Source organism: Haloarcula sp. CGMCC 1.2071 (assembly GCF_037078445.1).
GTDB lineage: Archaea > Halobacteriota > Halobacteria > Halobacteriales > Haloarculaceae > Haloarcula > Haloarcula amylolytica.
On the sequence record NZ_JAYMGY010000016.1, the window covers coordinates 1 to 46,621 of the forward strand.

Here is a 46,621-nt window from a genome sequence, read left to right on the forward strand (position 1 = left end):
GAGACTGTTGACGACAAAATTAAGCAGGTGCTCTTCCTCTATCTCGCTGTCTGCTTGGGTTGACTGCACATCCTCTCCAAGCAGACGCTTACTCTAACCCGATGTGATCGACTGAGTATCGTTCCAGTTCGTTGAAGTGAGATTTCTTCGACTGGGGAACGGCTTTTTCGAGGTCGTAGCGGTTGACGACGGTTGTGTGGCCGTCTCGTGTCGAGAAGAACTCGTCTTCGTCCAGTTCCGGATTCACGTCGACGGTGTTTTCGTCGACGTACTCGTGCAGTTCACTGGCGATGTCTTCGGCGGCGGACAGCTTGTTTTCCGTGTGTTCGGGGTCGAAGTTCAGATACTCACTTTCGTCGAAAGGGATGACTTCGCCGTCACTGTCACGGGGGAGACTGCCGTCCTCGTAATAGTACTCCTGTTTGAAATGCTCCCATGTGTAGATGTCTTTCGCGACTGGTGTCGTGGTTGGGTCGAGATACTCCTCGAACGGCGCTTGCAGTGTTTTACCGGCACTTGCCGCGTCTTCGAGACGCTGGCTGAGTTCTCTCGGCTCGAAGCCGAGGTACACGCTCCGGTCGAACCGCCCCCCATCGTGTACCTCCCGCCGGAGATCGTCCCATGTGTATTCGCCGACCCGTACAGGCTCGTCAGTCAGGTTCCCCCCACCGTTGACCTGATCTGACTCACCTCCCCCAGTATCATCGATAGCCATTGTTATTCATCTCCAGTTAGGCAGGAAAAAACTTTATCCCCACCAAATGTCGATGAAAAAGAAGTTCCGGTTGTTCGTATCACGGTCTCCTTACGGTAGTAAGTGGACCATACTGAATGTTTCGCCGAGATTAATTGTCAATTAAGGAACGATTCGATCCGGGCCATCGCTTCTTTGAGATCGTCGAGACCGGTCGCGTACGACACTCGCAGGTGGCCCGACCCGCCCTCACCAAAGGCAGTTCCGGGTACGACTGCGACCCGCTTTTCTTGCAGCAGACTCTCGGCGAACTCGCCGGCATCGTCCCATGGACATTCCGGGAACGCGTAGAAGGCTCCAGCCGCCGGGAAGCAGTCCAGTCCCATCTCTTCGAAGCGTGTGAGGACGTACTTCCGTCGGCGGTCGTACTGGGCGGCCATGTCTGTGACCTCGTCGCGGCAGTTGTCCAGCGCCTCGATAGCGGCGTGCTGGGCCGTCGTCGGGGCCGAAAGCATCGAGTACTGATGGATACGGTTCATCGCCTCGATGGCCTCCGGCGGGGCCATCGCGTACCCGAGTCTGAACCCCGTCATGGCGAACGCCTTCGAGAAGCCGTTGAACACGACGGTCCGTTCACGCATCCCAGGGAGGGTAGCGATAGACGTGTGGTCGTGTTCGTACGTGAGGTCGGCGTAGATCTCGTCGGCGAACACGAGCAGATCGTTTTCGCGGCAAAAGGCCGCGACAGACGCCATCTCCTCGGCCGTCATCGTCGCTCCGGTCGGATTGTTCGGGTAGCAGTACACGAGGGCGTCGGCCTCGGCCGCACCGGACGATTCCAGCACCTCTCGGGTGAGTTTGAACTCGTCTTCCGCGCGTGTCGGAACGTCGATAACGTCGATACCGGCGAACGTCGCGCCAGGGATGTACGAGACGTAGCAGGGCTGGGCGATAGCGATCGAGTCACCGGGGTTTAGCAGCGCCCGAAAGGCGAGGTCGAGCCCCTCGCTCGCGCCCGCCGTGACGAGGATTTCCTCGTCCGGGTCGTACTGCAGATTGTGTGTCGACGCCTCGTAGTCCGCGATGCGGTCCCGGAGTTCCCGCTTCCCGCGGTTGGCTGTGTATGATGTCTGGCCGCGTTCGAGCGACGCGATAGCGGCTTCGCGGGCGGCCCATGGGGCCGAGAAGTCCGGTTCCCCGACCCCGAGCGAGATGATGTCGTCCATCTCCTCGGCCAGTTCGAAGAACCGCCTGATACCCGAGGGCGGCACGCTGTCGACCCTGTCCGCTGCTTCGAATGTCATGGTGAGACGGACAGGCGGTCGTCGTCGTCGTGGTCGTCGAACTCCATCCCCTGCTCCTTGTACGACTCCATGATGTAGTGGGTTACCGTCTGCGTGATCTCGGGAATCGGCGCGATTTTGTCGCTGATGAAATGCGACACTTCGCGCATCGAATCGCCCTCGACCTCCAGATCGAAGTCGTAGTCACCGCTGACGAGGCGAAGCGAAGTCACTTCCGGAAACTTCGCGATCCGGTCGGAGATGTCGTCGTAGCTGGTCTCACGGTCCAGCGTGACGTTGAGTTCGACGGTGGCGCGAACGCGCTCCTCGTCGGTCTCGACGGCGTTCCAGTCGACGACTGCCCCGTAGCCGCGGATAACACCTGCCTCCTCGAACTCCTCGATAGCCTCGGCTACCTCGCTCTCGGAGTAATCAGTCAACCGAGCGATGTCCTCGGTCGTGTAGCGAGCGTTCTCCCGTAGCAGGTCGAGTATCTCGCGGCGACTGCTCATACAGTGCCAGGAGAGTGACGCGGACAAAAGCCTTGCTCAATAGTGAGAGAGCATCACACCATTCGGTCGGAAATACACCAGACAGTTTTAATATCTCTGACGGTTAGGTGTCGACTAATGTTCGAAGAGGGTGGCCAGCGGGCTGGTTCTGACACGGGATGGGCACACATCGCGAACCACGACAAGGCGGCGACGGTTATTGACACGATACTCCGCCTCGATGCGGACGAAACGTATACGAAAACGGCCTTGAGCGAAGCAGCCGGTGTGCCGCTGAAGACGCTGTACCTCGACGGGACGCTCGAAGAACTGGTGACGGTCGGATTACTGGAAAAACACGAAGCGGAGGGGAAAGAGACGCTGTTCTCCGTTGACGACGGGAGCGCCGCGTTCGAGGCAGCGAAAGCCTTCGATACTGCGGCAGCGACGTCGGAAGAAGCGGACAGTTGAGCAAAAAGCGGTCGTCTCGGAAGTCCGTGTAGCGCGTCCGTGGACTTTTAGCGGCGACAGTCGTAGTAGGGAGCGATGGTTTCACTCGATTCGGAGTCCGACGTGCTCGGGCGTGGGGACGAAGCACCGCCGTTCGAACTCTCGGGAGCGGACGGGGCGACGTACTCACTGTCGGATTTCGCGGACAGGGACGCGCTACTGGTCGTATTTACCTGCAACCATTGTCCGTACGCGAAAGCGAAGATTGACGAGCTAAACCGGCTCGCGACGGAGTACGACGACCTCGCTGTCGTCGGGATCAATGCCAACGACCCCGAGGAGTACCCCGACGACTCCTTCGAGCGGATGCAGGAACTCGTCGAGCGCGGCGAGATACAGTACGACGCGTATCTGTTCGACAAGACCCAGGAGGTCGCGGCCGCGTACGGCGCCCGCTGTACCCCCGATCCGTTCCTGTTTCACAACGACGGCGGGACGTTCAAACTGGCGTATCACGGCCGCCTCGACGACGCGCCGAACCCGGACGACGAACCCAGCGAGCGGGAGATGGCCGCACACGTCGAAACGTTGCTCGATGGCGACCAGATTACAGCCGCTGAAAAACCGTCCAGAGGCTGTTCGATAAAGTGGAAGCCCGGCAACGAACCGGCGTACTGGGACGCCTGATCGGGGCGGCCCAGCGTGAGCAGTGCCTTCGAGACGAGTACGTCGCCCGGAGTGAATCGGTGACCCAGAAGACGTGTGTTAATCAAGACATTCCTAGCTACGGCTACTTTTATGCAGTGGTGAGACAGCCGTCAGCATACATCATCAAAAAGCTCATCCACGGCGCGGAGACGGTCGTCGGCGAGATGCTCGAAGATCGGTCGACCGAGGCTGCCTTCTGGCAACCCAGACCGTAGAGCCCGTCGTTAGATTTCGTCCAGCGACTCGAACCCGCTCCAGCACTCACAGTCGAGGTCGTCGATGGACGTGACCTCGTCCGGGAGCGAACTTATCGGCATCCCGTCGTCAAACTCGTCACACTCCTCGATGTGGATAGAAAAGTCGCTACTCGACATGATTGGCATAGTAAGTAATACGCCGTAGTACTGCAAAAATCCTCGGAATCGAGACGGTCCGGGACATACCCTGAGAACAGGTCACACAGAGGGAGTCGATCCGGACAGTGTCTCATTTTCGAGCGGTTCCTGATTGAATGTTAACATCTGTTAAGGGAACGCTTATTTGTTGATGGCTTTATGGTTCCTGATACGATACAGTACGCAATGAACTCCGGGAGTGGGACAGTGGACCAGCCTCTGAGCGAGGCCGCGTCCGTATTGGTGCTGGCACGCGGTTCGAGCGACGCCGAACGAAAGGGGTGTGCCGGGTTCTTGACTGAACAGGGGGTCAGTGAGTCGAAGGCCATCTGTGTCACAGTGTCTGAGTCCCCCGATTCTCGCCTCTCGCTGTGGCAGCAGCACCTCGACGACGAGATGCCCGAAGAGGCGATTATCGTCGACGCCGGCAGCGAGTTACCGGCTAACTCGCAGGCAGCGGCGTCTGGGGCATTTCCCTCATTGACGCTTGATACGCTTCCCGCGACAGTGGAGCCGATAGACATCGGAGCGGCCGTCTCTCGCCATCTCGGTCGACTGGAACAGGCAGATGCACCGCTGCTTCTGTGCCTGCATTCGCTTACCGGACTGCTTGAGTCCTGGGAACGCGACCGCGTCATCGCGCTGGTGACTGCGTTGAACCGACAATGTGCCGAGATGGACGTCTCCGGCCACCACCACATGGACCCGGAGGCCCATACGGAGGAGACAATCGAGATGTTTCGGCCGCTGTATGACGTCGTGTACGAGTACCTCCCGGACCACGGCTGGACCGTCACAGCGTCGAAAGACACGGAGGAGACGCCGACGTTTCGGGACACCGTCACCCCGCCCGGCGGCGTCAAGAAAGGCGACCCGGAAGAACCCGAAACGATTCCGATACCGTACTCGTTTGACCAGGTTCTGGAACTGATCTCCGCCCCGCGGCGACGCAGTCTCCTGTATCACCTGAAGGACCGGTCCGAAAACGAGATCCCGCTGGACGAACTCGTCGACCGCGTCCACGAACGCGAGAAGTCCATCCCGGCCAGGACGACGCCAAAGTCACGCGACGAAGTGGGCGTGTCGCTGGCACACAATCACCTGCCGCGGCTGGACGATCTGGGGATTCTCTCGTACGAGACAGCGGGAAACACCGTCGAGTACTACCCCAATCCCGCGCTGGAGTCAGTCATCCAGTACGTCGAGCGCCTCGAACTCGGCTAGCTCCGGTCCGGACCCACTCATTTATGTCGCCGCTACCGGCATAGCCCGGTATGGACGAAACCCCGCTCCCCAAGGTCACAGAGCAGTTCGCCCGGACACTGGCGCCAGCCAGCGACCCAGTCATCGAGCAGATGGACGCTAAAGCCGACCGGGAGGGGTTCCCGACGGTCGGCCCCGCAGTCGGCGGGTGGCTCCGCCTCGTCGCCCGAATGGTCGACGCCGAGCGCGTCTTCGAGTTCGGCTCGGGGTTTGGCTACTCGGCATACTGGATGGCGCCCGCGGTGTCCGACGACGGGCAGATCGTCCTGACGGAGATTGACGCCGACGAACTGGAGGAAGCCCGAGAGTTCCTTGACCGCGGCGGGTTCGCCGACCAGGCCGCCTTCGAACACGGGGACGCAATCGAAACCGTCGAGAGTTACGACGGCCCGTTCGACGTAGTGCTCGTCGACAACGAGAAACACCGCTACGTGGAGGCCTTCGACGCTGTCCGGGGGAAAGTCCCGGTCGGTGGGGCCGTGGTCGCCGACAACATGATCGAGGCCGGGCCGCTGGAGTTCGAGGAGGTACGGGCGTTGCTGGACGGCGACGGCAGCGACGCTAACGAAGCGAGTCGCGGTATCGCCACCTATCTCGAACGCGTCGGCGACGACCCGGCGTTCGAGACGGGGCTGCTGCCGCTCGGCGAGGGCGTCGCTGTGAGCGTCCGCGTGGAGTGAGCAAAGCTGTATCGACACGCTCCGATTCTCGCCGACGAAAATGCGGGTGCATAGCTTATGTATGAGGACACACAACTCAGCGGCAACGCTGGTCCTAACGAATGAGTCTGATGATAGATATTCGGAAGCTCGGGTTGTTCAATCAGATGGCTAAAGAGGGCGGTAACACCGTTGCGAACCACCTCAGCCAGATGACAGGGATGGAGACGGAGATGGAGATCACGAAGATCAACTTCATCGATATCCCCGATATCAAAACACACGTCGGCGACGAGAAGCAGATCGGTATCAGTATCGAGATGGTGGAAAAGCCCCACGGGCACATCCTGTTCCTGTTCAACGCCGCCAGTGCGAAGGACCTCGCCACCGGGATGATCGGCGATATGGGGGAAACGGACCCCAATGCCGACGGCTTCACCGACATGGAACGCTCGGCGATTCAGGAGATCGGCAACATCATGACCAGCGGCTTCATCGACGGCTGGGCGAACGTCCTCGATACCACCATCGACATCTCCACGCCGAACTTCACGTTCGGCCCCGGGAGTGGGATGGTGGACCAGCTCGTCGGCGACCGGGACAACGAGATGGCGCTGATGTTCGATTCCCGCGTCCACGCGCTGGAGTCTAACATCAACGTGAAAGTGTACACGTTTCCGGAACTGGAAGAACTGGTCGACCTGATGCAGGAAATCGAAGTGTAAGCAGACGTGTGCGAACGGGGCGGCGAGCACTGCGGATGAACTCCTTTTCCCTCATGAAAGATTTAGCAGTGTTTCTTGTATCGTGAGCCCCTGCATCATGATATGCCAGGAGGCAGCCCGCAAACTCTACGACCGTTCCTGTGGCGTGCAGAAACACTGTATCCGGACACGGAAGTCGTCTCTCGTACCCACGAAGGTATCGTCCGTCACGACTACGCCGAATACGCCGAACGGACGGCGCAGCTAGCGAACGCGATCGAGGAAGCCGGCTACGGCGACGGCGAACGGCTCGGGACGTTCTGCTGGAACCACAGCCGGCACTTCGAGACGTACTTCGGGGTACCGGGAACCGGTGCACAGCTACACACTATCAACCCGCTCCTGCCCGACGAACACATCCAGTACATCGTCAGCGACGCACAGGACGAGCTCATTTTCGTCGACGAATCGCTCCTGCCGAAGCTCGAAGGTGCCGCCGCCGATGACCCCGAGTCCTTCGAAACGGTCGAGCAGTTCATCGTGATGAGTGAGTCCGTCCCCGAGACGGACCTCGATGCCGTCGCCTACGAGTCGTTCATCGCCGACCAGCCGACGGAGTACGACTGGCCCGAACTGGAGGGAGAACGGCCCGCAGGCCTCTGTTACACCTCCGGCACGACCGGACGGCCGAAAGGCGTCGAGTACACCCAGCAGATGCTGTGGAGCCACACGATGGCGATTCAGTCGCCACAGGGGATTCCACTCGACGACGACGACGTCATGATGCCCGTCGTCCCGATGTTCCACGTCAACGCGTGGGGACTCCCGTTTTCCGCAACTGCGGGCGGGGCCAAGCACGTCTACCCCGGTCCACAGCCGGAACCGGCAGACCTCGCGAAGCTCATCGAAGAGGAGGACGTCACCGTCACCGCCGGCGTCCCGACCGTCTGGCTGGGACTGATGGAGTACATCAAGGAAAACGACGTCGACCTCTCGTCGCTCGAACGGCTCATCGTCGGCGGCAGCGCCGCGCCCGAAGCGATGATCCGATTCTTCGACGACCGCGACGTGGAACTCGTCCACGCCTGGGGGATGACCGAGACGGCCCCGGTGGGTGCGGTGGCGTCTCTGCGGAGCGACCTGGAGGACGCCGACTACCAGACGCAACTGGACAAGCGGGCGAAGCAGGGACTCATCGCGCCCGGGCTGGAGTTCCGTGTCATCGACGACAACGGCAACGAGGTCCCGCACAACGGGGAGGACTTCGGCGAACTCCACATCCGCGGGCCGTGGGTGACGACGGAGTACTTCAAGCGGCCGGAAGCGAACGAACAGGAGTTCGAGGACGGCTATCTGAAGACCGGCGACGTGGTGTCCGTCGACGAGGACGGCTACATCAAGATCGTCGACCGGGCGAAAGACGTCATCAAGAGCGGTGGCGAGTGGATCTCCTCGCTCGAACTGGAAAACGAACTGATAGCCCACGACGACGTGAACGAAGCGGCGGTCATCGGTGTCCCGCACGAGCGCTGGCAGGAGCGCCCACTCGCGATGATCGTTCCGACGGCCGACGCCGACGAGGAGACGCTCGGTGATGAACTCCGGGAGCACATCCTCGATTCCTACCCCAAGTGGTGGGTGCCGGACAACTTCGTCACCATCGACGAGGTCCCGAAGACGGCAACCGGGAAGTTCGACAAGAAGTCGCTCCGCGACGAGTACGCCGACGAATCACTCGTCGAGGGCCGCGTCCCCGACGACGCCGCACCGGAATAGGGGAGCAAGCTCGTCTCCGGCGAGCTAACGGTTACTGGACGCCAGTGACGAGATTCCGGACTTCGGTCCGATAGGTGTCGGGCTGGAGTCCGAGGTCGACATCGACGGTGACCGTAATGCCGTCACTCAGGGCGTTTTCGACGACCTGCTCGAAGTTCTGTGCCGGGTACGCGCCCCCGGAGATGACGACGAAATCGCCGTGGTGCCAGACGGCGAACATCGCCGAGATGTCGATGTCGCTGGCCGGTATCTCGACAGCCTCGTTCTCGGTCACGTCGAACGAAATCCCCTCGAAGGGGTACACGGCGGACAGTTCGACCGTCTCGGCCGTCTCGCCGGTGTCGATATCGATGGTTCCCTCGCCGGTTTTCTCGATGTCGGTCAGTCCCTGGGCCTCCATCTGCTGTTCGAAGCTGTCGCGGGCGTTCGTTCTGACTTCCGCCAGCAGTTCCTTGCGACCTACGCCAGCCGGGAGATTGTCCAGATCGGGGCTGAAGTCGACGCGGGTGGCGAAAAACACGGAGAGCGCAGTCTGGACCTGATCGAGGGTACGACTGGCGACGCGTTCCTGTAGCTGTTCGTCGACGTACTGGACCGTACTGGAGACAGCCTCGACCGAGACCGGGCCGTAGCTCCGGTCGAACACTGTTTCCGAGGACTGGTCCGTTCGCGTCCAGCCGCCGTCTTCGAGGCGCTGTTTCGGAACGTCCGGTGGCGGTGCCTCGGCCGCGGCCAGAAACGAACATCCCGCAAGCCCGGCGGTTCCGAGGGTGGCTCCGGCAAGCAGGTAGTCTCGACGGTTCATGCCCGAGGAAGGCCACAGCCATGGAAAAGCGTGCTGGCCGATTATCAGGAGTTTCCGGGAAACAACTATGGCGGTGTTTGGCAGAGTTCCACGGAGTATATCAGTACACAAACCATGATAGTCCCCATGGATCTGCTATCCGAGAAACTCGTTCCGGAGCACGCACGCGAGGTCAAGGAGGAGGCTCGGGAGTTCGCCGCGGAGCACATCGAACCAGTCGCCGGTGAGTACTACGCGTCCGGGGAGTATCCCTGGGATGTGCTCGAAGCAGCCAGGGAGGCCGGCCTCGTCGCACAGGATATCGGCGAGGAGTGGGGCGGGAGCGGCTACGACCTCCAGCAGATGCTTGCGATGGCGGAGGAGCTGTACAAGGCCGACGCAGGGATCGCGCTGACGATCCAGCTCGCCAGCTTCGGGGCAGAGATCGTCGAGGACCACGGCGCGGACTGGCAGAAAGAGGAGTTCCTCGAGCCCGTCGCCACCGGCGACCAGCTTACCGGCCTCGCCGTCTCCGAGCCAGAGACGGGGAGCGACCTCGCCGGGATGACGACAGCCGCCGAGAAGGACGGCGACGAGTGGGTACTCAACGGCGAAAAGTACTGGATCGGCAACGGCGTCGAGGCCGACTGGGTGACGCTGTACGCCAAGACCGGTGACGATCCGAACGACCGCTACGGGAACTACTCGATGTTTATCGTCCCGACGGACGCCGACGGCTACCACGCCGAACACATCCCCGAGAAGATGGGCTTCCGGGCCTCCAAGCAGGCTCACATCGTGCTCGACGACTGCCGGATTCCGGAGGAGAACCTGATCGGCGTCGAAGGGGCCGGCTTCTACATGCTCGCCGAGTTCTTCAATCACGGCCGCGTCGTCGTCGGCGGCCACGGCATCGGCCTCGCCGCGGCGGCCATCGAGGAAGCCTGGGAGTTCGTCCACGACCGCGAGGCCTTCGGCAAGACCGTCGACGAGTTCCAGGCGGTCCAGCACAAACTGGCCGACATGCAACTCGGTCTCCAGTCCGCCCGAACGCTCACCTGGCACGCGGCCGAACGCGTCGCCAACCAGGAAAACGCCGGCTACTGGGCCGCACTGGCAAAGACCAATGCGACCGAAGCCGCGATGGACTGTGCGGAGAAAGGAATGCAACTACACGGGGGCCGGTCGGTGCTGACGGAGAACCGCATCTCCCGCGTGTACCGCGACGTCCGAATTCCGGTCATCTACGAAGGGGCCAACGACATCCAGCGGAACCTCATCTACAAGCAGGCCCCGATGTAACCGAGAGGGCTCAGTCGATCACTGTCGATTGGTTGATTGCGTCGCAAACGACGTATTTTTCGCTGGAACACCACCCTACGAGTGTTCTGACAGCCCTATACAAACGATCCGACACCACCCTACAAGTGTTCTATCACCCCCTACAAGTGTTCTATCACCCCCTACAAGTGTTCTATCACCCCCTACAAGTGTTCTATCACCACCCTGCAAGTGTTTCCAGTACGACTACAACCGGACCAGAACAGTGGACAGGTGTTCACACACCACCCTGCAAGTGTTCGCACGGGGTATGCGTCGTACGGGGGTGCGCGAGCGTCTGAGATTCCCGAAAACACCACCCTGCAAGTGTTTTTGAGACGTTGTTCGGAGTTCCGATGCACCACTCTAACACCACCGTGCAAGTGTTTCCCGCACTGGGAGCGACAGACGAGAGCCCACGGGAACACCACCCTGCAAGTGTTCAGAAAAGCCCGTTTTGAGCGGTTTTCCCGGTGAATTGGTGTTGACACCACCCTGCAAGTGTTTTCGAAACGGAATACCGGGAGGCTGTGGTGGAAACGGACGGACACACCGGTCTGCAAGTGTTCTACACACTGCAGCGGAGGGTAACTGCCACACAATCGCTCGGTAGCACTCCGGGTTCAGGTCTATGTTGGCACACACACACACCACCCTGCAACTGTTCTGGACGGCACAATAGAGGAACTGCCACTGAACACACACACACCACCGTGCAAGTGTTCTGCCGTGTGAGCCGGTGGGGGGAGGGGAGCAAATACGCTGGCTACGTGAACTGCCAGAGGTTCTGTTGCTCGTCGTCGGTCGTGTCCGGTGCCTCGAACTCGGTCGCCTCGTCTTCCAGATAGTGTTCGAGTATCCCGTTGACGTTGCTCGGCACGGCATCGCTGTAGGATGACTGGAGCGCGGCGTTGATGATATCGGTCGCGTCGTCGGTGACCTCGTAGATGTACTTGCGCCCGCCCTTGCGACCGAGGTTGCGTTCGGCCGAACGGACCAGCCCTTGCATGGAAAGCTGGTCGAGGAACTCGTAGATCTTGCGCTCGGATTTCACGCGGCGGCCGCTCGACTCCGCAATCGAGGAGTAGAGGTTGTAGATCCGCTTCGTCGACGCCTCGTGTTTCGGTTCGATGAGCGCAAGCGTCGTCGCGAGATACGTCAACGCCTGCTGTGAACTCAGGTCGTGCTCGAAGTAATCCAGCAGTTCGTCGGTTTCGATGGTGTCTGTCGCCCGTCGCGTATGCGCTTCTGTCACACCATCCGCGCCCTCCATCCGCGCGTACTCCCCTGCCTTTTCGAGGATTCGGAGTCCCTGCCGAACGTCGCCCCGTTCCTGTGCCGAGAAGGCCGCCGCCAGCGGAACGACGTCTTCGCCGAGCACGTCCTCCCGGAACGCGATGTCGGCGTAGTAGCCCAGAATGTCCCGGAGTTCGGTCGCGTCGTACGGGCCGAACTTGATCTCTCGCTCCCCGAGCGTCGATTTCACTTTGGGTTCCAGCACGTCGACGAACTTGAGGTCGTTCGAAATCCCGATGAGTCCGACCTTTGCATCGGTGATCGGCGTGTTCTCGTTCGCTTCGGCCCGCGGCAGTTCATACAGGAAGTCGTTCCGCGCGTCCGCCGGAATGTTGTCGATCTCGTCCAGAATAATGAGGACGTTCCCACCCACGGCCTCGATCTCCTCGTAGAGGAACTCGAAGACGCTGTCAGTGCTGTAGCCGCTCTCGGGGAGCTGGTTCTCCGGATCTCGGAACTCGTTGACGAGCGTGTTGACCAGCGCGTACGCCGACCGGTAGTTCCGGCAGTTTATCGGACCGACAACGGTGAGCGGGATGTCCTCGGCCTCGGCCTTCTCTTCGAGTTTGTCCCGTACCCACTTCGTAACGGCAGTCTTTCCGACCCCCGTTGGGCCGTAGACGAAGACGTTGTTGGGGTCGTGGCCGACGATGACGTCCTGAAGCGCGTTGATGTAGAACTCGATCTCCTCGTCGCGGTGAAAGATCGTATCCGGCGTGAACGTGTCTTTTTTCAGCGGTTGCTTTCGTTCGAAGATCGCGTCAGTCCCATCGAACGGGTTCTCGTTCACGTCGACCATCGTACGCCACCTTTTGAATGATTCTATATAAAACCAGTGACCACCGTACAAGTGTTTCAAGTGTTTTCACGCCGAACAGTCACACACCACCCTGCAAGTGTTTCTTCGATCCCTCTAGAAAACAGCCACGAGCAGTCTGCTGCACCGACCCTTCATCTAGAACACTTGAGTCCTGCGATTCTCGACTGTCTCGTTCTGGACCGAATCTAGAACTAGTACTACTATTATATATTTTATGGTGAAGGCAATAAATCATATTCACCATCGAACGTCCTACCTTATAGAATTCAAGCTACAAGTGCTTCAGGGCACCCAAATCTGCATATACGGATAGTCTTCTGATCATTTACTCTCAGTAGAATCGAACATCCTGCCGCTTCTTTAAGTATGCAGTGGGACCTTCCCCCTCCCCACCCCCACCCCTGCAAACACCGAGAACACTTGCAGGGTGGTGTGTGTGGGTCCCGCTTTTCCACCGACATTTCGTTATAAAGGTCTCTCGGCATCGATATAGCCTGCAATCCCTGCCACAGCGAACGATAGATGATATAGCGAACTAGCCTGCTCCCCACGCGCACGACACTGCTCTTTACTTTCTGACAGCCCGTAGACACCGTATGGACGACCTCACAGTGACGTTCGTCGACCGGGGCCGCGTACAGGCTGATCGAAACTTCGTCGTCGACGGCCACAGCGTCGCGACGGCCTCGGACCGCGACCCGGAACACGAGTACGAAACGTACGTCGTGTGGAACCTCATCGTAGAGACGCCCGAGATGACTATCCTCTGGGACACCGGCTCGCATCCGGAGGCCGGCGACGGATACTGGCCGACGCCGCTGTACGAGGCGTTCGCACACGTTGACGCCGAGGAGCACGCCCTGCCGGCGGATCTCGAAGATGCGGGCTACAGCATCGACGACATCGATGCCGTCGTGATGAGCCATCTGCATCTGGACCACGCTGGCGGCTTGCACAACTTCGCGGGAACAGACGTCCCGATCTACGTCCACCGGGAGGAACTCCCGTACGCGTACTACAGCGCCAATACGGACGACGGCTCTATCGCCTACCTCGCCAGCGACTTCGACCGGGACCTGAACTGGGAGATCGTCCACGGCGACAGCTATCATCTCACCGATGGGGTCGAACTGTTGCACCTTCCCGGCCACACGCCCGGACTCATGGGCGCGTTCATCGACCGCCCGGCACGGCCGCTCCTCGTCGTCGGCGACGAAGCGTACGTCGAGGCGAACTACGCGGGCCAGTCGATGGCGACGAGCCTCCTGTGGAACAACGGCGCGTGGAAGGAGAGCCTAGAGCGGTGCCGCGACCGACAGCGGGCGACGGGGGCTGAAGTGCTGCTCGGCCACGACCTCGCGGTGTTCGAGGATGTGTCTGGGACTGCGGATTGATTCGAGGTCCACGTCAGGTTAGTCCGACACAGCGACAAGTGTCCGGCGCTCCCCGTCGTCAGTCGCCACGACCCATCGGTCTTCGTGACGCTCGATGACCGCCCACACGCCGAAAAACAGGTGCAACTCCAGTTCGAGACCGTTGACGCGCTCTCCGGTCTCCTCGATGCGGAACTCTCTGGACTCGGCCACGTTCGTCATCTCAAGAGCGAATGCCAACCGACGGCAAGCCGTAGTAATGGTCGCGCTGGCCGGTTCGAACGCGGCTCACTGTTCGAGATAGCCGTAGGTCTCCTCCAGATAGTCGATGATCCAGTCGACCGTCGACTCGTCGTAGGTCCAGAAGCCGTAGAACTCGCGTGGCTCGCGCTCCTCGGCCAGCAAGGCGCACTTCTGGGTCGGGTCACCGCCGCCGTCGAACACGACGAACCACGAGTCGGCGATCTCGTCCGACCGTTCCAGATGCAGCGAGAACGTGCTGTACTCGGGTGGTTCGACGTCAGGGACGGCGTAGGCGTGAACGTCCACGTCGGTCTCACCCAGCCGTTCGTAGAGGTCGAGTTCGCCCTGAAGCGTAGACAGTGTCTGGAAGCCGGCGTGCAGCGTTCCCTGTCCCACACGCCACGCGCGGTCTTCAATCTCGCGGGACGCGGCGGTCATCCGCTGGATGGACCACGAGGTGAACATCGTCTCGTCGAGGTGGTCGAGAATCGACGCGTACGGGCTGTTGTCCCGCGTGATGTACTGACGGCCTTCGTCAAGCGAGTCGGTGAACGAATTGAGGCTGGCGGCCGCGATGACCTCTTCGTCCTCGCTGAGAGTGATAAACTCGCCCGGGCGTCCGCTCTCAGTCTGCTCGGTCTGAACGTGGACGTTGCGGTCCGCGAAGCGCTCGCGCAGGTCTTCGGCCGCTGTCGGCCCGGCGTTGAAGATAGTCAGCGTCTTCTGATGGTCCTCGACGCCAGCGATGAGTTCCGTTAACGACATCCTCGACTGTACAACGGTATTCACTGTGTTAGTCGTTGCGGGAGGGAGTTACGCGGCTTACTATTAGTGGCTGACAAGTGTGGCTCGGGCGGATATATTGCCCCTGTGAACATCTCCCAATAGCGACGAACCCCATTTCGAAAACGGCAACCTGAGGTGCCTGAGACGAAAGATAACGATTAATGAGTGGTGATGTAGTGGAAAATCTTTAGTCATGGCCCCCCAACGGGATGATACGGCACCAGAGCTGGGGCCGAGGATTTCACCATGACAGACAACGAACTAATCTGGCGAATCGCCGGTGGTTCCGGTGACGGAATCGACTCGACAAGCCAGAACTTCGCGAAGGCCTTGATGTGGTCGGGGCTGAACGTGTTCACACACCGCCATTACCCGTCGCGTATCCGCGGCGGCCACACGTACGTGGAAGTACGTGCGAAAGACGAGCCAGTACAGTCCCGCGGGGACGGCTACAACTTCCTGCTGGCCCTGGGTGACTCCTTCGCCCGGAACCCGCAGGAAGAGGCCTACTACGGCAAAGAGGAGCTGAAACCGCTGTACGAGAACTTCGACGACCTCCGTGAGGGCGGCGTCCTCCTCTACGACGAGGGGCTGCTCGACGAGGAAGACGTCGACGAGATCGGTCTCGAAGAGGCCGCCGAGGAGAACAACTGGCACGTCGTCCCGATGGACCTCCGCGGCATCGCCAAGGAGCACGGCCGCGAGATCATGCGGAACACGGCCGGTATCGGCGCGACCGCGGCCATTCTCGACATCAGCACCGACGAGTTCGAGAAGCTCATCAAACAGAACATGAGCGGCGACATGCAGGAGGCGAACCTCAACGTCCTGCACGACGCCTACGAAGCCGCAAGCGAACTCGATGTCGATCACGACATCGAAGTCCCAGAGGGATCCCACGACGAGGAGCAGGTCATCCTCTCGGGCTCGAACGCCATCTCCTACGGCGCAATCGACGAGGGCTGTCGCTTCATCTCGGGCTACCCCATGACTCCGTGGACCGACGTGTTCACGATCATGTCACAGCACCTGCCCTCGTTCGGTGGGATCTCCGAACAGGTCGAAGACGAGATCGCGGCCGCCGCGCTGGCCCTCGGTGCGTCTCACGCCGGCGTGAAAGCCATGTCCGGGTCATCCGGCGGTGGCTTCGCGCTGATGTCCGAACCGCTCGGACTGGCAGAGATGACCGAGACGCCTATCGTGCTCGTCGAAGCGATGCGGGCCGGCCCCTCGACGGGGATGCCGACCAAGCCCGAGCAGGCGGACCTCGAACACGTCCTGTACACGTCACAGGGCGACTCCGCCCGCGTCGTGTTCGCGCCGGCGAACATCCGCGAGTGCTACACGCAGACCCGCTCGGCGTTCCGCATCGCCTACGAGTACCAGATCCCGGCTATCGTCATCTACGACCAGAAGATCCAGGGCGAACTCCGGAACCTCCCGGCCAGCCACTTCGACGAGGAACCGAACGCCGATCCTGGCTCGGTCCTCACCGAAGAGGAGATTCAGGACGCCGCACACCACTCCTCCGGGAAGTTCCAGCGGTTCCTCCACGAACCCGAGGACGGCTCGAACGTCAGCCCGCGCTCCGTGCCGGGCCAGAAGGACGGCCGTTTCCTCGCGACGGGCAACGAGCACAACCCATCGGGCCACATCAGCGAGGACCCCGAGAACCGCATCGCCCAGATGAACCGTCGGCTCAACAAGCTCGACGACATCCGTGCTGATCTGGACGAGAACACGTCCCACCAGACCTACCACGGACCCGACGAGGCCGACTACGGCATCCTCGTGTGGGGCAGCCAGCAGGGGACCGTCTTCGAGGCCGTCGACCGGCTCAACGAGAACGGTCACTCCGTGAAGGCACTGGGCGTCTCCGACATGGCCCCGTACCCGGAAGACGAGGTCTCCGAGTGGCTCGAATCAGTCGACGAGGCGCTCGTCGTCGAGATGAACGCCACGGCCCAGTTCCGCGGCCTGACACAGAAGGAACTCGGCAAGTACGGCGACAAGATGTCGAGCCTCCTGAAGTACAACGGCAACCCCTTCGAGCCCGCCGAGATCGTCGACGGGTTCGAGTCCAGCATCGACGGCGAGGAACTCGCCGCGAGCAACATGAAGTACGTCCCCGCGGCAGGTGACTAACCAATGAGTGCATTCTCAGCAATCAACGAAGAACGCGAGATCGAGCGCGACGAGTTCACACCCGGCATCGAACCGCAGGCGACCTGGTGTCCGGGCTGTGGCGACTTCGGCGTCCTCAAGGCGCTCAAGCAGGCCATGCCGGAAGTCGGCAAGAACCCCGACGAAGTCGCGCTGTTCACCGGTATCGGCTGTTCCGGCAAGCTCAACAGCTACTTCAACAGCTACGGCTTCCACACCATCCACGGTCGCTCGCTGCCCGTCGCCCGGGCCGCGAAGCTCGCCAACCCCAACCTCGAAGTCATCGCGGCCGGCGGGGACGGCGACGGCTACGGCATCGGCGGGAACCACACCATCCACACGGCCCGTGAGAACCACGACATCACGTACATCGTGTTCAACAACGAGATCTTCGGGCTGACCAAGGGCCAGACGTCGCCGACGTCGCCGAAGGGCCACAAGTCCAAGACACAGCCCCACGGCTCGGCGAAGTCGCCGATCCGACCCCTGTCCCAGCAGCTCAACGCCGGCGCGACCTACATCGCCCGCACCGCGGCTGTCAACCCGAACCAGGCCAAGGAGATCATCGCCGAAGCCATCGAGCACGACGGCTTCGCGCACATCGACTTCCTGACCCAGTGTCCGACCTGGAACAAGGACGCGAAACACTACGTCCCGTACACGGACGTCCAGCAGTCCGACGAGTTCGACTTCGACGTCTCGGACCGCGCGGAAGCCGCCGAGATGATGCGAAAGACCGAGGAACGACTGTACGAGGGCGAAGTGCTGACCGGTCGGATGTACGTCGAGGACGCGCGCCCCTCCTACGGCGAGGAGAAGCGCCAGATCGGCGAGATGCCCGACGAACCGCTCGCAGAGCGGTACTTCGACGAGGACGCGGAGTGGGAGCGGACCTACGACAACCTCCTCGAACATCACAAATAAGGCCCGCTACTGGACTGCAGACACCACCTCGAACGTGGGTTTCTGGTTCGGAAGATATTTTTTCATGCACCGAAAAGATTACTCCATGAGTGCCGAGTCCACGGAGCGTCGAATCCTGTCGGTCCTTGAAGAGGACGCACAGGCCTCGTACGCAGAAATCGCGGAACGAGCCGACGTATCGAAGCCGACAGTCCGGAAATACATCCAGAAACTCGAAGAGGAGGGCGTCATCGTCGGCTACTCCGCCGATGTCGACCCGAAGAAGCTGGCAGGCCAGTCGATTGCCCTGGTCGGCATCGACATCGCGAGCGATTGCTACGTCGAGGCCACGCGGAACCTCAAGGAGATCCCGGAGATGGAGGAACTGTACACGTCCAGCGGCGACCACATGCTGATGGCGGAGGTCCGAGCGATGGACGGGGACTCGCTGGCGGACGTCATCGAAGACAAGATTCTCGCGCTCGACGGTGTTACCGCCGCGCATCCGTCGTTTCTCCAGGAACGGCTGAAGTAACGGGTTTTTAGACGCTCCAGCGCTGACTGCACGGTATGCTTTCTCGGCTGGTGCTCGGACTCGGGCCGACGGCCGCGGACCTTCTCGACGCGATTAGCGACGACCGCGGCGACCTGACAGTCGTGACCCAGGACGAGCACCGTGCTGAAACGCTCCGAGCGGACGGTATCAACGTACTCGAAGCCGACCAGACTGACCCATCTGTTCTCGCCGACCTCGACGTTCACCCTGAGAGCGTCATCGTCGCCAGTGAAGACCCGGAACGGAACGCCGACGCGGCGACGGCCGCCCGTGACTGCTTTCCCGACGTGTTCCTGCTCGCCTACGCCGGCCGCGGCGCGACGGCGGACCAGCGCGACCGACTCGATAGCGTGGCGGACCGGCTGGTTACGCCGGAGTCTGTCGTTACCGACTACGTCACCCAGTCGGTCGGCGACGAGGGAACGCGGGCCAGACAGCTCCATCAGGTACTGCGGGACATCGACGATCACCTCGCCGTCGTCACGCACGACAACCCCGACCCGGACGCGATTGCCAGCGCTGTCGCCCTCGGCGCGCTCGCTGAACGGGCCGACTGCGAGATGACGATCTGTTACTACGGGGAGATTTCCCATCAGGAGAACCGGGCGTTCGTCAATCTCCTCGAATTCGATCTCCGGAATCTCGATGCCGATTCGCCGGACGAACTGGACGCGTTCGACGCGTTCGCGCTGGTCGACCACTCCAGAGCCGGCGTCAACGACCAGCTCCCGCCCGAGACTCCCATCGACATCGTCATCGACCACCATCCGCCGCGCGTCCCAATCGAAGCCCGCTTCGTCGACCTCCGGAGCGGCGTCGGGGCGACGAGTACGTTACTGGTCGACTATCTCCAGCGGTTCAACATCGACATTCCGACCACAATCGCGACGGGCCTGCTGTTCGGTATTCAGGTCGACACGAAGGACTTCCGCCGGGAGGTCGCTGCCGCGGACTTCGAGGCCGCCGCGCATCTCGTGACGAACGCCGACATGGCGACGCTCCAGCGCATCGAAGACCCGAGCGTGAGCCCGGAGACGCTGTCGGTCATCGGCCGCGCGATCGCGAACCGCGAACAGGAGGGCTCGGTGCTCCTGACCGGCGTCGGCGAGATCAGTGATCGGGACGCGCTCGCGCAGGCGGCTGACAGGCTGCTCGATCTCGAAGGCGTTCAGGCGACGATGGTGTACGGCGTCGTCGACGGGACGATTTACGCGTCCGCTCGGGCACGCGGCGCGGATATCGACCTCGGCGAGGCGCTGCGGGACGCCTTCGGACAGATCGGGTCCGCGGGCGGTCACGCCGATATGGCGGGCGCACAGATCGACCTGGGGATGATCACCGTCGACGACCGCGAGGAGTCGCTGGAAGAGATCGTCCGCTCTATCGTCTCGGACCGGTTTCTCGACGCTATCCAGTCGCGGTCCCACCGGTTGCTCGGCCGCGTCTACGCACGCTCTGACTACGACGTGGCCGCGTTCACGGAGTCGACGGCGCTCAGACGGGACAGCGGAGACACCATCACGACGGCTGGAGACACGCCTGCAGGGTCGAGCGACGACACCGCAACGGACTGGAACAGCGATGTGCTGTTTCTGGAAGACGGCGACGAAGACGGAGGCGACGAGCCAGAACAGGCGGACGACGCGGCTGAGCCGCCGGACGACGAGTCAGAACAGGCGGACGACACCCCGGAGACGCTCGTCGAACCCGACGACAGCGAGCCGTCGTAGGCGAGCCTTTTTTGCCGTCGGTCGAGAACGTCGCGCCGATGGAGGAATCGAGTCGACCGACGGTCGGAGACTACATGACACGCGAGGTTGCCACCGTCGAACTCGACGACACTGTCGGGGAGGTCGCCCGACGTATCGCCGACAACGACCACTTCAGCGGGTTTCCGGTGACTGACGGCCGCCGCGTCGAAGGGTTCGTCAGCGCGCGCGACCTGCTGCTCGCCGAGGACCACGAGCCGATGTTCCGCGTGATGACCGATGACATCCTCGTGGCGCACCCGGACATGGCCGTTCAGGACGCGGCGCGCGTCATCCTGCGGTCGGGCATCCAGAAACTCCCGGTCGTCGACGACGCCGGCCACCTCGTCGGCATCATCTCGAACGCCGACGTGATCCGCTCACAGATCGAACGGGCGACACCGGGCAAAGTGGACAAGCTCGGCCGGACGCTGGAGAACATCCACGGCATCACGACACACGAAGGCCGACGGGAGGTGGAGCTCGACGACCTGACGCCGACACAGACGACGGTGTACGCCGACGAACTCGAAGGCCGGGTGTACGAACTGGAACGCGGGCTGGCGGAACCGCTCGTCGTCATCGACAACGGCGGGGACCTCCTGCTGGCTGACGGCCACCACCGCGTGAAAGCCGCCGCGCGGCTCGATATCGACGAAATGGACGCCTACGTCATCGTTCTCGACGAGACGGTCGAACTGGGGATGGCCGAGACGGCCGCAGACTCCGACCTGGAGTCGATCGACGATATCGAGGTCGTCGACTACGCGCACCACCCGCTCGTCCAGACGACGGAACGACTCCAGGATTAGTCCCCGCCGGTGTGTCTGACGGTAACATCAGGCTTGCCCGAACCTTCTTACTAAATCATGACATACACCGGAGTATGTTCGACGAGTCGGACCTCCAGCGCATCCGCGAGCAGAAAGGCGAGTGGGAAGCCGAGACACTGGACCCCGTACTGGACGCCTACGGCGAACGCAAGGAGCAGTTCGCGACGGTCTCAAACCTCGACGTAGACCGGCTGTACACACCTCTCGACGTGGACGACGTCGATTACGAGGAAGACATCGGCTTCCCCGGTGAGGAGCCGTTCACACGCGGCGTCTATCCGACGATGTACCGCGGCCGGCAGTGGACCATGCGGCAGTTCGCGGGCTTTGGCACCGCCGACGAGACCAACGAGCGGTTCCACTATCTCATCGACGAGGGCCAGACCGGGCTCTCGACGGCTTTTGACATGCCGACGCTGATGGGAATCGACTCCGACGACGTGATGGCCGACGGCGAGGTGGGCAAGGAGGGTGTCGCCGTCGACACGCTGGCGGACATGGAGCGGTTGTTCGACGGCATCGACCTCGGTGAGGTCTCGACCTCCTTCACGATCAACCCCAGCGCCCCCGTCATCTACGCGATGTACATCGCGCTGGCCGACCAGCAGGGCGTCCCGCGCGAGGAAATCCGGGGGACCCTCCAGAACGACATGTTCAAGGAGTTCATCGCACAGAAGGAGTGGGTCATCCCACCGGAGCCGTCGCTGAAGCTCGTCACCGACACTATCGAGTTCGCCAGTCAGGAGACCCCGAAGTTCAAGCCCATATCGGTGTCGGGGTATCACATCCGGGAGGCCGGCTCGACAGCCGTACAGGAACTCGCGTTCACCCTCGCGGACGGCTTCGCCTACGTCGAAGACTGTCTGAACCGGGGGCTTGAGGTCGACGAGTTCGCCCCACAGCTCTCCTTTTTCTTCAATTCGCACAACTCCATGTTCGAGGAGATAGCGAAGTTCCGCGCGGCCCGGCGCATCTACGCCCGGGTGATGGACGACTGGTACGACGCGGAGGCCGACGCCAGCAAGCAACTGAAGTTCCACACCCAGACCGCCGGCCAGTCACTGACGGCCCAGCAACCGCTGAACAACATCGTCCGCGTGACGATTCAGGCCCTCGCAGGTGTGCTGGGCGGGACCCAGAGCCTGCACACCAACAGCTTCGACGAGGCGCTGGCGCTCCCGTCCGAGCAGGCGGTGCGGGTCGCCCTCCGCACACAGCAGATCATCGCGGAGGAGTCGGGCGCCGCCGACATCGTCGACCCGATGGGCGGCAGTTTCGCCATCGAGTCGCTGACCGACGAGGTCGAGGAGAAGGCGATGGCCTACATCAACCACATCAGGGACGAACTCGGTGACGGGTCGGTCCGCGACGGCGTTATTCAGGGGATTCAGGACGGCTACTTCCAGCGCGAGATTCAGGACGCCGCCTACGAGTACCAGCAGCGCGTCGAGAGCGAGGAAGAGGTCATGGTCGGCGTCAACAAGTACACCGTCGAGGAAGACACCGAGCCCGAAATTCTCACCGTCGACGAGGACGTGCAGGAACGCCAGCGGGACAAGCTTGCGACGGCCAAGGCAGAGCGCGACGACGCGGCCGTGGAAGCGGCGCTCGACGAACTGCAGCAGGTGATCACGGACGGCGGGAACGTCATGCCCGTCATCATCGACGCGGTGAAAGCCTACGCGACGATGGGCGAGATCATGGCCGTCTTCGAGGCAGAGTACGGGAGCTATCAGGAAACGGCCAGCGTCGCCTGACTGGACAGAGCGTACGCTCAATCGTCGCTTGAAGGACTGCTTTCGAGGTGTAACCAATCTCCATCATCACCCGATCAGGCACACTGATACGACCCGAGCCGTTTCTGGCTGACGGATTCGGACCCGTTCAGGTTGGTCGACTCGGTCAGGACAATCAACTCCACGCGTTCCATCGCGTCGTCGTGGCGTTGATTCCACCGGGAACACAGATACGTTGCGAGCGACCGTCGAAGACTGGGTTCGTGACGGGCTGTCCCGAGGAACTTCTTCCAGCGCTGGTTCGGAAACCGGTCTGACACCTTCGGCGGCCGAGAGAGAGTGACCGGCTCCCGGGTAAGCGCGTCGACCCGGTTCCCGGACTCCAGGGGTGCCGGGGCCACGTACCACCACGTTTCCTGTGGCGGGTCTGGCGCGAACATGTTCCAGCTCCGGTCCTCGATTCTGTCCGGCGTGCCCGTCGGTGCGGCGACGAAGCCGACTGCGATAGCGTTGAGAACGACAATGGCGACGATCCCGAGCGCCGCTAGCGAAGCCGTCGTCGTGGGGAACCAGAGTTGCGAAGGACCTGTCGCTGAATCCGGCCCCCGCGGGCGCAACGCTTCGATGGCGGCGGGCCAGCGGTCCGCGAGCGCGTCCCAGAACGGCGTCGGGAGAAACAAGACCAGCCCGAGAATCGAGACGAGCGGAAACACACCCAGGAGAAACGAGAACGCCATACAGACGTGTGCGGTGACGAACGCCGCGACCAGTCCCGTCCGGTACCGTCCGGTCCAGATGAGCAACAACGGGGACCCAGCGAGCAAGGCGAGCCAGAGCCAGTTCCCCAGGACCAGCACCGGGTCCCAGCCCGCAACCACGTCACCAACACGGACAGTGAGGTGGTCGAGCTGGAACACGTACCGCACCGCGGTCCCCCGGTGCCAGTACGTACCGCGAAACTTCATGAGGCCGTTCGTCACATACACGGCCAGTACTTGCAGGAGGATGCCCGCAGTGCCGGCGGTGGCGACCCGTGTCGGCGCAGACTCCGGCGACCCATTTTCCCAGCCACAGCCAAGCGGGAGGAGGAGGCTCCAGAACAGCAGCCGGCGAAACAGCGTATCGCCGGCGTTGAGGACGACAGGGTTCCGGAGCTGTATCGATACGAGCAGGACGAACGCGACGCCCGCGCTCAGGCGGGGCCGGTAGCCCACTACCAGCGCCAGTCCTGCGAGCGCCGTCAGTCCGAGGGCCACCAGCGGGAGCCAGACGGTCCCCGAGAAAGCGAGCGGCGACACGTCTCCCAGAACCGGATACAGTTCAGCCAGTGTCGAGCGCGGGAGCGCGCCGCTATCGGTGTAAAAGGCGACGATGTCCGACCACCGTAGGACAATATCGACGATGAGACACAGCCCGAGCCCCGCTCTGAACGCTGCGAGCGCACGTCGGTCGATAGCGATTCGGTGGACCAACCACTGACGGAGGGGAAATTCGGGGCGCATTTGTAGGGAGGGCGGCGAGACACCGGCTTGCTGTCACGCAGGCGACTAGCAGCCGATTTTCTGTCGGATTAAAATAAACTAACGGAATCGGGCATCAGATAGCTGAGGGGTCCACAGCGGTACGAGGAACTGGTTCACACGGCAAGATATACTGCAGCAACGGACACTCAGGAACTGGCCGCGTCGTCGATTCGCTCGGAGACGTACACGACGAGGCCAAGCAACACGCCGAGGACGATGCCGATAGTGACGAACCCGTAGATGGCGACGCCAAACGGCGTCGGTGGCAGCGCGATCACACCGAACAGTTCCGGTTCGAGATCCTCCGGTCGGATGCTGCCGAGCACGAACCCCATCACGCCGGCAAGAACAACAATAGCAACGTACAGGCGAAGGACGATTTGCTGTCCGGACCTGGCCTCGGCTGACTCGCTCATGTGGGAACAACGGCTCGGAGACGATTAGCCTTTTTCACTTCCACGCCGTAGCTATCCTATGTCACAGAAGGAACTGTTGTTTCTCGTCCTGACCGGAATCGCGCTCATGATGTTCGTGACGGCCATGGTACTCGTCTCCGGCGCGAGCTAACAGGCACTGTCAGTTCGGGCATAGCTGCGAACGACAGAAAGTAGACGAAAACAGAATTCGGCCGCTTACGAGTCGTCTTGTTCTTCTTCGCCGCCGTCAGCGAGCAGCGAGGGGTCCTTCTCCGGCGCTTCGGCTTCGAGCTGCTCGTCGAACCACTGGAACTCGCGGTCCAGCATGCCGTCGCGTTCGAGGTTCCACGGGTCGCCGTCCTCGACTTTCGGGCCTTCGAGCCAGGACTGGACGATGTTCCAGACGAAGAACAGCTGGCCGATGAACAGGATGACCGCACCCACCGTCGCCGCTTGGTGGAAGGTGCTGACCTGCGTCAGCGGTGCGATAGCGCCGTCGAATTCGTAGGTGGCGTACCGGCGCGGCATCCCCAGGTAGCCGAGCGCGAGCATCGCGAAGAACGTGATGTTGGTCCCGACCATCGAGAACCAGAAGTGCGCCTTCCCGAGCGTGCGCTGGTACATCCGCCCGGTGAATATCGGGAACCAGTAGTAGATGCCGGCGAAGGCCGCGAAGCCGATGGCACCCATCACGATGTAGTGGAAGTGCCCGACGACGTAGTAGGTGTCGTGCAGAATCAGGTCGACGGGGATGGAAGCGAGGAACACGCCCGTAACACCGCCGATGATGAAGTTCGAGACGAAGCCGATACAGAACAGCATCGGCGTCGTCAGGCGCAGGCGGCCGTTCCACATCGTCGTGATCCAGTTGAACGTCTTGACTGCGCTCGGTATCGCGATAGCCAACGAGACAGCCATGAACGACGCCCGGAGCCGCGGGTCCATGCCCGTCGAGAACATGTGGTGGGCCCAGACGCCAAAGGAGAGGACCCCGATGGCAAGCGTCGAGTAGACGACGAACTTGAAGCCGAACAGCTTCCGGCCCGAGAACTTCGGCAGGATGAGGCTGACCAGTCCCATCGGCGGCAGGACGAGGATGTACACCTCGGGGTGGCCGAAGAACCAGAACAGGTGCTGCCACAGCAGCGGGCCGCCACCCTCGACGGCGAAGAACGTCGTCGAGAGGTTCCGGTCCAGGAGGAGCATGACGATGGCGCTCCCCAGCAGCGGGAACGCGAACAGGATGAGCGCGGACTGGGTGAGGATCGTCCACGAGAAGATGTCGAGGTTCGCCCAGTTGACCTCCTCGTTGCGCTCCGTGAAGATGGTCGCGATGAAGTTGATCGCGCCCATCGTCGCCGCAACGCCCGAGAGGTGCAGTCCCAGCAGCATCAGGTCGACGCCGGGGTTCGCCTGCTCGACCGACAGCGGCGTGTACATCGTCCAGGCCGTACGAGCCGGCTCGATCATGTTCTCGGTCACCGGCGCGAGGAAGAATCCGGCCCAGATAAGCAGGGCCGCCGGCGGAAGCAGCCAGAACGCGATGGCGTTGATACGCGGGAACGCCATGTCGTCAGCCCCGATGAGCAGGGGGATGAAGTAGTTCGCGAACGCCGCGATGATGGGCGTCCCGAACAGGAACAGCATCGTGATGCCGTGACTCGTCAGGATGGAGTTGTAGGCGTTGTTGCCGAGGATGGCCCCGGCGGGCGTGACGAGCTGGAGGCGGATGAGCATCGCCATGATGCCGCCCACGGCGAATGCGATGACCGCGTACACCCCGTACAACAGACCGATGTCCTTGTGGTCGACGGTTGTTAGCCAGCGAATGATACCTGCGGGTTTCTCACGGTTGATGACCGCTGCCTCGTCACCCGTGACGGCCCCGCCACCCGCGAGCGGCGTATACGAACGCCAGTTCTCGACACGGGTGAGAAGCGCGGCGATGCCGACGAGGAGGACGGCCATCAGCCCCGTCAGCACAATATCTCCTGCTACCATAGTCGTCCTTCAGGACTGGGACATTATCAAAGGGTCGATTCCTGCAGCAACGATCATAAAACACGGCTTCCATCCGGCGGTGAAACCGCAGAAAGGAGGGATCACCTCGCACTGTCATCCGGTAGCGACCGCGGTCGGTCTTCGAAACGGTTTGTCTGAACCCGTCCGCTCAGTCTTCGTGGCCGAGTTCGCCGCTCTCCTTCTCGGCGTTCTCGACGGCCTTCCCCGCGTAGTAGGTCAGGACAGCGAGCAACAGGAACATCGAGATGATCAGTGCGAACTGCATTCCGGAGAAGACGGGATCCGTTCCGAATGCCGGGAACGCGGCGAACGCGACGATGAAGAAGAGGAGGATCCCGAGCGGGATAACGTTCACAGTGAGGTCGAGCAGGGTGTCTTTTTCGAACCCGAACAGTGCCATGCCTGTCCGTTAGCACAGGTCGGTAAATAGAGTGTTGGTTTCCGAACCGGGCGGGTACCCGTCTCAGGCCGCGGTCTGTTCCATTATCGAGGCGACGCCACCCATCGCGATCATCACGGTGCCCGCCGCGGCGACGGCCACCAGCCGAGTGAGGAGTGGCCCGGTCCCGACGTTCGAGAGCGCGATATCGGCGACCGGGACCTGCCAGACCGCAAACGCGGCGGCGAGGACGATAAGAACCACTCCCACGCCCAGCAGGGTCGGCCACGGCCGTTCCACGTACCCGGACTCCGTGAGGATACCGGCGATACTGCCGCCGAACAGTATCAGTCCGAAGACGGCTACCGGAAAGAGTCCGACGAACACGCCGATCTCTGACAGTGCTAATCCCAGTGCGACGAACAGCGGCCACGGGCTCGCAGTCGGATACTGGTCGCTTAGTCCCGGCTCCTCTGCCATACACGTACTTACACTCGAATCGGCATATGTCCATCGGACCGCGCCCGTGGGCACAAACTATTTGTCTGCCATCCGGCTTGGTGGGAGTAATGAGTACACGCACGGTCGAACGGGTCGACGGCTGGGAGTCGGTTCCGTTCGACGGCGGGTTCGCGGGCCTGCAAGACCTCGCCGGGCAGGAGTTCTCCGGCGCGGTCATCACGGGTCCGACGCGCCTGTTCATGTTGAACGGGACCGTCGTCGGCGTCCTCGACGGCACTATCGAGGACTTCGAGGACGCGTCGGGAACAGCCAAGCGGTCGCCCCACGAGGCCTTACCCCTGCTTGCAGTGATGCAGGAGCGGGCCGACGAGGTGAAAGCGCAGTACTACACCGAAGACACCGCGCTTGCAGACGTCGATCAAACCCTGTCGAGCGGCAACTTTACGGGCTTTATCGAACTCTCGGAGAACGTCCTCTCGGGCGACTACTACACCGTCTACCACCAGGGCCGCTCGATGAGCGTCGCGTGGGTCGGGAACTCTGACAACCTCATCACCGACGACGAGGCCTTCGAAACGGCCAACGACGAGGTCGGCATCTACGAGGTCATGCCGGTCGACATCGAGCCGATCGAGATTCCGGAACCGCCGGACGACGAGGCGGACGAGCAGTCAGCGGACCCGGCGGCCGCCGGCGTCGATCCGCTCGACGCTGGCGACGAGACGGCTGTCGCCGACGTACCCACTGACGAGGGTGCGGTAGATAGCACGCCGACAGAGACGGCAGCACCAGACGAACCGACACCACAGGGCGACGCCAGCGATGAACTGGCGGACCCATCCCCGGACCCCGTCGGAGATACCGAAGCCGATGGAACCGACGAGGCTGAACAGGCCCAGACCGCAGCAGAGTCGACACCGGACCGCGGCCCTGCAAGCAGCGGCCCGCCGGGGTCGAAAGCCGCCGGTGCGACTCCGGGCCGGTCCCGCCGCAGTTCCGAGTCGGACGAGCAATCGAGCGTGGCCGAGAAGCCGAATACGGACAGCCAGCCAGACAGCGGAGCGACCGACCGGGCGGCGACAGATACTGACACCGCGACCCAGACAGAACCGAACAACGACGCCGCGACACAGACGGAACCGGACAACGACGCCGCCGAACGGGAGACCAGAGTGGGTGAGACTGCCGGGGAGACCGAACCGAAACGCCCGGCGACGGACCCGTCACAAACGCAGGAAGCCCAGCAGGCGAGTGCTCGGAGTTCCCAGTCACAGAGCGACCAGACGGCTTCGACGGACCGTCGCGCCGAACCGACCGACTCGAAACCGAACCAGAGTACCGAGTCACGGCCGTCCCAGGCACAGTCCGGGACTGGAGCGGCAACGCCGACGCCGGACGCCGGTTCTGGCGGGTCAACGACGGACCTGGAGACGCGCTCGGTCCCGTCGCTGGACCCGAACAAGTCCGGTGGTGCTCGTGAAAGCATGACAACCAGCGTGTCCCCCACCCAGACGCCACCGACAGGTGGGCAACAGGCCTCGACGCCGCGACGTGACCAGCCAGCACAGGACGACTCGGCACCGTCGACCGAATCCAGTGTGCAGGGACCAGCACCGGCACAGGAGAGCCGTCGCACACCTGCGAAAGACCCACAGCCGGCCGAGACGCCCAAGACCCAGCCTTCGACAGAGGACCAGCGACAGTCGCCTGCCGACGAAGAGCCGACACCGCGCGAGCAGGAGCGCGTCGCGGAACTGGAGTCCGAACTGGAACAGCGGGCCGAGACGGTGTCGGAACTCGAATCCGAACTCACAGATCTGGAAGCCACGAACCAGGAACTCCGGGACGAGCGCGACCGCCTGGAGTCGGAGCTAGCCGACGCACGGGCCGAGATCGACCGGCTGGAGGAGCAACTCGACGAGCAGGACGACACCGCTGCGGGTGGCACCCGGCTCAGCGTCGGCGAGGCGATAAACGGGACGAACCTCTTCGTCAGGTACGACTCGAAAGGCAAGGCGACGCTGGAGGAGGCCAGGGACGGCGAGGCGAGCCGCGATGAAGTCGAGGCGAACCTCAGGCTGGAGTACCACACGCAGTTCGAGGCCGAGGGCGCCACGGTCAACGGGACGCCCTTCGAGGAGTTCCTCGAGGACAGCATCCAGTACCGCTTCGTCAACTGGCTCATCCGGAACCTCCTCTACGAGATTCGGGACACCGGCCACGCTGGAGCGATGAAGGACCTCTACGAGGGCCTTCCGGCTATCGACCGCGCCGAACTGAACGGCAACGTCACGGTGACCTACACGGAGGACGGCCAGGAGAACCGCTCGCAGGAGCGGTTCGACGTCGTCGTCCGCGACCGGATGGGGAACCCGCTGGTCGTCGCCAACATCAACGACTCGCGCGAACCGGCCTCCGAGGGCCAGATGTCGGACCTCATCCGGAACGCCGAGCGGGTCGGCAACGCCTCCGGATCGCTTGCGTCGGCGTTTCTCGTCACGAGCAGCTTCTTCGAGCCGGGGGCGCTCGAAACCGCCGAAGAAGCCACTTCCAGTGGGCTGTTCAACCGCGATAAGCGGAAGAGCTTCGTGAACCTCTCGCGCAAGGAGGGCTTTCACCTCTGTCTGTTAGAAGCGAGAAACCAGGAGTTCCACCTGGCGGTCCCGGAACTCTGAGAAAGAAGCTTAGCCTTCGATTTCGGCCGCGTCTTCGATCTTCATACCTTCGAGCTTGTCGATGATCTCGTCGACCTTCTCGTCTAAGTCGTCGACGAACTCACCGGTCTGTTCGGTCGTGATCGCACCCTGGCTGGAGGGCTCGATGAGGTTCTCCTCTTCGAGAACGCGCAGGGAGTACCGCACCTTGTGGTGCGGGTAGCCGGTTTCGTTGGACATCTTCACGATACCGATAGGCTCGTTCTCGATAACCATGCGAAGCACCTGCAAGTGGCGCTCCAGCATGTCAACTTCCTTTTCAAGCCTGTCTATCATGGCAATTGTTAACTTGTGTTTGCGGTATTTAAAGGTTCTCCCTCGGCCAATCGCTACAACGTTGATACGTTCGAACAGGGGTATCTTAAAACCGTCGTAACGGTTCACATGGGTACTGCTCACGAGCGTGATTTCCGGACCGTAATCTGTTTATCACGGTGGATGGAAGGTGCGTGCGATGACCGTAACCATCGTCGGCTCACAGCTCGGCGACGAAGGGAAGGGCGGCATCGTCGACCTGTACGGCGACGACGTGGACGTCGTCGCGCGCTATCAGGGCGGCGACAACGCCGGCCACACCGTCGTCCACGAGGGCGAGGAGTACAAGCTCTCGCTGGTTCCGAGCGGAGCCATCCGCGGCAAGGTCGGCGTCCTCGGCAACGGGTGCGTCGTCAATCCGCGAACGCTGTTCGACGAGATAGACACGCTCCAGGAACGCGGCCTCGACCCGGACGTTCGCATCGCCGAACGAGCACACGTCATTCTCCCATTCCACCGGGTGCTCGACGGCATCGAAGAGAAGGTAAAGAGTGAAACAGACCAAGAAGTCGGAACGACGGGCCGGGGTATCGGCCCGACCTACGAGGACAAGGCCGGCCGGCGCGGCGTTCGCGTCGGCGACCTGCTCGACCCGGACGTGCTCCGAGAGCGCCTCGAATACGTCGTCCCGCAGAAGCGGGCCGTCGTCGAGGACGTGTACGGCCTCGACGTCGACGAGCTTGACGATCCGGATGCCTTGGACGTGGACGCCATCTTCGAGGAGTTCCGCGAGTTCGGCCGCCGCTTCGAGGCCGAGGACATGACCGTCAACGCCGGAGCCTTCCTCAGCGCGACCATCGACGAGGGCCAGAACGTCATGCTGGAGGGCGCACAGGGGACCATCATCGACATCGACCACGGGAACTACCCCTACGTCACCTCCTCGAACCCGACGGCCGGCGGCGCGGCGACCGGGACCGGACTCAGCCCCGGCGTCGTCGGCGACGGCGAAGTCATCGGTATCGTGAAGGCGTACCTCACCCGCGTCGGGAGCGGCCCGCTGCCGACCGAACTCGGCGGCGTCGTCGGCGACACGCCCGGCTACGACGAGCAGGGCGAAGGCGAGAACGAGGAACTGGCGAACTACATCCGCGAGGAAGGCGGCGAGTACGGGACCGTCACCGGCCGCCCGCGACGTGTCGGCTGGCTCGACCTGCCGATGCTGCGCCACTCCACGCGCGTGTCCGGCTTTACCGGCATCGCCATCAACCACCTCGACGTGCTCGCCGGCCTCGACGAAGTGAAAGTCGGTCACACGTACACGCTCGACGGCGAGGAACTGGCGTCGATGCCCGCGACGACCGAGCAGTGGAAGCGCTGTGAAGCCAACTTCAAGTCCTTCGACGGCTGGCCCGAGGTCGACTGGGCGAACGCCGCCGACGAGGGGTACGACGCGCTGCCGGAGAACGCGAAAGCCTACGTCGAATACATCGAGTCCGAACTCGACACGCCGGCCTACGCCATCGGCGTCGGCCCCGGCCGCGGCGAAACTATCGTTCGCGAGCACCCGTTCTAGCGGGCTGTTCTCCCTACTTCGACGTTTGAGGGGGCAGACGCGATTACCCAGTGACGTGGCGACACTCACTGGGAGAGCGGCAGACTTTTGCGACCGCCGGTCTTGGTCGACTGTATGAAAGAGGACCTGATGGAAATTATTTGCTGCCCTCTGGACAAGCACGACCTCGACCTCGAAGTGACGGAGCGCGACGACGGCGAGATTCTGTCGGGCGAACTCACCTGTACCGAGTGTAGCGAGACGTTCCCCATCGAGGACGGCATTCCGAACCTGCTCCCGCCGGATATGCGCGACGAGGCACCGGCCTGAACCTTTTTTTCCTCGCCCCGCGGAGTCACGTCCGTGCCTGACTCCCTGCCCGTGCACCTCAATCGGACGGACATCCACAGCCTGGAGGTTCCAAACGAGTTCGACGCGACAGGGAGTTTCGACGTACGATTAGTCAATCACGGCGAGGCCCTGCACGTCCATCTTCACCTCGACGACTCGCTCTCCTCCGTCGCATCGCTCGACGCCACGAACCACCACGTACGGGCCGAAACCGACCGACTGGTCAGGATAACTGTCGACGGTGACGGCCCGGTCCGTGGCAAGCTAAAGGTCGTGACGGGGTACGGCGCCGAGACCCGGTACATCGACATCTACATCCCAGAAGGCGGGACCGAGAACGAACCGGTCATCGTCGACGACGAGCTGTCGAAGCCACAGCCGAAATCGGCGACGGAATCGGAACCCGGGCTCGAAGACCTGTCCGCGGGACCGATACTGGCGGCTGGCGGTTTCACGGTCCTGATTGCGGGCCTCATCACGCTGGTTCTCACCGAGAGCCTGCTGTTGACCGCTGTCGCAGTCCTCGCAGTCACAATCGTGCTGGGACTTCTGTCCGTCGCCGTTCGCTCGTCCTGAACCCCGTTACTGTTCCGTCTCGACGCCGCCGAGGTTCCCCTCGTCGTCGAACAGCTTCGCGCGCAGGAACCGCGCCCGGTACCGGTTGGCTCCCTCGTAGATGTCCGCCTCGCGGATGTCCTCGGCCTCGCCGTCGGCGACGGCATCGATGATGGCCTCGACCTGCTCTTTTTCGCTGGGCGTGAGTTCGAACTCGTAGGTCTGGCTCGTCTCGCCTTCGAGTTTCGTCCACTGGCGTGCGCCGGCGATGACGAGCGAACAGGGTTCGCGGCAGGGGAACTCACCCGACCCGCCGTCGACGCCGAGGTCCGTCTCCTCGTCGTACTGCCACTCCCGGCGCTTGAGACACTGGGAGTCGTCACAGCAGGCCTCGGCTACCCAGTTGACGTGTTCGTAGCCGTCGCCGCGATCCCAGGTCTTGACGACGCCGTAGATTCCCGTCTGGCGGTCGACGGTGTCCCGCCAGTGGTTCACGTCGAGTTCGCCCTCCCGCTCGCGGTGCCAGTTCGCAATGGTCGCCGGGTAGAACGCGTCGACAGTCGTGACGAACTCGCCCGCCGAGAGGGCCGGGAACGCCCAGCCCGTCTGGAGCGACGGCGCGGTCTTGAGCGGACGGTAGCCGCCGTCGTCGTCGTGTTTCGCTATCTCGCGTGCATCGAGCGGGTCGTCATGCGTGTCGAGTGCGCTCGTCCCGACGTCGGCGTCGGCGCGGTGGCGAACACTGTAGGCCCGTTCCCCGTCGGAGAGCGTGACGGTCAGATGGAGTTCGCCCCAGGTCGCGGACACCCCGTCGGCGAGCGCGTCGTAGCGCTCGGCCACGTCCCGTTGCTCTGCCCCTTCGAGCCAGCGGAGGAACGCCCAGCGGTCCGCCTTCTGGGGCGCTGTGGCGTGCCAGAAATACCAGTTTCGGACGTACGGTGACTCCGCCGCCACCGTCCGGAGCGTCTCTTCGTCGATACCACTGTGGTCCACGTCCGGCGTCTGGAACGTGTACCCGCCGCTCTCGTGGGCCACATGGAGGTCGTCGAAGGCGATGCCATCGGGGGCAGTTGCCACCAGCGCGTCCACGTACTCGCCGTCCATACGGGAAAACGGAACTCAGTCGGCAAAAGTCGGCTGGTTCCGGCCAGCCAGCAGTGTCAGTCGGTCTGTGTTCCGGTACAAAGCGGCAGGCGCTGAGCGGTCAGTCGCCGGTCGCGGGCTTCGCGCCGCCGGTCTCCTCGCGCACCTGCTCGATGGCGCTGCTCACGTCGGCTCCTGCGTCAGCAGCCCGTTCGAGTACCACATCGGCCATCAGCGGCTCCGTTCCGACAGCACCGGCGTACCAGATATCGTGGCCCTCGACAGTGGTCGGTACGTCGTAGCCCGTCCGGTAGTCGTCGGTCAGCCCCATGTCCTCGGGGATGTCCTCCTGGGTGTGGAAGCCGTCGGCGATGAACAGCGGGACGACGACGATGTCGTCGCTCTCGAAGTAGTCCGCGACGTCGTCGACCTCGGGGTCTTCGTCCATGAACAGCGACTGCACCTCGTCGAAGCGGCCGCGCTCGCGGATGCGGTCGGCGTGGTACTGGATGGCCTTCGCGGAGTTCTCGTTGCGCTCCGTGCCGTGGCCGACGACCGCGAGGCCGAACCCGTCGCCGACGTCGGGGTCACCGGTGACGGACTCGGCCCGCTGGACGATGACGTCGCTCATCGAGTCGTGCGTCCCGACCGGGCCGCAGTAGTGAACGGTCTGGTCCGTGTCCTCGGCGGCCAGCGTCGCGTTGGTCGCGCTCGTCCCGTCGGAGTCCCACAGCTCGGGGTCCCAGTCTTCCAGGCGGAACTCCCGTGGAATGACCTGCTCGGTGAAGTAGCCCTCAGAGATGAACAGCGGGACCAGATACACCTCCTCGGCGTCGACGGTCCGCAGCGCCTCCCGGAACGACGGTTCCTCCTTCCAGAAGGACTCGCGGACCTCGCCGAACGCGCCGGTCGCCCGAATCGTGTCGGCGTGGTCGTACGTGGGCGTACTCGACTCGGCGTTCAGATGGGAGCCGTGGGCCGCGATAACGAGTGCTTCGTCCATACTCACCGGTTGGGGCGAGCCGTCCTTAGGGCCTTCGTTGGCCTGTCCGGGTAGCCGGCGGGCTGTTCGGTGTTCAACTCGGAAAGTGAGTGGTTACCGATCGATTCCGCCCGATCACAGCCCGAACAGGAGGACGTAGAACAGCAGTCCGGCTGCTGCCAGCAGTGCGGCGTGTCCCAGCGCGCCAGCAGCGACAACAATGCCACCGATGACTCGTTCCGCCGGTTCCAGGGGCTGTCCGAACACTTGCCGTTCGCGTTGTGCAATAGCCATTGTCCTTCCCTCATGTAGAGAGACAGCCTCCTGTGGCACAATCCCCTATGACTGTTCTCACTTGCTGGGAGCGGACCCGCAGTTCTGCGGGTTTAGCGCGTCCGTACCGTGGTCATGACGGGATAGAACGGGCACCGCTGGCTCTCTCCGGTCGAAGCGCGCTCGCTCGCATCGATAGAACCGCTTTTGTCTGCGCCGTTCGTGCCCGACGCCAATGTCACTCGCAGCCGCGACCAGGGACGCCGTCCGCGAGCGCCCGTTCCTCTACGACGCACTTCGGGCGGGCGTGGTTAACTACACGGCCGCCGCTCGCACGCTCGACATCGACGGCGAGGAGGAAGCCGTCGCGACTGCGCTCCGTCGGTTCGCCGAGGAACTGCCCACCGACCCGCCACACGACAGCGACGCCAGGGTCTCGATGCAGAGCGGGCTTGGCCGGGTCGAGTCCCCCGGTGCTGAGTCGACCGCCGTCCTCACAGTCGGCGACGCCGCCTTCGCCGAGGGCGCCGGTTCGCTGACTGGCATCGTCGCCACCGGTGACCTCTCGGCGGCGGCGCTGGCCGAGGTGCTCGGACGCCTGCGAGCGACCGATATCTCGACCGAGGCCGCCGGCGTCACCGACGACGCGCTCGTCGTGGTGGTGAGCCGCCGCGCGGGACCGGACACGCTCCGGGTGGTCGAAGCGACTGTACAGGGGTGAGTCGCCTTCCGACGGCTTAAAGCGGGCGGCCCCAGTTTCCCCCGGTAATGACGCTTCGCGTGACGAACACGTTGACCGGTGAGAAAGAGCCCTTCGAGCCGCGCGACCCCGACTCCGTGCTGCTGTACTACTGTGGGCTGACGACCTCCGACCCACCCCACCTCGGGCACGCGCGCGGCTGGGTCCACGTCGACGTGATGGCCCGCTGGCTCGACCACCTGGGCTACGACGTCCACCACGTCGAGAACTTCACCGACGTCAACGAGAAGATCGTCGCCCGCGTCGGCGAGGACGGCGACAGCGAGGAGAGCGTGGCCCGCCACTACGTCCAGCAGGTCATCGACGACATGCGGTCGCTCAACCTCGGCCGCGCGGAGGTGTATCCCCGCGTCTCCGAGCACGTCCCGGAGATCATCGACCTCGTCAAGCGACTCGTCGAGGGGGGCCACGCCTACGAACAGAACGGCTCCGTCTACTTCGACGTGACAAGCTTCGAGGACTACGGGAAACTCTCGAACCAGTCCGTCGACGACATCGAGTCCCAGGGTGAGGAGACCGAAGGCGAAAAGCGCCATCCGGCCGACTTCGCGCTCTGGAAGGCCGGCGGCGTCGACCCCGACGACATCGCCGACCACCAGCACCCCGAGGCCGCGCCGGCCGCGGAGGCCTGCCAGACGGCCCAGACCTGGGACTCCCCGTGGGGCGAGGGCCGACCGGGCTGGCACATCGAGTGCTCGGCGATGTCGATGACCCACCTCGACGAGTCCATCGACATCCACGTCGGCGGGCAGGACCTCGTCTTTCCCCACCACGAGAACGAGGTGGCCCAGAGCGAGGCCGCGACCGGAACGCAGTTCGCGAAGTACTGGCTCCACGTCCGACTGCTGGAAACCGAGGAGGAGAAGATGTCCTCCTCGCTGGGTAACTACTTCACCGTCGCCGACGCCGTCGAGGAGTTCGGCCCCGACGTGCTCCGGACCTTCCTCCTGTCGACGGCCTACACCTCGCGGGCGACCTACAGCGACGAGACCATCGCGGAGGCCGAGGAGCGCTGGGACCGCCTGTCCCGTGGCTACGAGCGGGCAGTTGAGGCCTGCGACGACGTGGACGCATACGCGAAAGTAACCGACGAGACGCTTCGTGACGCTGTCGCAGACGCCCGATCGGCGTTCGAGGCCGCGATGAACGACGACTTCAACACGCGGGAAGCGATGACCGCGCTGCTCGACCTGACGGCCGCTGTGAACTCCCACCTGGATGCCCACGAGCAACGGGACTACCAGGGGCTCCGCCGCGCCATCGAAGCCTTCGAGGAACTCGGCGGCGGCATCCTCGGGCTGGCGTTCGGCGACGACGACAGCGGCGACGTGTCGCTGGCCGGTGACGTCGTCGACCTGGTTCTGAATATCCGCGAGCAGGAACGAGAGGCCGGTAACTACGAACGCGCCGACGAACTCCGGGACGAACTGGAAGCGCTCGGCGTCGAGGTGCAGGACACTGACGACGGGCCGACCTACCGGCTCTGAAAGGGGACGATAGACCGGTTCTAGGACGTTTATCGACGGTGTTTTGTACCTTAGTTAACAGCTTGGGCGGCCAAGCACTTTATATACTGGACACAGTGTAGAAACAACAATGCGAAAGGGCATCCTCACGCTTCTCGTCGGGTTACTCGTCGCCTCGTCGGGCTGTGTCGGCCTGATAACCGGGGAGACAGTCGAGTTCGACTCCGCACCGGTGTCAGTCGGCGACAGTGCGCTCGAAGAGACCGGCTACGAGCAGTCGATGGCTGACGAACAGACTATCGAGCGGACGGTCACCGTCGCCGGGCAGGAGCGAACCATCCGCGTCACGAACCACGTCCGACAGTACGAGCGTGGCATCGACCTCGGACCGCTCGGTGAGGTCAACGCCGGCCGATTCATCGTCTTCTCGACGCCCAGCGCCAGCGTCGCGGGGAAGTCGCTGAACCCGGCCGCCAGCTGGTCCAACGAACGCCTCGTCGAGGAAGTCGCCAGCCGGAACGACCAGATAAACGATGTCCAGTTCGAACGCAACCGCTCGGTGGAGGCACTGGGCGAGTCCCGTGAGGTGGCCGTGTTCTCCGGAACGACGGCCATCGAGGGCCAGGAAGTGGATGTCCTGATTCATCTCACGAGCTTCGAACACGAGGGTGACGTGGTCGTCGCTGTCGCCGTCTACCCGGAACGGATCGACGACCGCGAAGGGCCGCGTGTCGATACGCTGCTCGGCGGCCTCTCGCACTCGGGCAACTGACTGCGGGGACACTGTTTTCTTTCGGGCCAGTGATGACGGAGGCATGAATCGGCTGTTTGTCGCCGGTGCGGTGCTCACGCTCGTCGGCATTGCTGGCTATGCTGTCGGGACGAGCGTCGCCTACCCCGGCCGGTCTGCGTCGGTGACGGCGGTCATGGTCGGGCTGACGGTGGCGGCCGTCGGCCACGCCACGCCGACGGAGGACACACCGTGATTTCCGCAGTGGTGTACGCCGACGGACAGGCAGTGGAGTACGAGGACCTGGCGGCAGCCCGAACGGCCGTCGGGACGACGTGGGTTCACGTCACCGACGCGACACCCGAAGAAATCGACGCCGTCAGTTCCGCCTTCGATCTCCACTCGCTGGCTATCGAGGACATCAAGACCGACGTCCGGGCGAACGTCCAGGAGTTCAACGCCTACACGTTCGCGCTCGTCAAGTCCGCGTCGCTCACGCCCGGCGATACGACGTTCGACAAGGAGGTGAAAACGACGCCGCTTGGCCTGTTCATCGGCCCCGACTGGGTCGTCACGCTGTCGACGGGAGCCGTCCCGTCCGTCCAGCGCGTGATGGACGCCGTCGGCCGCGGGGACGAGCGACTCCTCCACCGCGGCCCGGATTTCACGGCCTACCGGGTCATCGACGTCATCGTCGACGCGTACTTCGACCTACTGGACGAGATCGAGACCGATATCGAACAGATCGAGGAGGAAGTGACCATCTCCACCGATATCGAGACGCTCGAACGGATCAACGACGTTCGGCGCGACCTGCTGTCCTTCCGCAAACAGGTCTGGCCGGCGCGGGAAGCGATCGGCGTGCTCGCCCGTGGCGACCCCAACCAGATCCAGCCACAGACGGAGAAGTACTTCCGGGACGTGTACGACCACCTGGTCCAGATTGTCGACCTGACCGAGACGTACCGCGACCTGGTGGCGGGGGCGCGAGATATCTACCTGAACACGGTGTCCCAGTCGACCAACGAGGTAATGAAGATGCTCACCGTCGTCGCGACCATCTTCATTCCGCTGACCTTCGTGGTCGGCATCTACGGGATGAACTTCGCCGACAGCCCGTACAACATGCCGGAACTGGGCTGGGCGTTCGGCTACCCCGCGGTGATGATCGGGATGGTGATCGTCGTCGCCGTCTTGCTCGCCCATTTCCGCCAGCGGGGCTACCTATAACGCCAGCGGGACGAGCAACACCCCCATCAGAGTCGCCCGCCGAGCCCCGAACTTCGGGGGCAAGTGGCCGACTGCGGTCGCGGCCCCGAACGCACCTACGCCGACCAGCCCCGCGAAGAGCGCGGAGAGACAGATCAGGACCGCAATCACCGACAGCGAAAGGTACGCCGGGTCCAGTCGGCCGACAATCCGGAGGTAGCGGTCGCCGACGGTCGGGACGAGTATCGCGCCGGCGACGGCAGCGATGGCGACCGCGGCGAGCAGTGCCGGGAGCACCAACGGGACTTCGGCCCGGTCGAGCGCGACGAGAACGCCGGTTCGGGGCGTCCCGAGCGAAATGAGCGCGAACAGCGCAAATACCGCTGTCGCCGTGTTGACGCCGCTCGTCGTGACGATGAACGCTCGCGGTCCCTGGTCGGAGATCAGGCCCAGCGCCAGCGTCGCTGCGATAGCGCTGGAGACGCCCGGAATGTAGCCGACTACGCCCCCACAGAGTGTGCCGATACCGGCGAGAACGCCGACCGTTCGTCGCGGCGTCGTCACCGTCGCGTCGGCCTGTGGCGGGACGCCGTCCCCCTCGATAGCGGCCAGGAGCACCGGCGCGCCGAACAGTCCCGAAAACAGTGGGACCAGCACGTCCGACACAGGCAACGCTCCGGTTACCGGCGCATCGAGCAGCCCGATTCCGAGCAGTCCACTGGCGGCCAGGGAACACGCCGCGCCGACCTGCCGACGGCGGCCGCGTTCGGTGACCACGAGCAGGGCGGCGACCCCTGCAAGGAGCACCGGGAGCCAGGGCCGGACCAGCGGATACGCACGCTCCATTCCGAGGGTGAGCGGAACCGCGAGCGGGACGGCAAACACCACGGCCAGCCCGCTCCCGAGCGCAGACAGGCGAAGCGCCTCCCGACCGCGGCCCTCGATGACCAGCTGGTGGCTCGGTAGCGCACTGGCCGCCATCGCCGGGTCCGGGACGCCCAGCGCCAGCGCCGGAATCACGTCGAGAAAGGTGTGTGTCACCCCGGCCGCAAGCATCGCGACGCCGACGTAGAGCCGCGGCCCGGGCAGGCTGCTCGCCGCCGCGGCGAGCAGGAGCGCGAACGTGTTGGCGTGCAACCCCGGAACGAGCCCGCTGAGCGTTCCCAGCCCGACACCCGCGCCGACCGCGGCGAGTAGCGCGAGCGTCGTCGTCGGGTCGACGGCGGGCGTCCCCGGTAGCATACCGGGGCGTGGCCCCGTTCCCGTACTTGAATCTCCGCGACGCTCGGCCTTTCCGGCCGAATCCCCCTGAACCTGGCGAGCTTTTTGGTGTGCCGGCCATTCGTACCGGCATGAGCAACGAGTCCCGAAAGTCGGCTGGGTTCAAGGACCGAACGCCAGTGACGACGGCCAGGGAGACGCTGTTGGACGCAGTGTCCCCACACGAGCGGACGGAGCGCGTTCCGCTGCGCGACGCCGACGAGCGCGTCGTCGCGGGCGAAATCACTGCCGAGCGAGCGGTGCCCCACTACCGGCGCGCAGCGATGGACGGTTTCGCCGTGCGGGCGGAGGACACCTTTGGCGCGAGCCAGCGGTCGCCCGCATCGCTCCGGGTCGGTGAGACGGTGACCACAGAGACAGCGGCCCGCGTACACACGGGGAGCGAACTCCCCGAGGGTGCCGACGCCGTCGTGATGGTCGAGGAGACCGAGGTGACCGGCGACAGCGTCACGGTGTTCGATGCGGTCGCGGGCGGGGAGAACGTCGCCCCCATCGGCGAGGACGTGGCGGAAGGGCAGACGCTGTACGAGGACGGCCACAGGCTCCGCCCGTCGGACCTCGGACTGCTGAAATCCGTCGGGAACGACGCTGTCGAGGTGTACGAGCAGCCAACCGTCAGCGTGATTCCGACCGGGGAAGAACTGGTGCAGGACGATCCGGAGCCAGGACAGGTCATCGAGACGAACGGCCAGACCGTCACCCAGTACGTCGAACGCTGGGGCGGCACAGCGACTTACCGCGATATCGTCACCGACGACGTGGACGCGCTCCGGGCGGCCATCAGCGACGACCTCGACCACGACATCGTGGTGACGACCGGCGGGTCTTCCGTCGGCGAGCGTGACCTGCTCCCGGAGGTCGTCGACGGAATCGGCGAGGTGCTGGTCCACGGCGTCGCGCTGAAACCGGGCCACCCGGTCGCGCTGGGCGTGGTCGAGGAGACGCCGATTCTCATGCTTCCGGGGTATCCGGTTGCCTGCATCGTCAACGCCGTCCAGTTCCTCCAACCGGCGCTCCGTTGGGCCGGCCACCTCCCGACGGCTGACCCGCCGACGACCGAGGCCGAACTGATGCGGAAGATCGCCAGTGAGCCGGGGACCAGAACCTACGCGCGGGTGGAACTGCACGATGAAGGCGCGGACGAGCAAACGACCGCGACGCCGACGCGGGCCAGCGGGTCGGGCGTCCTCTCAAGCGTTGCGCTCGCCGACGGCTGGGTCGTCGTGCCGGAGTCCGTCGAGGGATACGACGCCGGCGACACCGTGACCGTCGAGGACTGGGAGTGGTCACAGTGAGCGACCGCCGCGAGTTCCGCGACCTGGCGTCGCCCGAGGAGGCCCACGAAGTCGTGGCTAGCCTCGATATCGACCCCGCCCCGGAGACGGTCCCGCTGGCTGACGCCCGGGACCGTGTTCTCGCCGAGCGAGTCGACGCCGACATCGACGTACCGGGGTTCGACCGCGCGAGCATGGACGGCTACGCCGTACACGCCAGGGACACCTTCGGCGCTGACGAAGCCGACCCGGTGACGCTGTCGGTCGCCGGCGAAGTTCACGCGGGCGAGGAGCCCGACGTGACCGTCGAACCGGGCGCTGTCGCCGAAATCTCCACTGGCGCGGTGATGCCGCCAGGTGCCGACGCCGTCGTGATGGTCGAGCGGACGACCGAGACAGACGACGGCGTCGAGATACGCACGTCCGTCGCGCCCGGTGACAACGTGATGCTCGCCGGCGCGGACATCGCGGCCGGGGCGCGCGCGCTCGGTCCCGGCACGCGCATCACGCCCAGGGAAATCGGCCTCCTGTCGGCACTGGGCGTCGACGAGGTTCCGGTGCGTGGCCGGCCCCAGGTCGGCATTCTCTCCACCGGCGACGAACTCGTCCGGCCCGGGAACCCACTCGACAGCGCCGCCGGCCAGATATACGACGTGAACAGCTACACGCTGGCCGGCGCGGTCGCGGAGGCCGGCGGCGACCCGGTGATGTACCCCCACGCCGGCGACGACTACGAAGAGATGGAGCGGCTGCTCCACGAGGCGGCCGACGAGTGCGACCTCGTCCTCTCGTCGGGGTCGACCAGCGCGAGCGCGGTCGACGTCATCTACCGCGTCATCGAGGAGCGCGGCGAACTCAGGCTTCACGGCGTCGCCGTCAAACCCGGCAAGCCGATGCTCGTCGGCACTATCGGCGACTCGGCGTACGTCGGCTTGCCCGGGTACCCGGTGTCGGCGCTGACCATCTTCCAGACGTTCGTCGCGCCGGCGGTCCGGGACGCTGCCGGACGGGACCCGCCACAGACAGCGACGGTGTCCGGAACGATGGCGGTTCAGGAACGCTACGGCGAGGGGCGCAGGCGTCTCATGCCGGCCGGACTGGTCGAAGACGAATCGGGCTCCCTGCTGGTCTACCCCGTCGACAAGGGCAGCGGCGCGACAACGAGCCTCGTCGACGCCGACGGGTTCGTGGATGTGCCGCCCGGAACGGATTATCTGGCCGAAGGCGAGGCGGTCGATGTGACGCTGTTCTCCCCGGCAGTCAGACCGCCGACGTTGCTTGGAATGGGCGAGGACGACCCGCTGCTCTCGCGGTTGCTCGACACCGTGTCCCGCCCGCGCTACCTCCCGCTCGGGACGACCGAGGGGCGCCGCCGCCTCGACAACGGCGTTCCCGACATTGCCGTCGTCGCGGGCCCGGCCGCGGACGACCACGACGCGACGGACATCGGCGGCTGGCAGCGCGAATGGGGACTGGTCGTCGCTGCTGACAGCGACGTATCGGGACTCAACGACCTTGTTGATGGGGACTACCGCTTTGTCAACCGAGACACAGCGTCCGGCCTGCGCCGGAGTTTCGACGACGCACTCGACGCGTTCGGGGACGAGCGCGGCGTCGGCCGGGCCGAGGTCGTCGACGCTATCGACGGCTACGAACTCACGACGAAGGCCCACGAAAGCCCTGCCCGGAAGGTGCTGGCAGGCGACGCAGATGCAGGGCTGGGCCTCCGTGCCACAGCAGCGAAACTCGACCTCGGGTTCGTCCCGCTGGGGACCCAGCCCGTGCGGGTCCTTGCGAACCCGGACCGCCAGGGGAAAGCCAGCGTCAGCGAGTTTGCCGAGACGCTGGACGACATTGATTCGATGGCCGACGGGATGGCCGGAATGGAGTCGTCGTAGCGGACTCCGCTCAGGGGACACACATAATCGAAAAACGACCGAATCTATGTCGAAAGCAGCGGCATAGTCTCGCTGACCACTACATCGCCCGGTTTGTGTTGCTGAGTGGGCCACGCCCAATCATGCGGTGCTTTATCACGCAACAGAGAGATGACACGTCTGTGCAAGGACTTGAGTCAGCGGTGGGGCTTCTGACCCTGATTTTACAGCTCCTTCTGTTCTTCATGCTACAGCTCGCAGTAATGTGGGGAATAACTGGCGGCATCGGGGTGGCCGGGGGCGTGCTGTCCGCTCCGATGTTATCCGTGCTCCCGGATGTCCGTCGCTTCCTCATCCTCGCTTCTGGCGGCCACCCAGACGACGAGACGCCGTCCTGGCGGGTGGTCCTTCGACCTCGGTATCTACTCCTGTCGATGGTGTTCGGTATCCTCTATGGACTAGTTGTTGTCGTGCTTCTTGTCCCGTTCATACGGTTCGGGCTGTTCCCGGGCCGTGGTGAGCTGACCCTGTCACTCGCGCTCCTGCCGGCAGTGTACGTCGTGGCGAGTACACTGTTCGCCTACGGGGTCCACCGCTTCTCGTCTGCGTGGACCGAAACAACCTCGACGCGGTCCGTCCTCATCCAGTGGGCGGTCTTTCTGGGCGTGGTCGTTACCGTCGGGACCGGTAGTGCATACGTCGCCGCGCTCGTGTAGTGGAAGCGCGACCCCGTTCCGCTGTAGCTCGGCGTGGGGTAGCTCGTGGTCAAAAGCGGCTGTCTCGCCACGTCGCACCACGTCAGAGTCGGGCAAGCGATGGAACTACTGACCGACGATAGACGTTGACGATTCACTCGGTAGCCGTGGTGTGATGGCCTCGGTAATTTTTGAGGCCACCGGGAGCAGAAACCTTTGCCATGGTGGCCTCTAAATGTCAGAGAGTGAGAGCCGACACAGCCAGCCTGCATCGTGCGACCGCTATCGCGGATGAGCTGAGGGGGAACGACGATGGCCGGTAGGGAGCATCCAAGGATAGATAGACCCAGACAACAGCGTGTCTGCTCGACCCAGATGGGAGCGGATGCGCGTCAGCAATGACAGAGCCATTGAGTACCGACGACCTCGCAGCCCCGTTCCGCTTCGCATACACTCCAGCAACGCTCCGCTATGGCCCCGACGCCACGCGGTCGTTAGGTGCGGAGTTGGACACACAGGGATTTGAGCGCGCACTGGTCGTCTGTGGCTCGACCGTCGGCGAAACGGCGGCCGTGATGGACCCCGTGCGCGATGGACTGGGTAACCGATTAGCCGGCACCTTCGCGGAAACGACACCCGCCAAACGTCTCGGCACAGCCTACGACGGGCTCGAACGCGTCCGTGAAACCGACGCCGACTGCCTCGTGGCTGTCGGGGGCGGGAGCAGTCTCGACGTTGCCAAAGTTATCAGCGTCCTCGCAGCGACGGACCGCGACCCGGCCGCTGTTGGCCGCGAGTTCGTCGACACCGGAACGGTTGCCATTCCCGACGGAGACCTGCTGCCCATCATCGCCGTTCCGACCACGCTGGCCGGCGCTGACCTCTCTATTGTGGCCGGCGTCACAGCAGACCCCGACACCTGTCCCGTCGACGAGCCAGCAAGCGGTGGCGTCAGCGACCCGAAGCTGATGCCGGCGGCTATCTGCTACGACCCCCAAATGGTCGCGACGGCACCTTGGTCGATACTCGCGGCCTCGGCGATGAACGGCTTCAACAAGGGCATCGAGACGCTGTACGCCGCCAACGCGACGCCAATCACCGACGCGACAGCGGCGCGCGGCCTTGAGCTTCTCACCGAGGGCCTGCTCGCGGTTGGCGGCGGCGACGACGACCCGTGGGTGTATCAGGCGCTCACGCAAGGTATCATGCTCGTCCAGTACGGCATCTCAAGGGCTGACGGGACGACGCTGTCGCTCCTCCACGCTTTTGGCCATGGACTGACTCGGACCTACGAGGTCCAGCAGGGCGCGGCCCACGGAGTCATCGCCCCGCACGCCCTCTCGTATCTGTTCGAGCAGACTGACGGCCGGCAGTCACTCTTGGCCGATGCGCTCGGCGTCGGCAGTGCTGCCGACCCCGCCGCTGCCGTCGTCGACCGAGTCAGTGAGGTGGTGACGACGCTGGGACTGCCGACGCGACTCCGGGATGTCGACGGCCCCGACCGTGAGGCGTTCCCCGAAGTTGCCGACGCCGTCCTCGAAGACGCCTTCATGGCGAACGTCCCGTCAGAACTGGAACCCACACGAAAAGACATCGTCAGCGTGTTAGAGTCGGCCTGGTAGTGCCTTGCTCGGAGACGGGCAAAACAGGCAAAATAGCATACCGCGCGCCATCGGCGCGCGGTTTCACTTCTCGCGACCAGCGGGAGCGAGACGGTCGTTTTTAGCGTAGATTTTTGCGAACCCGCTCCCCGCAGCGGCGCGAAGCGCCGCGAG

At 63.5% G+C, this 46,621-nt stretch carries 44 protein-coding genes and 1 pseudogene; 27 read left to right on the forward strand and 18 right to left on the reverse strand.

Going from position 1 to position 46,621, the window contains the following annotated elements; genetic code table 11:
• Nucleotides 1–106: 106 nt before the first annotated feature.
• The 3 genes and pseudogenes from VI234_RS18400 to VI234_RS18410 form a co-directional block, all read right to left on the reverse strand.
• A pseudogene (locus VI234_RS18400) lies at nt 107–715 on the reverse strand (secretion system protein); the annotation flags it as partial.
• Between the two features lie 137 nt (nt 716–852).
• Nucleotides 853–1,998: a pyridoxal phosphate-dependent aminotransferase gene (locus VI234_RS18405; protein ID WP_008313375.1), complete on the reverse strand. Its 1,146-nt coding sequence runs from the start codon at nt 1,996–1,998 to the stop codon at nt 853–855.
• Nucleotides 1,995–2,489, reverse strand: a complete 495-nt coding sequence (locus VI234_RS18410) for an Lrp/AsnC family transcriptional regulator (protein WP_008313373.1) — start codon at nt 2,487–2,489, stop codon at nt 1,995–1,997. Before VI234_RS18410 ends, VI234_RS18405 begins: the two co-directional genes overlap by 4 nt.
• Before the next feature lie 117 nt (nt 2,490–2,606).
• Between VI234_RS18410 and VI234_RS18415 the strand changes: the two genes are divergently transcribed.
• Together VI234_RS18415 and VI234_RS18420 are read left to right on the forward strand one after the other, a co-directional pair.
• Nucleotides 2,607–2,939, forward strand: a complete 333-nt coding sequence (locus VI234_RS18415; protein WP_008313371.1) for a hypothetical protein — start codon at nt 2,607–2,609, stop codon at nt 2,937–2,939.
• Nucleotides 2,940–3,014: 75 nt separating this feature from the next.
• Nucleotides 3,015–3,605, forward strand: coding sequence for a thioredoxin family protein (locus VI234_RS18420; RefSeq protein WP_008313369.1), 591 nt, complete (start codon nt 3,015–3,017; stop codon nt 3,603–3,605).
• A 245-nt stretch (nt 3,606–3,850) separates the two neighbouring features.
• On the opposite strand, the gene VI234_RS18425 is transcribed toward VI234_RS18420, so the two are convergent.
• Nucleotides 3,851–4,009, reverse strand: a complete 159-nt coding sequence (locus VI234_RS18425; protein WP_014040640.1) for a hypothetical protein — start codon at nt 4,007–4,009, stop codon at nt 3,851–3,853.
• Nucleotides 4,010–4,207: 198 nt separating this feature from the next.
• On the opposite strand from VI234_RS18425, the gene VI234_RS18430 reads away from it, so the two are divergent.
• The 4 genes from VI234_RS18430 to VI234_RS18445 all read left to right on the forward strand — a co-directional run bounded on the left by VI234_RS18430 (nt 4,208) and on the right by VI234_RS18445 (nt 8,423).
• On the forward strand, nt 4,208–5,245 hold the full coding sequence (locus tag VI234_RS18430; protein ID WP_336330862.1) for a DUF7504 family protein: 1,038 nt from the start codon (nt 4,208–4,210) through the stop codon (nt 5,243–5,245).
• A gap of 50 nt (nt 5,246–5,295) precedes the next feature.
• Nucleotides 5,296–5,964, forward strand: coding sequence for an O-methyltransferase (locus tag VI234_RS18435; RefSeq protein ID WP_336330863.1), 669 nt, complete (start codon nt 5,296–5,298; stop codon nt 5,962–5,964).
• Between the two features lie 101 nt (nt 5,965–6,065).
• Nucleotides 6,066–6,668, forward strand: coding sequence for a chemotaxis protein CheC (locus VI234_RS18440; protein WP_023843310.1), 603 nt, complete (start codon nt 6,066–6,068; stop codon nt 6,666–6,668).
• A gap of 102 nt (nt 6,669–6,770) precedes the next feature.
• Entirely contained in the window at nt 6,771–8,423 is a 1,653-nt protein-coding gene (locus tag VI234_RS18445; RefSeq protein ID WP_008313357.1) for a long-chain fatty acid--CoA ligase, read from the forward strand.
• A gap of 31 nt (nt 8,424–8,454) precedes the next feature.
• On the opposite strand, the gene VI234_RS18450 is transcribed toward VI234_RS18445, so the two are convergent.
• Nucleotides 8,455–9,228, reverse strand: coding sequence for a DUF6517 family protein (locus VI234_RS18450; RefSeq protein WP_008313355.1), 774 nt, complete (start codon nt 9,226–9,228; stop codon nt 8,455–8,457).
• 126 nt (nt 9,229–9,354) lie between these two features.
• On the opposite strand from VI234_RS18450, the gene VI234_RS18455 reads away from it, so the two are divergent.
• Nucleotides 9,355–10,509 (forward strand): acyl-CoA dehydrogenase family protein, encoded by a 1,155-nt coding sequence (locus tag VI234_RS18455; protein ID WP_008313353.1) that lies wholly within the window; start codon nt 9,355–9,357, stop codon nt 10,507–10,509.
• Between the two features lie 784 nt (nt 10,510–11,293).
• On the opposite strand, the gene VI234_RS18460 is transcribed toward VI234_RS18455, so the two are convergent.
• Nucleotides 11,294–12,622 carry a Cdc6/Cdc18 family protein gene (locus VI234_RS18460; RefSeq protein WP_008313351.1) on the reverse strand — a complete coding sequence of 443 codons (1,329 nt, stop codon included), beginning with the start codon at nt 12,620–12,622 and terminating at the stop codon, nt 11,294–11,296.
• A gap of 617 nt (nt 12,623–13,239) precedes the next feature.
• Between VI234_RS18460 and VI234_RS18465 the strand changes: the two genes are divergently transcribed.
• Complete coding sequence (locus VI234_RS18465; RefSeq protein ID WP_008313350.1) at nt 13,240–14,037, forward strand: N-acyl homoserine lactonase family protein; 798 nt, start codon at nt 13,240–13,242, stop codon at nt 14,035–14,037.
• Between the two features lie 18 nt (nt 14,038–14,055).
• Here the strand turns inward: VI234_RS18465 and VI234_RS18470 are convergent, their stop codons facing one another.
• Both VI234_RS18470 and VI234_RS18475 read right to left on the reverse strand, forming a co-directional pair.
• Nucleotides 14,056–14,238 carry a hypothetical protein gene (locus VI234_RS18470; RefSeq protein ID WP_008313347.1) on the reverse strand — a complete coding sequence of 61 codons (183 nt, stop codon included), beginning with the start codon at nt 14,236–14,238 and terminating at the stop codon, nt 14,056–14,058.
• A 66-nt stretch (nt 14,239–14,304) separates the two neighbouring features.
• Nucleotides 14,305–15,024 (reverse strand): DICT sensory domain-containing protein, encoded by a 720-nt coding sequence (locus VI234_RS18475; protein WP_336330864.1) that lies wholly within the window; start codon nt 15,022–15,024, stop codon nt 14,305–14,307.
• Nucleotides 15,025–15,291: 267 nt separating this feature from the next.
• Between VI234_RS18475 and VI234_RS18480 the strand changes: the two genes are divergently transcribed.
• The 6 genes from VI234_RS18480 (at nt 15,292) to VI234_RS18505 (ending at nt 23,005) form a co-directional block, all read left to right on the forward strand.
• A complete protein-coding gene (locus VI234_RS18480; protein ID WP_336330865.1) occupies nt 15,292–17,190 on the forward strand; it encodes a 2-oxoacid:acceptor oxidoreductase subunit alpha in 1,899 nt (632 codons plus the stop codon).
• Between the two features lie 3 nt (nt 17,191–17,193).
• A complete protein-coding gene (locus tag VI234_RS18485; RefSeq protein WP_008313341.1) occupies nt 17,194–18,132 on the forward strand; it encodes a thiamine pyrophosphate-dependent enzyme in 939 nt (312 codons plus the stop codon).
• Nucleotides 18,133–18,217: 85 nt separating this feature from the next.
• Nucleotides 18,218–18,646: an HTH-type transcriptional regulator LrpA1 gene (gene lrpA1, locus VI234_RS18490; RefSeq protein WP_004591923.1), complete on the forward strand. Its 429-nt coding sequence runs from the start codon at nt 18,218–18,220 to the stop codon at nt 18,644–18,646.
• 35 nt (nt 18,647–18,681) lie between these two features.
• Nucleotides 18,682–20,397 (forward strand): DHH family phosphoesterase, encoded by a 1,716-nt coding sequence (locus tag VI234_RS18495; RefSeq protein ID WP_336330866.1) that lies wholly within the window; start codon nt 18,682–18,684, stop codon nt 20,395–20,397.
• Between the two features lie 38 nt (nt 20,398–20,435).
• Nucleotides 20,436–21,227, forward strand: coding sequence for a CBS domain-containing protein (locus tag VI234_RS18500; protein WP_008313337.1), 792 nt, complete (start codon nt 20,436–20,438; stop codon nt 21,225–21,227).
• Between the two features lie 74 nt (nt 21,228–21,301).
• Nucleotides 21,302–23,005, forward strand: coding sequence for a methylmalonyl-CoA mutase family protein (locus tag VI234_RS18505; protein WP_008313335.1), 1,704 nt, complete (start codon nt 21,302–21,304; stop codon nt 23,003–23,005).
• A 74-nt stretch (nt 23,006–23,079) separates the two neighbouring features.
• On the opposite strand, the gene VI234_RS18510 is transcribed toward VI234_RS18505, so the two are convergent.
• From VI234_RS18510 to VI234_RS18530, 5 genes are all read right to left on the reverse strand, one after another.
• On the reverse strand, nt 23,080–24,486 hold the full coding sequence (locus VI234_RS18510) for an HTTM domain-containing protein (protein WP_336330867.1): 1,407 nt from the start codon (nt 24,484–24,486) through the stop codon (nt 23,080–23,082).
• 167 nt (nt 24,487–24,653) lie between these two features.
• Nucleotides 24,654–24,923: a DUF7520 family protein gene (locus VI234_RS18515; protein WP_008313333.1), complete on the reverse strand. Its 270-nt coding sequence runs from the start codon at nt 24,921–24,923 to the stop codon at nt 24,654–24,656.
• 216 nt (nt 24,924–25,139) lie between these two features.
• On the reverse strand, nt 25,140–26,924 hold the full coding sequence (ctaD, locus tag VI234_RS18520) for a cytochrome c oxidase subunit I (protein ID WP_336330868.1): 1,785 nt from the start codon (nt 26,922–26,924) through the stop codon (nt 25,140–25,142).
• Nucleotides 26,925–27,093: 169 nt separating this feature from the next.
• The gene (locus VI234_RS18525) at nt 27,094–27,345 is read right to left on the reverse strand and encodes a DUF6684 family protein (RefSeq protein ID WP_008313331.1); all 252 of its coding nucleotides are present in this window, start codon (nt 27,343–27,345) and stop codon (nt 27,094–27,096) included.
• Between the two features lie 63 nt (nt 27,346–27,408).
• Nucleotides 27,409–27,804 carry a DUF7541 family protein gene (locus tag VI234_RS18530; protein WP_008313330.1) on the reverse strand — a complete coding sequence of 132 codons (396 nt, stop codon included), beginning with the start codon at nt 27,802–27,804 and terminating at the stop codon, nt 27,409–27,411.
• Nucleotides 27,805–27,893: 89 nt separating this feature from the next.
• On the opposite strand from VI234_RS18530, the gene VI234_RS18535 reads away from it, so the two are divergent.
• Complete coding sequence (locus VI234_RS18535; protein WP_336330869.1) at nt 27,894–30,461, forward strand: DUF7527 domain-containing protein; 2,568 nt, start codon at nt 27,894–27,896, stop codon at nt 30,459–30,461.
• Between the two features lie 9 nt (nt 30,462–30,470).
• Here the strand turns inward: VI234_RS18535 and VI234_RS18540 are convergent, their stop codons facing one another.
• Nucleotides 30,471–30,776, reverse strand: coding sequence for a hypothetical protein (locus tag VI234_RS18540; protein ID WP_004516266.1), 306 nt, complete (start codon nt 30,774–30,776; stop codon nt 30,471–30,473).
• Nucleotides 30,777–30,954: 178 nt separating this feature from the next.
• Here VI234_RS18540 and VI234_RS18545 point away from each other — a divergent pair, with 178 nt between their 5' ends.
• From VI234_RS18545 to VI234_RS18555, 3 genes are all read left to right on the forward strand, one after another.
• Nucleotides 30,955–32,331, forward strand: a complete 1,377-nt coding sequence (locus tag VI234_RS18545) for an adenylosuccinate synthase (protein ID WP_008313325.1) — start codon at nt 30,955–30,957, stop codon at nt 32,329–32,331.
• Between the two features lie 114 nt (nt 32,332–32,445).
• Nucleotides 32,446–32,640, forward strand: a complete 195-nt coding sequence (locus tag VI234_RS18550; RefSeq protein ID WP_004956717.1) for a methytransferase partner Trm112 — start codon at nt 32,446–32,448, stop codon at nt 32,638–32,640.
• 33 nt (nt 32,641–32,673) lie between these two features.
• Nucleotides 32,674–33,237, forward strand: coding sequence for a DUF7524 family protein (locus VI234_RS18555; protein WP_225306764.1), 564 nt, complete (start codon nt 32,674–32,676; stop codon nt 33,235–33,237).
• A 6-nt stretch (nt 33,238–33,243) separates the two neighbouring features.
• Here the strand turns inward: VI234_RS18555 and VI234_RS18560 are convergent, their stop codons facing one another.
• From VI234_RS18560 to VI234_RS18570, 3 genes are all read right to left on the reverse strand, one after another.
• Nucleotides 33,244–34,320, reverse strand: coding sequence for a DR2241 family protein (locus VI234_RS18560; RefSeq protein WP_336330870.1), 1,077 nt, complete (start codon nt 34,318–34,320; stop codon nt 33,244–33,246).
• Nucleotides 34,321–34,420: 100 nt separating this feature from the next.
• Nucleotides 34,421–35,302 carry a CbiX/SirB N-terminal domain-containing protein gene (locus VI234_RS18565; protein ID WP_336330871.1) on the reverse strand — a complete coding sequence of 294 codons (882 nt, stop codon included), beginning with the start codon at nt 35,300–35,302 and terminating at the stop codon, nt 34,421–34,423.
• A 114-nt stretch (nt 35,303–35,416) separates the two neighbouring features.
• Nucleotides 35,417–35,575: a hypothetical protein gene (locus VI234_RS18570; protein ID WP_004956734.1), complete on the reverse strand. Its 159-nt coding sequence runs from the start codon at nt 35,573–35,575 to the stop codon at nt 35,417–35,419.
• A 214-nt stretch (nt 35,576–35,789) separates the two neighbouring features.
• Here VI234_RS18570 and VI234_RS18575 point away from each other — a divergent pair, with 214 nt between their 5' ends.
• From VI234_RS18575 to corA, 5 genes are all read left to right on the forward strand, one after another.
• On the forward strand, nt 35,790–36,275 hold the full coding sequence (locus tag VI234_RS18575; protein ID WP_008313310.1) for a DUF7523 family protein: 486 nt from the start codon (nt 35,790–35,792) through the stop codon (nt 36,273–36,275).
• A gap of 47 nt (nt 36,276–36,322) precedes the next feature.
• The gene (gene cysS / locus VI234_RS18580; RefSeq protein ID WP_336330872.1) at nt 36,323–37,801 is read left to right on the forward strand and encodes a cysteine--tRNA ligase; all 1,479 of its coding nucleotides are present in this window, start codon (nt 36,323–36,325) and stop codon (nt 37,799–37,801) included.
• Nucleotides 37,802–37,910: 109 nt separating this feature from the next.
• Nucleotides 37,911–38,552 carry a DUF6517 family protein gene (locus VI234_RS18585; RefSeq protein WP_336330873.1) on the forward strand — a complete coding sequence of 214 codons (642 nt, stop codon included), beginning with the start codon at nt 37,911–37,913 and terminating at the stop codon, nt 38,550–38,552.
• Nucleotides 38,553–38,595: 43 nt separating this feature from the next.
• Nucleotides 38,596–38,766: a hypothetical protein gene (locus VI234_RS18590; RefSeq protein WP_008313304.1), complete on the forward strand. Its 171-nt coding sequence runs from the start codon at nt 38,596–38,598 to the stop codon at nt 38,764–38,766.
• On the forward strand, nt 38,763–39,740 hold the full coding sequence (corA, locus tag VI234_RS18595) for a magnesium/cobalt transporter CorA (RefSeq protein ID WP_151145908.1): 978 nt from the start codon (nt 38,763–38,765) through the stop codon (nt 39,738–39,740). Before VI234_RS18590 ends, corA begins: the two co-directional genes overlap by 4 nt.
• On the opposite strand, the gene VI234_RS18600 is transcribed toward corA, so the two are convergent.
• On the reverse strand, nt 39,735–40,961 hold the full coding sequence (locus tag VI234_RS18600) for a tripartite tricarboxylate transporter permease (protein WP_336330874.1): 1,227 nt from the start codon (nt 40,959–40,961) through the stop codon (nt 39,735–39,737). The genes corA and VI234_RS18600 overlap by 6 nt on opposite strands.
• A 110-nt stretch (nt 40,962–41,071) precedes the next feature.
• Here VI234_RS18600 and VI234_RS18605 point away from each other — a divergent pair, with 110 nt between their 5' ends.
• From VI234_RS18605 to VI234_RS18620, 4 genes are all read left to right on the forward strand, one after another.
• The gene (locus tag VI234_RS18605) at nt 41,072–42,295 is read left to right on the forward strand and encodes a molybdopterin molybdotransferase MoeA (RefSeq protein WP_336330875.1); all 1,224 of its coding nucleotides are present in this window, start codon (nt 41,072–41,074) and stop codon (nt 42,293–42,295) included.
• Nucleotides 42,292–44,172, forward strand: a complete 1,881-nt coding sequence (locus tag VI234_RS18610) for a molybdopterin biosynthesis protein (protein WP_336330876.1) — start codon at nt 42,292–42,294, stop codon at nt 44,170–44,172. Before VI234_RS18605 ends, VI234_RS18610 begins: the two co-directional genes overlap by 4 nt.
• Before the next feature lie 242 nt (nt 44,173–44,414).
• Nucleotides 44,415–44,867, forward strand: coding sequence for a hypothetical protein (locus VI234_RS18615; protein ID WP_336330877.1), 453 nt, complete (start codon nt 44,415–44,417; stop codon nt 44,865–44,867).
• 377 nt (nt 44,868–45,244) lie between these two features.
• On the forward strand, nt 45,245–46,468 hold the full coding sequence (locus tag VI234_RS18620) for an iron-containing alcohol dehydrogenase family protein (RefSeq protein WP_336330878.1): 1,224 nt from the start codon (nt 45,245–45,247) through the stop codon (nt 46,466–46,468).
• Nucleotides 46,469–46,621: the final 153 nt, after the last annotated feature.

Excerpts from the sequence above, each read along its gene's own strand:
- VI234_RS18405 (WP_008313375.1), bottom strand. The coding sequence starts at position 1,998 with ATGACATTCGAAGCAGCGGACAGGGTCGACAGCGTGCCGCCCTCGGGT.
- VI234_RS18410 (WP_008313373.1), bottom strand. The coding sequence starts at position 2,489 with ATGAGCAGTCGCCGCGAGATACTCGACCTGCTACGGGAGAACGCTCGC.
- VI234_RS18415 (WP_008313371.1), top strand. The coding sequence starts at position 2,607 with ATGTTCGAAGAGGGTGGCCAGCGGGCTGGTTCTGACACGGGATGGGCA.
- VI234_RS18420 (WP_008313369.1), top strand. The coding sequence starts at position 3,015 with ATGGTTTCACTCGATTCGGAGTCCGACGTGCTCGGGCGTGGGGACGAA.
- VI234_RS18425 (WP_014040640.1), bottom strand. The coding sequence starts at position 4,009 with ATGCCAATCATGTCGAGTAGCGACTTTTCTATCCACATCGAGGAGTGT.
- VI234_RS18430 (WP_336330862.1), top strand. The coding sequence starts at position 4,208 with ATGAACTCCGGGAGTGGGACAGTGGACCAGCCTCTGAGCGAGGCCGCG.
- VI234_RS18435 (WP_336330863.1), top strand. The coding sequence starts at position 5,296 with ATGGACGAAACCCCGCTCCCCAAGGTCACAGAGCAGTTCGCCCGGACA.
- VI234_RS18440 (WP_023843310.1), top strand. The coding sequence starts at position 6,066 with ATGAGTCTGATGATAGATATTCGGAAGCTCGGGTTGTTCAATCAGATG.
- VI234_RS18445 (WP_008313357.1), top strand. The coding sequence starts at position 6,771 with ATGCCAGGAGGCAGCCCGCAAACTCTACGACCGTTCCTGTGGCGTGCA.
- VI234_RS18450 (WP_008313355.1), bottom strand. The coding sequence starts at position 9,228 with ATGAACCGTCGAGACTACCTGCTTGCCGGAGCCACCCTCGGAACCGCC.
- VI234_RS18455 (WP_008313353.1), top strand. The coding sequence starts at position 9,355 with ATGGATCTGCTATCCGAGAAACTCGTTCCGGAGCACGCACGCGAGGTC.
- VI234_RS18460 (WP_008313351.1), bottom strand. The coding sequence starts at position 12,622 with ATGGTCGACGTGAACGAGAACCCGTTCGATGGGACTGACGCGATCTTC.
- VI234_RS18465 (WP_008313350.1), top strand. The coding sequence starts at position 13,240 with ATGGACGACCTCACAGTGACGTTCGTCGACCGGGGCCGCGTACAGGCT.
- VI234_RS18470 (WP_008313347.1), bottom strand. The coding sequence starts at position 14,238 with ATGACGAACGTGGCCGAGTCCAGAGAGTTCCGCATCGAGGAGACCGGA.
- VI234_RS18475 (WP_336330864.1), bottom strand. The coding sequence starts at position 15,024 with ATGTCGTTAACGGAACTCATCGCTGGCGTCGAGGACCATCAGAAGACG.
- VI234_RS18480 (WP_336330865.1), top strand. The coding sequence starts at position 15,292 with ATGACAGACAACGAACTAATCTGGCGAATCGCCGGTGGTTCCGGTGAC.
- VI234_RS18485 (WP_008313341.1), top strand. The coding sequence starts at position 17,194 with ATGAGTGCATTCTCAGCAATCAACGAAGAACGCGAGATCGAGCGCGAC.
- lrpA1 (WP_004591923.1), top strand. The coding sequence starts at position 18,218 with ATGAGTGCCGAGTCCACGGAGCGTCGAATCCTGTCGGTCCTTGAAGAG.
- VI234_RS18495 (WP_336330866.1), top strand. The coding sequence starts at position 18,682 with ATGCTTTCTCGGCTGGTGCTCGGACTCGGGCCGACGGCCGCGGACCTT.
- VI234_RS18500 (WP_008313337.1), top strand. The coding sequence starts at position 20,436 with ATGGAGGAATCGAGTCGACCGACGGTCGGAGACTACATGACACGCGAG.
- VI234_RS18505 (WP_008313335.1), top strand. The coding sequence starts at position 21,302 with ATGTTCGACGAGTCGGACCTCCAGCGCATCCGCGAGCAGAAAGGCGAG.
- VI234_RS18510 (WP_336330867.1), bottom strand. The coding sequence starts at position 24,486 with ATGCGCCCCGAATTTCCCCTCCGTCAGTGGTTGGTCCACCGAATCGCT.
- VI234_RS18515 (WP_008313333.1), bottom strand. The coding sequence starts at position 24,923 with ATGAGCGAGTCAGCCGAGGCCAGGTCCGGACAGCAAATCGTCCTTCGC.
- ctaD (WP_336330868.1), bottom strand. The coding sequence starts at position 26,924 with ATGGTAGCAGGAGATATTGTGCTGACGGGGCTGATGGCCGTCCTCCTC.
- VI234_RS18525 (WP_008313331.1), bottom strand. The coding sequence starts at position 27,345 with ATGGCACTGTTCGGGTTCGAAAAAGACACCCTGCTCGACCTCACTGTG.
- VI234_RS18530 (WP_008313330.1), bottom strand. The coding sequence starts at position 27,804 with ATGGCAGAGGAGCCGGGACTAAGCGACCAGTATCCGACTGCGAGCCCG.
- VI234_RS18535 (WP_336330869.1), top strand. The coding sequence starts at position 27,894 with ATGAGTACACGCACGGTCGAACGGGTCGACGGCTGGGAGTCGGTTCCG.
- VI234_RS18540 (WP_004516266.1), bottom strand. The coding sequence starts at position 30,776 with ATGATAGACAGGCTTGAAAAGGAAGTTGACATGCTGGAGCGCCACTTG.
- VI234_RS18545 (WP_008313325.1), top strand. The coding sequence starts at position 30,955 with ATGACCGTAACCATCGTCGGCTCACAGCTCGGCGACGAAGGGAAGGGC.
- VI234_RS18550 (WP_004956717.1), top strand. The coding sequence starts at position 32,446 with ATGAAAGAGGACCTGATGGAAATTATTTGCTGCCCTCTGGACAAGCAC.
- VI234_RS18560 (WP_336330870.1), bottom strand. The coding sequence starts at position 34,320 with ATGGACGGCGAGTACGTGGACGCGCTGGTGGCAACTGCCCCCGATGGC.
- VI234_RS18565 (WP_336330871.1), bottom strand. The coding sequence starts at position 35,302 with ATGGACGAAGCACTCGTTATCGCGGCCCACGGCTCCCATCTGAACGCC.
- VI234_RS18570 (WP_004956734.1), bottom strand. The coding sequence starts at position 35,575 with ATGGCTATTGCACAACGCGAACGGCAAGTGTTCGGACAGCCCCTGGAA.
- VI234_RS18575 (WP_008313310.1), top strand. The coding sequence starts at position 35,790 with ATGTCACTCGCAGCCGCGACCAGGGACGCCGTCCGCGAGCGCCCGTTC.
- cysS (WP_336330872.1), top strand. The coding sequence starts at position 36,323 with ATGACGCTTCGCGTGACGAACACGTTGACCGGTGAGAAAGAGCCCTTC.
- VI234_RS18585 (WP_336330873.1), top strand. The coding sequence starts at position 37,911 with ATGCGAAAGGGCATCCTCACGCTTCTCGTCGGGTTACTCGTCGCCTCG.
- VI234_RS18590 (WP_008313304.1), top strand. The coding sequence starts at position 38,596 with ATGAATCGGCTGTTTGTCGCCGGTGCGGTGCTCACGCTCGTCGGCATT.
- VI234_RS18600 (WP_336330874.1), bottom strand. The coding sequence starts at position 40,961 with ATGCTACCGGGGACGCCCGCCGTCGACCCGACGACGACGCTCGCGCTA.
- VI234_RS18605 (WP_336330875.1), top strand. The coding sequence starts at position 41,072 with ATGAGCAACGAGTCCCGAAAGTCGGCTGGGTTCAAGGACCGAACGCCA.
- VI234_RS18615 (WP_336330877.1), top strand. The coding sequence starts at position 44,415 with ATGTGGGGAATAACTGGCGGCATCGGGGTGGCCGGGGGCGTGCTGTCC.
- VI234_RS18620 (WP_336330878.1), top strand. The coding sequence starts at position 45,245 with ATGACAGAGCCATTGAGTACCGACGACCTCGCAGCCCCGTTCCGCTTC.